Annotated in this window: 57 protein-coding genes and 1 tRNA gene (2 of these 58 only partly in view); 32 read left to right on the top strand and 26 right to left on the bottom strand. The window is 64.6% G+C overall.

Going from position 1 to position 55,528, the window contains the following annotated elements; translation table 11 throughout:
* The 10 genes from GGR23_RS14075 to GGR23_RS14030 form a co-directional block, all read left to right on the top strand.
* A protein-coding gene (locus tag GGR23_RS14075; protein WP_183366932.1) for a UxaA family hydrolase crosses the window boundary here: on the top strand, positions 1-881 show its 3' portion. Its footprint begins 646 nt before the window's first position; 881 of the gene's 1,527 nt are visible here — the last part of the coding sequence; its start codon lies off the left edge, out of view; the stop codon is at positions 879-881.
* Positions 882-891: 10 nt separating this feature from the next.
* Positions 892-2,058: a fumarylacetoacetate hydrolase family protein gene (locus GGR23_RS14070; protein ID WP_382341736.1), complete on the top strand. Its 1,167-nt coding sequence runs from the start codon at positions 892-894 to the stop codon at positions 2,056-2,058.
* Positions 2,059-2,346: 288 nt separating this feature from the next.
* Positions 2,347-3,921, top strand: coding sequence for a sugar ABC transporter ATP-binding protein (locus GGR23_RS14065; RefSeq protein WP_183366930.1), 1,575 nt, complete (start codon positions 2,347-2,349; stop codon positions 3,919-3,921).
* 11 nt (positions 3,922-3,932) lie between these two features.
* Positions 3,933-4,937 carry an ABC transporter permease gene (locus tag GGR23_RS14060; RefSeq protein WP_183366929.1) on the top strand — a complete coding sequence of 335 codons (1,005 nt, stop codon included), beginning with the start codon at positions 3,933-3,935 and terminating at the stop codon, positions 4,935-4,937.
* 83 nt (positions 4,938-5,020) lie between these two features.
* Positions 5,021-5,956 (top strand): ABC transporter substrate-binding protein, encoded by a 936-nt coding sequence (locus GGR23_RS14055; RefSeq protein WP_183366928.1) that lies wholly within the window; start codon positions 5,021-5,023, stop codon positions 5,954-5,956.
* 278 nt (positions 5,957-6,234) lie between these two features.
* Positions 6,235-6,549, top strand: a complete 315-nt coding sequence (locus GGR23_RS14050; RefSeq protein WP_183366927.1) for a MocE family 2Fe-2S type ferredoxin — start codon at positions 6,235-6,237, stop codon at positions 6,547-6,549.
* A gap of 55 nt (positions 6,550-6,604) precedes the next feature.
* On the top strand, positions 6,605-6,796 hold the full coding sequence (locus tag GGR23_RS14045) for a hypothetical protein (RefSeq protein ID WP_183366926.1): 192 nt from the start codon (positions 6,605-6,607) through the stop codon (positions 6,794-6,796).
* Positions 6,797-6,885: 89 nt separating this feature from the next.
* A complete protein-coding gene (locus GGR23_RS14040) occupies positions 6,886-7,881 on the top strand; it encodes a LacI family DNA-binding transcriptional regulator (RefSeq protein WP_183366925.1) in 996 nt (331 codons plus the stop codon).
* 269 nt (positions 7,882-8,150) lie between these two features.
* A complete protein-coding gene (locus GGR23_RS14035; protein ID WP_183366924.1) occupies positions 8,151-9,152 on the top strand; it encodes a sterol desaturase family protein in 1,002 nt (333 codons plus the stop codon).
* A gap of 115 nt (positions 9,153-9,267) precedes the next feature.
* Entirely contained in the window at positions 9,268-9,954 is a 687-nt protein-coding gene (locus GGR23_RS14030; RefSeq protein ID WP_183366923.1) for a GntR family transcriptional regulator, read from the top strand.
* A gap of 9 nt (positions 9,955-9,963) precedes the next feature.
* Here the strand turns inward: GGR23_RS14030 and GGR23_RS14025 are convergent, their stop codons facing one another.
* The 7 genes from GGR23_RS14025 to GGR23_RS13995 all read right to left on the bottom strand — a co-directional run bounded on the left by GGR23_RS14025 (position 9,964) and on the right by GGR23_RS13995 (position 16,524).
* Complete coding sequence (locus tag GGR23_RS14025; RefSeq protein WP_183366922.1) at positions 9,964-11,133, bottom strand: pyridoxal phosphate-dependent aminotransferase; 1,170 nt, start codon at positions 11,131-11,133, stop codon at positions 9,964-9,966.
* Positions 11,134-11,156: 23 nt separating this feature from the next.
* Positions 11,157-12,431, bottom strand: coding sequence for an NAD(P)/FAD-dependent oxidoreductase (locus tag GGR23_RS14020; protein WP_183366921.1), 1,275 nt, complete (start codon positions 12,429-12,431; stop codon positions 11,157-11,159).
* A 100-nt stretch (positions 12,432-12,531) separates the two neighbouring features.
* On the bottom strand, positions 12,532-13,794 hold the full coding sequence (locus tag GGR23_RS14015) for an ABC transporter substrate-binding protein (protein WP_183366920.1): 1,263 nt from the start codon (positions 13,792-13,794) through the stop codon (positions 12,532-12,534).
* Positions 13,795-13,890: 96 nt separating this feature from the next.
* Entirely contained in the window at positions 13,891-14,946 is a 1,056-nt protein-coding gene (locus GGR23_RS14010; protein WP_183367057.1) for an aldo/keto reductase, read from the bottom strand.
* Position 14,947: 1 nt separating this feature from the next.
* Positions 14,948-15,301: a TIGR04076 family protein gene (locus GGR23_RS14005; RefSeq protein WP_183366919.1), complete on the bottom strand. Its 354-nt coding sequence runs from the start codon at positions 15,299-15,301 to the stop codon at positions 14,948-14,950.
* Positions 15,302-15,304: 3 nt separating this feature from the next.
* A complete protein-coding gene (locus tag GGR23_RS14000; RefSeq protein ID WP_183366918.1) occupies positions 15,305-15,793 on the bottom strand; it encodes a DUF3830 family protein in 489 nt (162 codons plus the stop codon).
* Entirely contained in the window at positions 15,790-16,524 is a 735-nt protein-coding gene (locus tag GGR23_RS13995) for a GntR family transcriptional regulator (protein WP_183366917.1), read from the bottom strand. The genes GGR23_RS14000 and GGR23_RS13995 overlap by 4 nt, the downstream gene beginning before the upstream one ends.
* Positions 16,525-16,620: 96 nt before the next feature.
* Between GGR23_RS13995 and GGR23_RS13990 the strand changes: the two genes are divergently transcribed.
* The 5 genes from GGR23_RS13990 (at position 16,621) to GGR23_RS13970 (ending at position 21,196) form a co-directional block, all read left to right on the top strand.
* Positions 16,621-17,412: an ABC transporter ATP-binding protein gene (locus GGR23_RS13990; protein ID WP_183366916.1), complete on the top strand. Its 792-nt coding sequence runs from the start codon at positions 16,621-16,623 to the stop codon at positions 17,410-17,412.
* Positions 17,412-18,161 carry an ABC transporter ATP-binding protein gene (locus GGR23_RS13985; RefSeq protein ID WP_183366915.1) on the top strand — a complete coding sequence of 250 codons (750 nt, stop codon included), beginning with the start codon at positions 17,412-17,414 and terminating at the stop codon, positions 18,159-18,161. The genes GGR23_RS13990 and GGR23_RS13985 overlap by 1 nt, the downstream gene beginning before the upstream one ends.
* A complete protein-coding gene (locus tag GGR23_RS13980; RefSeq protein ID WP_183366914.1) occupies positions 18,158-19,066 on the top strand; it encodes a branched-chain amino acid ABC transporter permease in 909 nt (302 codons plus the stop codon). The genes GGR23_RS13985 and GGR23_RS13980 overlap by 4 nt, the downstream gene beginning before the upstream one ends.
* On the top strand, positions 19,066-20,025 hold the full coding sequence (locus tag GGR23_RS13975; RefSeq protein ID WP_183366913.1) for a branched-chain amino acid ABC transporter permease: 960 nt from the start codon (positions 19,066-19,068) through the stop codon (positions 20,023-20,025). The genes GGR23_RS13980 and GGR23_RS13975 overlap by 1 nt, the downstream gene beginning before the upstream one ends.
* A gap of 280 nt (positions 20,026-20,305) precedes the next feature.
* Complete coding sequence (locus GGR23_RS13970; RefSeq protein ID WP_183366912.1) at positions 20,306-21,196, top strand: DMT family transporter; 891 nt, start codon at positions 20,306-20,308, stop codon at positions 21,194-21,196.
* A 19-nt stretch (positions 21,197-21,215) separates the two neighbouring features.
* Here GGR23_RS13970 and GGR23_RS13965 read toward each other — a convergent pair whose 3' ends face one another.
* Entirely contained in the window at positions 21,216-22,151 is a 936-nt protein-coding gene (locus GGR23_RS13965; protein WP_183366911.1) for a GNAT family N-acetyltransferase, read from the bottom strand.
* A gap of 395 nt (positions 22,152-22,546) precedes the next feature.
* Between GGR23_RS13965 and GGR23_RS13960 the strand changes: the two genes are divergently transcribed.
* Positions 22,547-23,263: a Crp/Fnr family transcriptional regulator gene (locus tag GGR23_RS13960; RefSeq protein WP_183366910.1), complete on the top strand. Its 717-nt coding sequence runs from the start codon at positions 22,547-22,549 to the stop codon at positions 23,261-23,263.
* Positions 23,264-23,337: 74 nt separating this feature from the next.
* Here GGR23_RS13960 and GGR23_RS13955 read toward each other — a convergent pair whose 3' ends face one another.
* The 3 genes from GGR23_RS13955 to GGR23_RS13945 form a co-directional block, all read right to left on the bottom strand.
* On the bottom strand, positions 23,338-23,550 hold the full coding sequence (locus tag GGR23_RS13955) for a hypothetical protein (protein ID WP_210296975.1): 213 nt from the start codon (positions 23,548-23,550) through the stop codon (positions 23,338-23,340).
* A 26-nt stretch (positions 23,551-23,576) separates the two neighbouring features.
* A complete protein-coding gene (locus GGR23_RS13950; protein ID WP_183366908.1) occupies positions 23,577-23,798 on the bottom strand; it encodes a hypothetical protein in 222 nt (73 codons plus the stop codon).
* A gap of 188 nt (positions 23,799-23,986) precedes the next feature.
* A tRNA-Ser gene (locus GGR23_RS13945) sits at positions 23,987-24,077 on the bottom strand.
* Positions 24,078-24,784: 707 nt separating this feature from the next.
* Between GGR23_RS13945 and GGR23_RS13940 the strand changes: the two genes are divergently transcribed.
* Together GGR23_RS13940 and GGR23_RS13935 are read left to right on the top strand one after the other, a co-directional pair.
* Positions 24,785-25,801 carry a porin gene (locus tag GGR23_RS13940; RefSeq protein WP_183366907.1) on the top strand — a complete coding sequence of 339 codons (1,017 nt, stop codon included), beginning with the start codon at positions 24,785-24,787 and terminating at the stop codon, positions 25,799-25,801.
* Positions 25,802-26,371: 570 nt separating this feature from the next.
* Positions 26,372-27,319, top strand: a complete 948-nt coding sequence (locus tag GGR23_RS13935) for a porin (RefSeq protein ID WP_183366906.1) — start codon at positions 26,372-26,374, stop codon at positions 27,317-27,319.
* Positions 27,320-27,408: 89 nt separating this feature from the next.
* On the opposite strand, the gene GGR23_RS13930 is transcribed toward GGR23_RS13935, so the two are convergent.
* Positions 27,409-28,227 (bottom strand): alpha/beta fold hydrolase, encoded by an 819-nt coding sequence (locus tag GGR23_RS13930; protein ID WP_343066684.1) that lies wholly within the window; start codon positions 28,225-28,227, stop codon positions 27,409-27,411.
* A 79-nt stretch (positions 28,228-28,306) separates the two neighbouring features.
* Complete coding sequence (locus GGR23_RS13925) at positions 28,307-30,355, bottom strand: lytic transglycosylase domain-containing protein (RefSeq protein ID WP_183366905.1); 2,049 nt, start codon at positions 30,353-30,355, stop codon at positions 28,307-28,309.
* A 310-nt stretch (positions 30,356-30,665) separates the two neighbouring features.
* Between GGR23_RS13925 and dapA the strand changes: the two genes are divergently transcribed.
* Positions 30,666-31,547, top strand: coding sequence for a 4-hydroxy-tetrahydrodipicolinate synthase (dapA, locus tag GGR23_RS13920; RefSeq protein ID WP_183366904.1), 882 nt, complete (start codon positions 30,666-30,668; stop codon positions 31,545-31,547).
* 82 nt (positions 31,548-31,629) lie between these two features.
* Positions 31,630-32,109: an SsrA-binding protein SmpB gene (gene smpB, locus GGR23_RS13915; RefSeq protein WP_183366903.1), complete on the top strand. Its 480-nt coding sequence runs from the start codon at positions 31,630-31,632 to the stop codon at positions 32,107-32,109.
* Between the two features lie 75 nt (positions 32,110-32,184).
* On the opposite strand, the gene GGR23_RS13910 is transcribed toward smpB, so the two are convergent.
* Positions 32,185-32,763 (bottom strand): LabA-like NYN domain-containing protein, encoded by a 579-nt coding sequence (locus tag GGR23_RS13910; protein ID WP_183366902.1) that lies wholly within the window; start codon positions 32,761-32,763, stop codon positions 32,185-32,187.
* Positions 32,764-33,309: 546 nt separating this feature from the next.
* Here GGR23_RS13910 and rpoZ point away from each other — a divergent pair.
* From rpoZ to recO, 8 genes are all read left to right on the top strand, one after another.
* Positions 33,310-33,714, top strand: a complete 405-nt coding sequence (gene rpoZ / locus GGR23_RS13905) for a DNA-directed RNA polymerase subunit omega (protein WP_183366901.1) — start codon at positions 33,310-33,312, stop codon at positions 33,712-33,714.
* A 176-nt stretch (positions 33,715-33,890) separates the two neighbouring features.
* On the top strand, positions 33,891-36,101 hold the full coding sequence (locus GGR23_RS13900) for a RelA/SpoT family protein (RefSeq protein WP_183366900.1): 2,211 nt from the start codon (positions 33,891-33,893) through the stop codon (positions 36,099-36,101).
* Positions 36,102-36,337: 236 nt separating this feature from the next.
* Positions 36,338-36,490 (top strand): DUF3563 family protein, encoded by a 153-nt coding sequence (locus GGR23_RS13895; RefSeq protein WP_183366899.1) that lies wholly within the window; start codon positions 36,338-36,340, stop codon positions 36,488-36,490.
* 227 nt (positions 36,491-36,717) lie between these two features.
* Positions 36,718-37,116 (top strand): holo-ACP synthase, encoded by a 399-nt coding sequence (gene acpS, locus GGR23_RS13890; RefSeq protein WP_183366898.1) that lies wholly within the window; start codon positions 36,718-36,720, stop codon positions 37,114-37,116.
* A gap of 98 nt (positions 37,117-37,214) precedes the next feature.
* The gene (gene lepB, locus GGR23_RS13885) at positions 37,215-37,958 is read left to right on the top strand and encodes a signal peptidase I (RefSeq protein WP_183366897.1); all 744 of its coding nucleotides are present in this window, start codon (positions 37,215-37,217) and stop codon (positions 37,956-37,958) included.
* Positions 37,955-38,674: a ribonuclease III gene (gene rnc, locus GGR23_RS13880; RefSeq protein ID WP_183366896.1), complete on the top strand. Its 720-nt coding sequence runs from the start codon at positions 37,955-37,957 to the stop codon at positions 38,672-38,674. Before lepB ends, rnc begins: the two co-directional genes overlap by 4 nt.
* Before the next feature lie 7 nt (positions 38,675-38,681).
* Positions 38,682-39,614, top strand: a complete 933-nt coding sequence (era, locus tag GGR23_RS13875; RefSeq protein WP_183366895.1) for a GTPase Era — start codon at positions 38,682-38,684, stop codon at positions 39,612-39,614.
* 31 nt (positions 39,615-39,645) lie between these two features.
* Positions 39,646-40,383: a DNA repair protein RecO gene (gene recO, locus GGR23_RS13870; RefSeq protein WP_183366894.1), complete on the top strand. Its 738-nt coding sequence runs from the start codon at positions 39,646-39,648 to the stop codon at positions 40,381-40,383.
* A 2-nt stretch (positions 40,384-40,385) separates the two neighbouring features.
* On the opposite strand, the gene GGR23_RS13865 is transcribed toward recO, so the two are convergent.
* The 4 genes from GGR23_RS13865 to GGR23_RS13850 form a co-directional block, all read right to left on the bottom strand.
* On the bottom strand, positions 40,386-41,609 hold the full coding sequence (locus tag GGR23_RS13865; protein ID WP_183366893.1) for an MFS transporter: 1,224 nt from the start codon (positions 41,607-41,609) through the stop codon (positions 40,386-40,388).
* A gap of 108 nt (positions 41,610-41,717) precedes the next feature.
* Positions 41,718-42,566: an MOSC domain-containing protein gene (locus GGR23_RS13860; protein WP_183366892.1), complete on the bottom strand. Its 849-nt coding sequence runs from the start codon at positions 42,564-42,566 to the stop codon at positions 41,718-41,720.
* An 11-nt stretch (positions 42,567-42,577) separates the two neighbouring features.
* Positions 42,578-43,240 (bottom strand): HD domain-containing protein, encoded by a 663-nt coding sequence (locus GGR23_RS13855; RefSeq protein ID WP_183366891.1) that lies wholly within the window; start codon positions 43,238-43,240, stop codon positions 42,578-42,580.
* A gap of 127 nt (positions 43,241-43,367) precedes the next feature.
* Positions 43,368-46,085: a DUF2339 domain-containing protein gene (locus tag GGR23_RS13850; RefSeq protein WP_183366890.1), complete on the bottom strand. Its 2,718-nt coding sequence runs from the start codon at positions 46,083-46,085 to the stop codon at positions 43,368-43,370.
* Positions 46,086-46,300: 215 nt separating this feature from the next.
* On the opposite strand from GGR23_RS13850, the gene nadA reads away from it, so the two are divergent.
* From nadA to nadC, 3 genes are read left to right on the top strand one after another with little or no spacing between them, the layout of a single operon-like run.
* On the top strand, positions 46,301-47,365 hold the full coding sequence (gene nadA / locus GGR23_RS13845; RefSeq protein ID WP_183366889.1) for a quinolinate synthase NadA: 1,065 nt from the start codon (positions 46,301-46,303) through the stop codon (positions 47,363-47,365).
* A 52-nt stretch (positions 47,366-47,417) separates the two neighbouring features.
* Positions 47,418-49,028 (top strand): L-aspartate oxidase, encoded by a 1,611-nt coding sequence (locus GGR23_RS13840; protein ID WP_183366888.1) that lies wholly within the window; start codon positions 47,418-47,420, stop codon positions 49,026-49,028.
* A 26-nt stretch (positions 49,029-49,054) separates the two neighbouring features.
* Positions 49,055-49,963 carry a carboxylating nicotinate-nucleotide diphosphorylase gene (nadC, locus tag GGR23_RS13835; RefSeq protein WP_183366887.1) on the top strand — a complete coding sequence of 303 codons (909 nt, stop codon included), beginning with the start codon at positions 49,055-49,057 and terminating at the stop codon, positions 49,961-49,963.
* A 4-nt stretch (positions 49,964-49,967) separates the two neighbouring features.
* On the opposite strand, the gene GGR23_RS13830 is transcribed toward nadC, so the two are convergent.
* The 8 genes from GGR23_RS13830 to GGR23_RS13795 form a co-directional block, all read right to left on the bottom strand.
* On the bottom strand, positions 49,968-50,927 hold the full coding sequence (locus GGR23_RS13830) for an NUDIX hydrolase (RefSeq protein WP_183366886.1): 960 nt from the start codon (positions 50,925-50,927) through the stop codon (positions 49,968-49,970).
* Positions 50,927-51,457, bottom strand: a complete 531-nt coding sequence (locus tag GGR23_RS13825) for a tyrosine phosphatase family protein (protein ID WP_183366885.1) — start codon at positions 51,455-51,457, stop codon at positions 50,927-50,929. Before GGR23_RS13825 ends, GGR23_RS13830 begins: the two co-directional genes overlap by 1 nt.
* Complete coding sequence (locus GGR23_RS13820; RefSeq protein WP_183366884.1) at positions 51,454-52,071, bottom strand: HD domain-containing protein; 618 nt, start codon at positions 52,069-52,071, stop codon at positions 51,454-51,456. Before GGR23_RS13820 ends, GGR23_RS13825 begins: the two co-directional genes overlap by 4 nt.
* Entirely contained in the window at positions 52,068-52,907 is an 840-nt protein-coding gene (gene ygfZ, locus GGR23_RS13815) for a CAF17-like 4Fe-4S cluster assembly/insertion protein YgfZ (RefSeq protein WP_183366883.1), read from the bottom strand. The genes GGR23_RS13820 and ygfZ overlap by 4 nt, the downstream gene beginning before the upstream one ends.
* An 80-nt stretch (positions 52,908-52,987) precedes the next feature.
* Complete coding sequence (locus GGR23_RS13810) at positions 52,988-53,743, bottom strand: hypothetical protein (protein WP_183366882.1); 756 nt, start codon at positions 53,741-53,743, stop codon at positions 52,988-52,990.
* Between the two features lie 80 nt (positions 53,744-53,823).
* Positions 53,824-54,081 carry a hypothetical protein gene (locus GGR23_RS13805; RefSeq protein WP_183366881.1) on the bottom strand — a complete coding sequence of 86 codons (258 nt, stop codon included), beginning with the start codon at positions 54,079-54,081 and terminating at the stop codon, positions 53,824-53,826.
* A 97-nt stretch (positions 54,082-54,178) separates the two neighbouring features.
* Complete coding sequence (locus tag GGR23_RS13800) at positions 54,179-54,634, bottom strand: TIGR02301 family protein (protein ID WP_183366880.1); 456 nt, start codon at positions 54,632-54,634, stop codon at positions 54,179-54,181.
* Positions 54,631-55,068 (bottom strand): NUDIX hydrolase, encoded by a 438-nt coding sequence (locus GGR23_RS13795; RefSeq protein ID WP_183366879.1) that lies wholly within the window; start codon positions 55,066-55,068, stop codon positions 54,631-54,633. The genes GGR23_RS13800 and GGR23_RS13795 overlap by 4 nt, the downstream gene beginning before the upstream one ends.
* A 165-nt stretch (positions 55,069-55,233) precedes the next feature.
* On the opposite strand from GGR23_RS13795, the gene GGR23_RS13790 reads away from it, so the two are divergent.
* Positions 55,234-55,528, top strand: the 5' portion of a protein-coding gene (locus tag GGR23_RS13790; RefSeq protein WP_183366878.1) for an SOS response-associated peptidase family protein. The gene runs 500 nt beyond the window's last position; only the first 295 of its 795 coding nucleotides appear in the window; it begins with the start codon at positions 55,234-55,236; its stop codon lies beyond the right edge, outside the window.

Here is a 55,528-nt window from a genome sequence, read left to right as displayed (position 1 = left end):
GGCGGAAGATCCGGGCCGACGGCATGCTGCGCTACATGACGATCCAGCAGGAGGGCGGCACCCGCAAGACCATCGAGCGCGGGCTCGAGGCGCTGCGGGGCGTGGCCGAATTCGCAAACCAGGCGGTGCGCACACCGCAGCCCGTCTCCGAAATCACCGTCGGCATGCAGTGCGGCGGTTCGGATGGCTATTCCGGCATCACCGCCAACCCGGCGCTTGGGCATGCCTCCGACCTGCTGGTGCGCCACGGCGGCACGACCATTCTCTCCGAAACCTCGGAAATCTACGGCGCGGAGCACCTGCTCACCCGCAGGGCGGAGACGGTGGAGGTGGGCGAGAAGCTGATCGAGCGCATTCGCTGGTGGGAGGATTATACCGCCCGCAACGGCGGCGAGATGGACAACAACCCGTCCCCCGGCAACAAGCGCGGCGGGCTGACCACCATTCTCGAGAAGTCCCTCGGTGCGGTGGCCAAGGGCGGAACGGCACCGCTGCGCGATGTCTACAAGTTCGGAGAGCCGATCGACAAGAAGGGCTTCGTCTTCATGGACAGCCCCGGCTTCGACCCCTGCTCGGTGACCGGGCAGGTCGCCTCCGGCGCCAATCTCATCGTCTTCACCACGGGGCGCGGCTCGGTGTCCGGCTACAAGCCGGTGCCCTGCATCAAGATCGCCACCAATTCGGAAATGTACGAGCGCATCCGCGACGACATGGACCTGAACTGCGGGGACATCGTCACCCATGGCGTGTCCATCGAGGAGAAGGGGCGCGAGCTTTTCGAGCTGATGATCCGGATTGCCTCGGGCGAGCAGAGCAAGAGCGAGGAACTGGGCTTCGGCGCGGCGGAATTCGTGCCATGGCAGATCGGCGCGGTGATGTGAGGCGATGACGATGCAGACACTGAACGCCGCCGATATTCTGCCCCAAGATGCCGACACTGCCCTGCTCGTCGGGCGGGTCTGGTCGAAGCATGCGGGCGGACCCTGCCCGGTCATCCTGCGCGGGGGCGAGGTCCTGGACCTCTCGGGCCTTGCCGCCACCCTTTCCGATCTCCTCGAGCGCACGGACCTCCAGGAGACGCTGGCGGGCGACCATCCCTCGCTCGGGCCGCTGGAGGGCTTTCTCGACGGAAGCGAGGGCGCGCTTCTGGCGCCGGTGGATCTCCAGCCGGTCAAGGCCGCAGGCGTCACCTTTGCGGGCAGCATGCTGGAACGGGTGATCGAGGAGCAGGCCCGGGGCGATTATGCCCGGGCGGCCGAGATCCGCGCGCGTCTTGCCCCGGTGCTCGGCGACAACCTGCGTGGCGTGAAGGCGGGCTCCGACGAGGCTGCCAAGGTCAAGGCCCTGCTTCAGGAGATGGGCCTCTGGTCGCAATATCTCGAGGTCGGCATCGGCCCGGATGCGGAAATCTTCACCAAGGCTCCGCCCATGGCCGCCGTCGGCTGCGGCGCGCGGGTGGGCATCCATCCGATCTCGCAATGGAACAACCCGGAGCCGGAAGTGGTGCTCGCCATCCGCTCCGACGGCACGATCCTCGGCGTGACGCTCGGCAACGACGTGAACCTGCGCGACGTGGAAGGGCGCTCGGCCCTGCTTCTCGGCAAGGCGAAGGACAACAACGCTTCCTGCGCGCTCGGGCCCTTCATCCGCCTGTTCGACGAGGGCTTCACGCTTGCGGATGCGGGCCGCCTGACCATTTCGCTGAAGGTCACGGGCGAGGACGGATTCGAAATGGCGGGCGAAAGCCAGATGCAGGCCATCAGCCGCACGCCGGCCGATCTCGCCCGCCAGCTGATCAACCGCAACCACCAGTATCCCGACGGGGTCGTGCTGTTCCTCGGCACCATGTTTGCGCCGGTGAAGGATCGCCGCGCCCCGGGCCAGGGCTTCACCCACGAGGTCGGGGACCGGGTGGAAATTTCGGCGCCGGAGCTCGGCCGTCTCGTCAACTGGGTCGACCGCACGGATCGCTGCCCCGAGTGGCAGTTCGGCCTGCGGGCGCTCATGGAAAATCTTGCGGCCAGAGGCCTGCTGGGCAAAAGCGCCACGGGCACTTGACGCATAGTGATGTCGAATGTAACTTGGCTAATGCAAAATTTACGGCCATAAATGTCTCAAAATGTATCATTTTTGGTCGAGATACGCAGTCTTGGTCGGGGATAGTTCCCGGCGCACGAGAGCTGCCATCAACCCTTGGCGCCGCCGGCTGGGAGGCCAGGCGCAGGGCTTTTGAAAGGCCGGAATGCGCGACTTCGGCGCGGCCCGGCGGGGAGAGGAGGCCGCGGTTCCCGTCGAGGGTGCTGCGGGAGGCAGGCAGAAAGCCTGCTGGAAACGATTGGGGGACAGATGTCCGTCTCGAATGACAGGGAGGAGGCACCCGGCGGTGCCGCAGATCGGGAGCAGGGGGCTGCAGGCCAGCCTTTGCTGTCATTGAGCGACGTGGAGAAGTCCTTCCCGGGCGTGAAGGCGCTTCGCGGCGTCCGCTTCGACCTCAGGGCCGGCGAGGTGCATGCCCTGATGGGGGAGAACGGCGCCGGCAAATCCACCCTCATGAAGATCATCACGGGCGTCTACCAGCCGGATTCCGGCGAGATGCGCGTTTCCGGCGAACCGGTGAGCGTCCCCGATCCCCGGGCGGCGCAGGCCCTCGGCATCGGCATCATTCATCAGGAGCTGTTCCTGATGAACCACCTGACGGCAGCGCAGAACATCTTCATCGGGCGCGAGCCGCGCAAGGGCTTCGGGCTCTTTGTGGACGAACAGCAGATGCGGGCCGATGCGGACGCGCTTTTCCGCCGGATGAAGGTGGACATCGATCCGGACGTGGAGGTCGGCACGCTCACCGTTGCCCGGCAGCAGCTGGTGGAAATCGCCAAGGCACTCTCCTTCAATTCCCGCGTCCTCATCATGGACGAACCCACCTCGGCGCTGAACGAGACGGAGGTGGAGCATCTCTTCGCGATCATCGAGGATCTGAAGCGCCAGGGGGTGGGCATCGTCTACATCACCCACAAGATGGACGAGGTGAAGCGGATCGCCGATCGCGTGACGGTCATGCGCGACGGGCAGTATATCGACACGCTGCCGGCCGCGACGACAGACATGGCCACGATCATCTCGCTGATGGTGGGCCGCGAACTCGCCGATTCCACCCGCGCCGAAGGCCGGGGCGCCGAAGAGGAGGTGCTGCGCGTCGAGGGGCTGAACCGCGGCCAGGTGATCCGCAATGTCAGCTTCTCCCTGCGCAGGGGCGAAATCCTCGGCTTTGCCGGCCTGATGGGCGCGGGGCGCACGGAAGTGGCCCGGGCGATCTTCGGCGCCGACCCGATCGATAGCGGCGAGATCACCATCCATGGCCGCAGGCAGGCGATTTCCAGCCCCAAGGATGCGGTGGCGCTCGGGCTTGCCTATCTCAGCGAGGATCGCAAGCATTTCGGCCTGGTGACGGGCATGTCCGTCTCCGACAACATCACCATGGCCTCGTGGCGGCGCTTCACCAAGGGCCGCGTGTTCATGGACGATGCGCGGCTGCGCGAGGCGTCGAAGGATTACGTGGCGCGCCTGAAGGTGAAGACACCCTCCGTCTTCCAGGAGACGCGCCTGCTTTCGGGCGGCAACCAGCAGAAGGTGGTCATCGCCAAGTGGCTGCTGCGCGACTGCGACATCCTCATCTTCGACGAGCCGACCCGGGGCATAGACATCGGCGCCAAGGCGGAAATCTACAAGCTGCTCCAGGGGCTTGCGGCGCAGGGCAAGTCGATCATCGTGATTTCCTCGGAGCTGCCGGAAGTGCTGCGGCTTTCCCACCGCATCCTCGTGATGTGCGAGGGGCGTATCACCGGTGAACTGGACGGCCGGGAGGCGACCCAGGAATCCATCATGCACCTTGCCACCCTGCGCCCGTCCATCGCCGCGGAATAAGGAACGTTTCCATGACCGACATCACCCTCGAACAGGCCGGCGCCAAGAAATCCAGTCTCTTCTCCACGGCCGCCTTGCAGAAGGGCGTCGCCTTCGTGGTGCTGATCGCGCTTCTCGCCTTCTTCAGCATCTTCACGGAGAATTTCGCCGCCTGGAACAACATGGTCAACATCATGCAGGCCACGGCCGTGAACGGGGTTCTGGGCGTGGCGGTGACCTTCGTGATCATCTCCGGCGGCATAGACCTTGCCGTCGGCACCATGATGACGCTGACGGCGGTCATGGCCGGGCTGGTGCTGACCAATCTCGGCATGCCGCTTCCTGTCGGCATTGCCGCGGCTCTTGCCTCCGGTGGCGTCATGGGCCTGATCTCGGGCTCGGCCATCGCCAAGCTGAAGATCCCGCCCTTCATCGCAACGCTCGGCATGATGCAGATCTCGCGCGGCCTGGCGCTGGTCTTCTCGGGCGCCAAGCCGATCTATTTCAACTCCACGCCGAACTACAAGTACCTGTCGCCGGAAAGCTCCATCTCCTCGCTGATCCCCGGCTTCGAGGTGCCGAACGGCGTCTTCATCATGTTCGGCGTGGCGATCGCGGCGTCGATCGTGCTGAACCGCTCGCTCTTCGGCCGCTACATCTTCGCCCTCGGCAGCAACGAGGAGGCGGCGCGCCTTTCCGGTGTCAACGTCGATTTTTGGAAGATCCTCACCTATGCCCTGAGCGGCGCCATCTGCGGCGTTGCAGGCCTCCTGATCTCCTCGCGCCTCAATTCGGCGCAGCCCGCACTCGGCCTCGGCTACGAGCTCGACGCCATCGCGGCGGTGGTCATCGGCGGCACATCCCTTTCCGGAGGCCGGGGCACGATCCTCGGCACCATCATCGGCGCCTTCATCATGAGCGTTCTGACCAACGGCCTGCGCAGCATGGGCGTGCAGGAGGAATGGAAGATCGTGGTGACCGGCGTCATCATCATGGTCGCGGTTTTCGTCGACATCATCTTGCGAAGGAGAGCCTGAGGCGGACGGGAGGCCGCCTGACTGTTTCATGAGAGAGGAACGCCATCGCGCGATGGCACAAACCAAACAATGGGAGTGAGACAATGAAGAAGATACTGACTGCAACCGTGTTTGCGCTGAGCGCAGCCACCATGTTCTCGACCGCGGCAAAGGCCGAGGAGGTCTATTTCCCGATCATCGCCAAGGGCTTCAGCCACCAGTTCTGGCAGGCCGTGAAGGCCGGCGCCGAGCAGGCTGCCAAGGACAACGGCGTGACGATCACCTTCGAAGGCCCCGAGACGGAAGCCCAGATCGACAAGCAGACCGACATCCTCAACGCCGCCATCGCGAAGAAGCCGCAGGGCCTCGGCTTTGCCGCACTCGACAGCCAGGCACAGGTGCCCGCGCTCCAGAAGGCTGCGGATGCAGGCATTCCGATCGTCGCCTTCGATAGCGGCGTGGACAGCGACCTGCCGCTCACCACCTGCACCACCGACAACGTCAACGCTGCCGGTGCCGCTGCCGACAAGATGGCAGAAGCCATCGGCGGGGAAGGCAAGATTGCCGCGGAAATCCACGACCAGACCTCCGCCACCGGCATCGGCCGCCGCGACGGCTTCCTGAACCGGATCAAGGAAAAGTATCCGAAGATCGAAGTGGTCGAAGTCCAGTACGCCAATGACGCGCTGAAGGCTGCCGACGACATCAAGGCGATGCTCCAGGCCCATCCCGATATCAAGGGCATCTTCGCCTCCAACGAAGGCGCCGCCATCGGTCTCTCCGTGGCGATCAAGGAAACCGGCGCGAAGATCGTCGGCATCGGTTACGATTCCGGCAAGACCCAGAAGGATGCCATCATGGACGGCACCCTCTATGGCTCGATCACCCAGAACCCGGTCGGCATCGGCCAGTGCGTGGTGAACTCGCTGGCCAAGGCCGTGAAGGGCGAGAAGCTGGAGAAGATCATCGACACCGGCTACTACTGGTACGACAAGACCAACATGAACGACCCGAAGGTCGCGGCCGTTCTTTATGATTGATTCCTGAACCGCGTACCGGCGCTCCCTCCCGAAACCTCCCAGGGCGGGACGGGGCGACCGGCCGCGGTCATGGATCGGACGGCATGCCGTTCAGGGCCCATGGGGTGCATCGCAAGATGCGCCGCATGGGCCTTTTCGTGTTGCCGCATGCGCCTCCGGCAAGTGTACATATGCCTCATTTCGTGAGGTATAAAGAGACAAATTGATTGCACTATGGACGCAAGATTGTCATTCTGTCCTCGCGGCGCATCGGGCGCTTGCTTGGCGGAGGACGTGGCATGGCAGAGTGGGTAAGGGTGTGTGGCGCTGACGGGATCGAGCAGGAGGGCGTGATCCGCTTCGATCATGCGGGCCGGACCTATGCGGTCTATCGCTCGCCGGAAGACGACTATTTCTGCACGGACGGACTGTGCACCCACGAGGCGATCCACCTCGCGGACGGTCTGGTCATGGATTACGAGATCGAATGCCCGAAGCATGGCGGCATCTTCGATTATCGCACCGGCTCGGCCATGCGGCTTCCCGCCTGCCGGGATCTGAACACCTACCCGGCTCGCCTCGCGGACGGTGCCGTCGAAATCCTCGTCGGCTGACGGTGGCGGCGGGCTGGCGCGAACAGACGCGAGGTCCGCGAAACCATGCGAGCCAATGGCCGGCGCAAGGGCGCGCAGGTGCATCTCGACTGCCGAGGCGCGGGCGATGCAGGCGGCGCAGGCGGTGCAGGCGGTGCGGATCGGGATCATCTCCCGCCAGCGGTACGGTGTTCTCCGGGGCATCCGCTCCGCAGCGCTGCCCGTCCTGGCAGAGCAGGGCCAGCGGCCGCAATCTTTCCGCTCCTGATGCAGTTTGAGGCATTTCTTCCTTGTGGAGGCGGCTTTTCCGGGGCTAGATGAGGCAAAACCACTCGTGACGGATTCGGGAGGATCGCCTTGAAGCGCGTCAGCATCGCCGACATCATGCGGGAGACCGGCCTTTCGCGGGCCACCGTGGACCGGGTCCTGAACGGACGCGGCAAGGTGCACCAGCGCACGCGCGATGCGGTCGAGCATGCCATGCGGATGCTCAGCGCGCCCGCATCGAGCCCGTCCGCCGCAGGCCCTTCAGCGGATATCGTTCTGCGCCTCGGGCGCGGGATGACCGGCCAGATGCGGGCCGCCTGGGAGAGGCGTCAGCCATCGGGCGCCTTCCACGATCTCTATCAGGCGGAGGAGGCCGAGATTCTCGATGTCGTTTCCAGTCTTTGCGAGGATGCAGCGCGCCCTCTGATCGTCGCAGCCAAGAATACGGACCGGCTGGCCGCCCGGCTGGAAGAGGCACGCGGGCGCGGCAAGCGCATCATCGCGGTGGTGTCGGATCTCGCGGCGAATGCCCGCGACGTCTTTCTCGGCATCGACAACCGGGCTGCCGGGCAGACGGCGGCCTTTCTCATCGGGCGCATGCTCGGGGACCGGTCCGCAGCGGTCGGCGTGGTCCTCGGCGACCTGGCATTCCGCTGCCACGAGGATCGGGAAATCGGCTTCCGCACCGGTCTTCGCGCCCATTTTCCCCGGCTGTCCCTTGCGGGCGAGGCCCAGGGCGAGGACAGCGCCGAGCTGACACGCGCAGCCGTGCTGCGCCTGCTCAAGGAGCAGCCCGCGCTGACCGCCATCTATAATGTCGGCGGCGGCAATGCCGGTCTCTGCGAGGCGGTGCGCGAGGCGGGGCGCGAGATCCTCGTGGTCGCCCATGAGGCAAATGCCGTGACGACGCCACTGCTGCGGGACGGTGCCATCGATTACGTGATCGCCTCCGATCCCGCGCTTCTGGTCGATCAGGCCCTGGAGCTTGCCGGCGCCGGTGCGCTGCCCGTGCCGCGCGACGAGATCCTCAACGATTTCGGCGTCTATACCCGCTTCAACATTCCCCATTTCACGCCAATCCGCTGATCCTGCTCCCGTCGGGCCAGGACCACTGATGGCGTTCCCTTGCGGGGAAATGCTGCCCACTCGCTCAAGATGCCTCCCGTGATGCCGGCCCGGCATTTCCAAGATCCGATCCGGCGTTAAAGACGCAAAATGATGCAATAATGTTCGCAACATTGATGCATATTGCGAAATACCCTCTTGCATTGCGGCCTCATCTCGGTGAATGAATGAGACGGCGGCAGTGGGTTTGCGGCCATGCCGTTTCAGGCGTGTTTTCGGGAGGATCAGGCATGAACGATCTGGACTTTGGCACGCGCGACAAGCGCGGCAACTGGGCGCCCAGGGATGCGCTGGAGACGGCCCCTGTCTTTGTCTTCCCGCCGCGTCCGCTCGCCTTCCTCAAGTGGCTCCCGAGCTACTTCTTTCCCTGGAACGTCCTTTGGATGCTTTCGGCGCTTGCCTGGTGGTATCTGGTCATCCCGCCGCGCGAGGTGCTGGCGGTGCTGCAATGGGGCTGGGTGCTGAAGCTGTTTGCGGTGAATTGCCTTGCCGTATTCCTCTTCTACGGCGCCTTCGAGCTGCAGCTCTACATCCGCCGGGCGCAGGGTAACCGCTTCAAGTACAATCCCAAATTCCCGGCCGATCACAAGAGCCCGGCCTTCCTCTTCAAGCGGCAGAACGTCGACAGCCTGATCCGGGGATTCGGCACGGGCGTGCCCATCTGGACGGCCTTCGAGGTGCTGGTGCTGCATGCGCAGGCGGCGGGCCATGTGCCCTGGGTCGGCTTTTCGGACAATCCGTGGTATCTCGCCGGGCTCGCGCTTCTGCTCCCGGTCATCCACGAGGCGCATTTCTTCGTCATCCACCGGCTGATCCACATTCCCGTGCTCTACAGGTGGGTTCACTCCGTGCATCACAACTCGGTCAATCCGTCGCCCTGGTCGTCGCTGTCCATGCATCCGGTGGAACACCTGCTGTATTTCGCCACGGCCGCCTATCATCTCGTCATCCCGTCCAATCCGGTGCTGGTCATGTATCAGCTGCACATGGCGGGTTTCGGCGCCGTGGTCGGGCATGTCGGCTTCGACAAGGTGGAGGTTACGGACGAAACCGCAATCGACAGCCATGCCTACGCCCATTACCTGCACCACAAGTATTTCGAGGTGAACTACGGCGACGGGCTCATTCCCTTCGACCGATGGTTCGGCACCTGGCATGACGGCACCCGCAAAGGCGAGGAGGAGATGCAGGCCCGGTACGAGCGCCGCAAGGCCCGCGCCAATGCCCGGTAGACAAGTGTCATCCCATGCGAGGTGACCGGCGACAGAGCGCGCAACTTGTCCTATAGCTGGATGCAAAGCCCGGCCTCGCCGGGCTTTTCAGTGATTCCCGGGGATGATGCGCCTCATGAAAGAAGCCGGCCTTGCTGCCATTTCAGCCCGCACCACCGTGCAGGACAATGTCTATGCCCAGCTGCGCCAGGCGCTGATGTGGGGCAGCTTCGAACCCGGTGCCCACATCACCATCGCGGGTCTTTCGGAGCAGTTCGGCACCAGCCACATGCCCGTCCGGGAGGCGCTTCGCCGGCTTGCGGCGGAATGCGGCCTCGATGTCGCCCGCAACGGCTCGGTCCGCGTGCCGCCGGTCTCGCGGGCGCAGCTCGACGATCTCTGCCGGGCGCGAAAGGCGCTGGAGGGGCTTGCCACCGAATGCGCCGCGGCCGTCATTCCGGAGCCGAAGATAGAGGAAGCGCTGGCGATCGCCCGCGAGCACGAGCGGCTGGGGCGCGCGGGCGAGGTCTATGCCATGCTGCGCAAGAACCAGGAATTTCACTTCGCCATTTACGAGAATGCCGGATCGGATGTGCTGCCGCAGCTCATCGAAATGCTCTGGCTGCGCTTCGGACCCTACATGCGGATGCTGTCGGATTTGGTGAAGCGGCAGATGGAGGAGGGGCGCCTGCCTGACTACTCCACCCATCATTACAGCATTCTCGATGCGCTCCACGCCCGCAATGCCGCTGGCGCCCGCGATTTCATGGTGCGGGACATCGAGGCGACGCAGGCTTTCCTCGTCGCCATCTGCCCGGACTGACGGCGACGCTCAAAGCCGGTTGAAGAAGCGCTGCAGCCGGTCCATCGCCTCCTTGATGCGCTCGACGGATTGCGAGCCGAAGCAGACGCGCAGATGGCCTTCGCCGGCAGGGCCGTAGAAGCTTCCGGCCTCCACGACCACGTCCGCCTCCGCGAGAATCCGCTCGGCAAGTGCCTGTGCCGGCAGTCCCGTCGCGCGGATGTCCGGGAAGGCATAGATCGTGCCTTCCGGCCACTCGCAGGTCACCCCGGCCATCTGGTTGAGACGGGTCACGACAATTTCGCGTTTCACCCGGTCTTCTTCCACCAGCTCTTCCAGGATCTCCCGGGGGCCGGTGACGGCGGCGAGCGCACCGGCCTGGATGAAGGTGTTCACATGGGTGACGTCGCTGGTGGTGATCTTCAGGATGCCGCTGATCAGGTCGGCGGGTGCCGCAAGATAGCCGAGCCGCCATCCATCCATCGCGAAGCTCTTGGTGAAGGCGAACATCGAGATGGTGCGTTCCGCCATGCCGGGAAGCGAGGCGATGGAGATGTGCTCTGCCTTGTCGAACAGGATGTCCTCATAGACCTCGTCCGAAATGACCACGAGATCGTGACGGATCGCGAGCGCCGCCAGCCCTTCCAGTTCCGCGCGGCTATAGACCCGGCCTGTCGGGTTGCAGGGATTGACGATGGCTATGGCCTTGGTCTTGGGCGTGATCCGCGCCTCGACGAGATCGGGGTTGATGGAGAACCGGTTCGCGGCATCCAGGGGCGCAAAGACCGGAACACCGCCCGCAAGCTCGATCTTGCCGAGATGCTGGGGATAATAGGGTTCGAGGAGGATCACTTCGTCGCCCGGATCGACCACCGTCATGAAGGCCGCAAAGGAGGCATGGGTCAGGCCGTTGGTCACCACGATCTGCTCCGGCGGCATGTCGAGGCCGTTACTGTCGGCAAGCCGTTTCGAGATCGCCGCGCGCAGCTCCGGCAGGCCCTGGAAATGGGAATAATGCACCCGCCCGGCGAGCAGCGCATCGATGGTCGCCTGCTTGATCGGCATCGGCGTATCCGCATGCGGGCTGCCAAGCTCCATGTGGATGAGGTCCCGACCGCTTCCCTCGAGCGCTGCCGCCCTGGCGAACATGCCGTAGGACTTCTTCGAACCGCCGGTGATGCGCTTGGCGAGATGGGGCATGAAGGGATCTCCGTCTTTATGGGTCAGGCGCGGCGCGCGAGCCGGTCGGTGAGGCGGGCATGGGCAAGCCCCGCAGAGGCAACGAGCGGCGTGAGCGAGTGAAAGGGCAGGGCCCGTACGGGCCTCAGGGGGATGGGCATGGCGGCCGGGTCCTCGCCGAGCGCCAGGCGCGCGAGCACCCGCCCGAGCTGCGCCGTCATGGCAATGCCGCGTCCATTGCAGCCGATGCCGCCGAAGAAGCCCTCGCCGAAGCGATGGATCCGGGGCAGGAAGTCGGGGGTCATGATGGCCGTGCCCGTCCATGCGATTTCGAGGCCGGGGGTGGCGGAGAGGCCGAGCTCCGCGGCCATGCGGGCCGCGACGGCCCGGCCGACCCGTTCGACAGCCCCGAACGGATTGAGCGCCATGCCTCCGCTGATCAGCCGGTCGTCGCGGTCGAGGCGGTAGGTGAAGAGGTTGGAACGGGTATCGCCCACCGGCCTGCGGTGGGGCGCGATCCGCGCCACGGTTGCCGCATCGACGGGTTTCGTCGCCATCTGGTAGACGCGGAGCGGAATGCCCGTGCGCCCCATCAGCCCGGCAATGCCGCCGGTAAAGGCGTTGGTGGCGAGAAGCACGCTGTCGGCAACGATCTGCCCCGAGTCGGACGTGACGACCCAGCCGCTGCCGCTTTGCCGCACGCTTCGGACCGGAGCCTCCTCCCGCACCAGCCCGCCCCTGCGTGCGAGAGCTGCGGCGAGGCCGAAGAGATAGTCGAGCGGATGAATGGTGCCGCCGGAGCGGTCGATCAGTCCGCCGGAATAGATGGTCATGCCGGTCTCGGCGCGGACCTGTTCGGCGTCGAGGAAATCCACGGGCCTTCCGAGCGCCTGCCAGGCCAGTGCGCGGGCTTTCAGCATAGCGCCCATCTCTGCTCCGAAGGCCGGTTGCAGCCATCCGGTCTGGGCGGCGTCACAGGCAATTCCTTCCTCGGCAATGGTCGTGAACACCGCGTCCGCCCCGGCTCCGACGAGGCGCAGCAGCGCGTCCGCCTGCTCCTGAGGCAGCTTGCGGCGCACGGTGGCGGGATCCGCCTTGGCGAAATTGGGCACCACGAAGCCGGCATTCGTGCCGCTCGCACCGGCGCCGATCCGGCCGCCTTCCAGCACCGCCACGCGCCGGCCGGCGCGGCTGAGCATCAGCGCCGCGGTGAGACCGGTGAAGCCGGCGCCGATCACCACCGTGTCGCAACGGGCCGGGAGTGCCGTGGCGCGGAAGTCGGGCCTTGTGCCGGATGTGAGCGTCCAGAGGGTCTGCATGGGAAGGATACTTGAAGGAGGGGCACGGCGCTCTCATGCGGTCCCGTGCAAGGGGCGGCGGCTGCCGGAGAAAAGGGACCCGGCAGCCGCCCGTTTCTCGTTACTTGATGCCGGCCATGATCTTGCCGACCTCTTCGGACGACATCTCGCCGGTGGTTTCCACCTTGCCGGCATTGATCTTCCAGAGGCGGAACGGACCGGTGATGTCGCCGTACTGGTCGAAGTTGACCGGGCCGATCACGCCCTCGTAGCGGATGGCCTTGCCTTCGCCGATGAGCTTCAGGGCCTTGGCGAATTCGCCCTTGCCGGCAAAGATCGGCTCGCCCGCCGGATCGACGACCTTGTAGATCGCGTCCTTGATCTTGGCCGGATCTTCCGAACCGGCCGCAGCGAGGGCCAGCCCGACGATGGCGCCGGCATCGTAGGACCGGTCTGCCGCCGGGTTGGAGGGTTCGATCCCGCCGGAGAAGGCCTTGTAGTTGGCGTTGAAATACTCCGTCGACTTCGTCGGGCTGGTGCCGGAGGAGGTGCCATAGGCCTCGTTGAGGTAATCGGCACCGACCGACTCGATGAAATCGGGGCTGTTCATGCCGTCGTTCAGCAGGAACTTCTGGACGCCGCCCTGGCTGATCCAGGTGCGGGCGCTGGTGGCCCCATCGACCGGCGTGCTGACGAGATAGAGGCCGTCGGGCTCGCCCGCCATGGCGGCGGTGACTTCCGACTGGTAGCTCGACTGCTTCTCGTTATAGGGCGTGACATTGACGATCTCGCCGCCCATCGCCTTGTAGGCGCGGGAGAACTCGTTGACCATGTTGACGCCGAAGTCGTTGTTCACGTGGATGACGGCGAGCTTCTTGAAGCCCTTGTCGACGGCATATTTGGCAGCTGCGATACCCTGCAGGGCGTCGGAGGTGATGGTGCGGAAGAAGATGCCGTTCGTCTTGCCGTCGCGGCCGAGGGCCGTCAGCGTCGGGGAGGAGGAGGCTGGCGAAACCTGCACCACCTTGGCCGGCGCGGTGACCGAGGTGAGGATCGGGATCGACACGGACGAGATGATGCCGCCGATGATGACGGGCACCTTCTTCACCTGCACCAGCTGGGTGGCGGCATCGACGGCGACATTGCCCTGGCTCTGGCTGTCGCGGGTGTCGGTCACGAGGTCGCAGCCGCGAACGCCGCCGGCCTTGTTGATGTCGTCGAACGCCATTTCGACGGATTTCGCGCCGGCCTGGCCATATTCGCCCGCCGGACCGGTGAGTTCCATCACGAGGCCCACGGTGATCTTGCAGTCGGCGGCCTGAGCGGCACCGGCGGCGGCAATCAGCGAAAGCGCGGTGGAAAGCGCAAGGATGTGTTTCTTCATGGTTTCAGTTCCCCTTGGTTGGCTTTGATGCGTGCAGTCTTGCCTTGTCGTCCGCCCGCCTCCCGGACGGACGGCATTCCTTGTCCCGGCTGACGATCAGGTGCGGCCGTCATTCAGGTTGTAGTGCATGATGGAGCCGTGCCGGCCGGTCCGGTCGCGCTCGAGCGTGTAGACGTCGCCCTCCAGTCCGGGGCTTTCCGCCTGGACGGCGGCGATCTCGGCCATGTCTTCCGCGGCAAGCGCCAGATCCATGATCCGGGCATTGGCGAGCGCATGCGCCTGGTTGCGCGCCCCCACGATGACGGCGGCAACCCGCGGCTGGGCCAGCGTCCAGGCGCTGGTGACGGTGGCGATGTCCACCCCGTGGCGTGCGGCGATGCGGGCGAGGGTCTGCAACAGCTTCTGGAACAGCGCCCATCCGCCGAAATCGTCGATGATCAGCTTGTACTTGACCAGCGACCGGTTCTCGAGCGGCGAGGCGGGCTCCGGCTGGCCGAGCCATTTTTCGCTGAGGAAGCCGCCTGCGACCGATCCGTAGCAGAGGAAATGCATGCCTTTCTGCTCGGCAAGGGTGGCGAGATGGCGGGCAGGGCGCCGGTCGAGCACCGAATATTGCAGCTGCTGGCTGACGACCGGAATGCCCGCGTTGAAGATCTCCGTCATCCGCGGCGTGTCGAAATTGGTGGTGCCGATGTTGCGCACCTTGCCCTCGAGGCGCATCTCGGTGAGCCAGCCGAGGGCGTCGATATAGCCGCCATGGGCATAATCCCACCAGTGGAACTGCACGAGATCGAGCTGCTCCGTCTTCAGCCGTCCGAGGGACTGCTCGACGATGCCGCGGATATAGGCGCGGTTGACGGTGGCGAGCTTGTCGAGATCGGGCACGAGCTTGGTGTGGACGCGCATTGCGGCGGCCGCCGAAGCGCCACGGGTTTGGGCGAGCTTCAGCCGGGCAGCCCCGATCAGCTCCTCCACCCCCGTATAGATGTCGGCGCAGTCATAGGTGGTGATGCCCGCATCGAAGGCGGCGATCAGGTCGTCCACGGCCTGGGTGCGATCGATGGCGCCATGGCCTCCCGCCAGCTGCCAGCCGCCCCTGATGACGCGGGAAATGGCATAGCCGGGGGCAAGTTCGAAGGTCTTCAGGGGCATCTCACTCATTCTCCGAGGGAAGGGGGACGGCGGTGGTTTCCGCATGGCTGAAACGGCGCTTGCCCAGCCGGACTATTCTCAGCCGGCTGCCGCAATTGGGGTCGGGGCAGGCGATCTCGGCATCGGATGTCATCCAGTCGTTGCGGTGCGTTTCCCGCTGCTTGGCCGCCAGCAGGGGCAGGACCGCCGAAATGGAATAGATCGAGAAACCCTGGTTGGCGGGCAGGTGGAGCATCTCGCCGCGCAGCTCGAAGTGATCGCCCTCGCGGGCACCGCAATAGATCGGCTTTCCCTCCGGCAGAACCGCCTCGACGCGCAGGTCGTAAAGCTCGAAGCTGTCGTCCCTTTCCGCCATGGCTCAGGCCTCCCCGCGGGAAAAGGTGATGTCGCAGGCGCCGTTCTTGCGGATGATCCCGCAGGCGGCCGCAAAAGCCTCCCGTTCCGCGGGTGGCACCTGGGCGACCACGCTGCCGGCAAGCCAGCCGATGGGAAACAGCATGCGCGCACCGGGGCCGTAGAAGAGGCCGATGTCGAAGATCGGGTTCGGATTGCCGCCCCAGACGCGCTCCGGCACATAGGCGAGAACGATGTCTCCCGGCTGCGGCGTCAGCGTGGCGTTTTCCGGCGGCAGCGGCCGGGCATAATCCGCGCCCTCCAGATGGGCGGGCGGCACGGGGCAGGAGATTTCCGGGCCGGTCCACATGGCATGAATGCCCGGCACCACGCGCGGCTCGGAAAGATAGGCCCAGAGGAAGGCGGCATTGGCGGGCGCCTTGTCGAAGAGGAGCGGTGCGGAAACGGCAAGGCCGGAACGCGGCTCCTTCATGGAGATGGTCTTCACGGTCATGGCTTGTCTGCTTTCTGCGCCTTGAGGCGCGTGCGGAGCGTCTTGAAGGGACGGCTGATATCGGCGGCGAGGGCGGCGCGGGCGGCTTCCGGATCCCGGGCGGCAAGGGCCTCGACGATGATCCGGTGACAATGGGCGGTGTCGGCTTCGCCGGCGGCGGAGAAGGCATAGGCCGCTTCCCGGATGCAGGGGCCCGACTGCAGCCACAGGCTCTCGATCATGGGAAGCAGGACCGCCGAGCCGCTGCAGCGGTAGATCTCAAAGTGAAAGCGCTGGTTCAGGGTCATCTCGTTGTCGAAATCGTCCTGGTCCGCGAGGTTGCGGAACCGGTCCCATTCCAGAAGGATGGTCCGGACCCGGCTGACATCCGCCTCGTTCATGCGGGTCGCCGCCATGGCGATGGCCTCGCCCTCGATGAGGGTGCGCACATGCACGAGATCGTCGATCCGCTCCAGCGTGACGGGCGGCACCCGGACGGAGCGGTTGGGCAGGGCTTCCAGCGCCTTTTCGGAGATCAGCCGGCCCAGCGCCTCGCGCACGGGCATGGTGGAGGTGGCGAGCTGATCGGCAAGGCCGCGGATCGTCAGGATGCGCCCGGGCTCCAGAAGCCCGCAGATGAGCGCGCGCCGGAGCGTGGCATAGACCCGATCCTGAACCGTTTCCCTTTCGACCGGCGAAAAGAGCGGCCCCCGCTCGTCCCCCGTTCCCGATGTGGCTTCTGCTGTCGTCATCGCCATTTTTCCTCTTGCGTGCCGATTTAAAGCTCAATAGCTTGATCAAAGCAAGTGTGATCACAGATCAAAAATATAAAATCGCAGAGGGGTGCCATGAGGAGTTCCAGTGGCCCGCCGGAAGGGCGGCCAACCGTTCTGAGCGTCCGGCAGGCGGTGAAGCGCTACGGCGGGCTGACCGCCGTCGATGGCGTATCCTTCGATGTCGGCAAGGGCGAGATCTTCGGCCTCATCGGCCCGAACGGCGCCGGCAAGACGACGATGTTCGATCTCGTGGCGGGCAGCGTGGCGCCGAGCGCGGGACAGATCCTGCTGAACGGCGTCGATGTTTCCGGCGAGGCGGCGCACCGGCGGATCGCCCGCGGCCTCGGCCGCACATTTCAGATTCCCAAGCCCTTTCCCGAACTCTCCCTTCTGGAAAACGTGCTCCTGGCGCGGCAGGACCAGACGGGGGAGCGGCTGTTCATGAACTTTCTGGCGCCGGGCCGGGTGCGGGCGGAAGAGGCTGCCGCGCGGGACAAGGCAATGGATCTTCTGGATTTCCTGCTGCTCAAGCGCCTTGCGCACGAGCCGGCCCGGGTGCTGTCCGGCGGGCAGCGCAAGCTGCTGGAGCTCGCGCGCGTGATGATGGCCGATCCCGCCGTCATCCTTCTCGACGAACCGGCCGCGGGCGTGAACGCCACGCTTCTCGAGGTCATCATCGACCGCATCCGCGCCATCAACGAGCGGGGGGTGACCTTTCTGCTGATCGAGCACAACATCGACATGGTCAGCCGGCTCTGCAACCGGGTTCTGGTCATGGCCAGCGGACAGCCGCTCTGCGAGGGTACGCCCGAAGAGGTATCCCGCGATCCGCGCGTGATCGAAGCCTATCTCGGAGGTGCGTGATGGCAAGGACGGTCCTTGAGGTCAGGTCGCTGGAAGCGGGCTACGAGCCGGGGGTGCCGATCGTGCGCGGTGCGTCGATCAGGGTCGAGGAGGGCGAGATCGTCGTGGTCCTCGGTCCGAACGGCGCCGGCAAGTCGAGCTTCATCAAGGCGATTGCAGGGCTGGTTCCGGTGTCCGGCGGCAGCGTGACGCTGGACGGCCAGGACATCACCGGCGCGCCCGCGCACCGCATGGTGCGGCTTGGCCTTGCCTTCGTGCCCCAGACGGAAAACGTCTTCCCGCTGATGAGCGTCGAAGACAATCTGAAGGTCGCGGGCGGCGTGCTGCCGAAGCGCGAGGTCGCGCCGCGGATCGAGGAGATGTACCGCCTCTTTCCGGACCTGCGCGAGCGCCGGACGACGCCGGCCGGCAATCTCTCGGGCGGCCAGCGGCAGATGGTGGCTGTCGCCCGGGCGCTGATGGTGCGGCCGAAGCTCCTCGTTCTCGACGAGCCTTCGGCGGGTCTCTCGCCGAAATTCGTCTCGATGGTGTTCCAGATGCTTACCGACGTGCGCAAGGCAGGCGTCACGATCCTGCTCGTCGAGCAGAACGCCAAGGCCGCGCTCGCCATCGGCGACCGCGCCTATGTGCTGGTCGAGGGCCGGGATGCCCATGAGGGCGTGGCATCCGAGCTGTGGAACGACCCCGTGGTCGCCGAACTCTATCTCGGCCACCGCGCAAGCCCGGCACAGGGGGGAGAAAGCCGATGAACATGCAATTCCTCGTCGATGGCCTTCTCACGGGCTCGATGATCGGGCTCGGCGCCATCGGCGTGACGCTCACCTACTCGATCCTGCGCTTTTCGAATTTTTCCCATGGCGATCTCATGGCCTGGGGAACCTATGCCACGCTGATGTTCGTGGGTGCGATAACGGCGCTCTTCGGAAAGGTGGCGCCCATTGCGCCCCTTTCCTTCGGCTGGCCGCTGTTGCTCGCGCTGGCGCTCGGCATGCTGTTCACCGGAGGCCTTGCGCTGCTTCTCGACAAGATCCTGTTCCAGCGCCTGCGCGCCAAGGGACAGATGATCATCGTCGTCATGGCGAGCTTCGGTGCCTCCATGGCCCTGCGCAGTCTGCTCGAGTTCCTCTTCACCTCCAGCCCCGCCTATTTCAGCCGCGCCATCCAGATCGCCAAGCCCATCGGCTTCGGCATCCGCATCACGCCGGACCAGATCGCACTCCTGTTGCTCACGGCGGCGCTGGTCACGGCAGTGCATCTGCTGATGACCCGCAGCCAGATCGGCCGCGAAATGCGGGCGGTCAGCCAGAACATCGGCCTTGCCCGCGTCGTCGGCATCGATGTCGCGCGGGTGGTCCGCTTCACCTGGCTGATCGGCGGCGCGCTGGCCTGCGTGGCGGGCGTGATGATCGGGGTGCTCGTGCAGATCCGCCCGCTGATGGGCTTCGACATGCTGCTGCCGGTCTTTGCGGCGGCCATTCTCGGGGGGATCGGCTCCATCCCCGGCGCCGTGCTCGGCGGCCTCATCATCGGCCTCAGCGAAGCGGCCGCGGTGCAGATCTTCGGGGCAGAATGGCGCGCGGCCATCGCCTTCGTCATCCTCATGGCCGTGCTTTTCGTCCGGCCTATCGGTCTGTTCGGTGTGGGAGAACGCTGATGGAATTCCTGGCTTACGGCGCATTCTTCCTCACGACGGCGCTGATCTTCTCGCTGATCACCCTCGGGCTGAACCTCCAGTGGGGCCTCACCGGGCTGTTCAACGTGGGCCTTGCCGGCTTCGTCGCCATCGGCGCCTACACCTCCGCCATCCTGACCACGCCGGACGATGCAGCGCGCATCGGCGGCTTCGACCTGCCGATTCTGCTCGGCTGGCTTGCGGCGATGATCGTGGCGGGCGCCGTCGCTGCCGTGATCGGTGCCGCGACGCTCCGGCTGCGGTCGGATTACCTCGCCATCACCACCTTCGGCGTTGCGGTCGTGGTGCAGCTCGTCGCGCTGAATGCGCAGGGTCTGACCGGCGGCCCCTTCGGCGTCGGCTTCATCCCGCGTCCCTTCGGCTCGCTGGCGGAAAATCCGATCGTCTTCAACTTCGCCAATCTCGCCATCGTTGCCGTGGTGACGCTGGTCTTCTTTCTGGCGCTCGAGCATCTCGCCCGCAGCCCCTGGGGGAGGGTGCTGAAGGCGCTGCGCGAGGACGAAAAGGCCGCGGCCTCCCTCGGCAAGAGTGCCCGGGCGTACCGGATCCAGGCTTTTGCGCTCGGCGGCGCGATCATGGGTCTTGCCGGTGCCGTGCAGGCCCATTTCATCGGCTTCATCGCGCCCGAAAACTACCTGCCGACGCTGACCTTTCAGGTCTGGACCATGCTGATTGTCGGCGGCTCGGGCTCCAATCGCGGCGCGGTTCTGGGATCGGTTCTCGTCTGGGCGATCTGGGTCGGCTCCGGCGCGGCCGTGAGTGCGTTGGTGCCGACCGATCAGCAGGCGCGCGCCGCTGCCCTGCAGATCGTCTCCATCGGCGTGATGCTCTGCGTGATTCTGCTGGTGCGGCCCATGGGCATCCTCGGCGGTACGCCAAAACGCAAGGCCCCGGCCGAGCCGGCAGCGGGCCGCCCGTAGCCGCAAGAGGAGGGCTTCTCGTTCCGCAAGGGCCGGCGGCAGTTGACAAGTGCCGCCGGCTGCCGCATTCCCGCCTGGCCGGACAGGACTTCCCGGCGCCAGGCCGCCGGTTCGGTCGGGCGCCAGATCGCCCCTCATGGGCAACCGGTTCCTGCCCAAATCGATTTCAGCTCCGGGCCGTTGCCGGCATCGCGGAAAGGCGCAAGCCCTCTTCCGGCCGGCGAGGCGGGCAATGCCGCGCCCGCAACATCAGCCGGGCCGGCGGGACAGGGTAGTGTGCATGACAAGCAAGACCAGGGGTTACCTCTTTGCGCTGGCCGCTGTGACGATCTTCGCCACGCAGGACGGTTTCACCAAGTTCCTCGGGAACCACTATCCGCCGATCCTGGTCACCATGATCCGGTTCTGGGCCTTTGCCGTCTTCGTGACCGTCATCGCTGCCTCATCTCCGGGCGGGCTTTCCGGGGCTGTGCGGACGCGGCATCCCTGGCTGCAGGTGATGCGCGGCGTGCTGCTGGTGGCCGAAATCGCGGTTGCCGTCCTGGCCTTCGCCAAGGCGGGACTGGCCATGAGCCAGTCGATCCTGCAGGCGACGCCGCTTCTGGTAACGCTGCTCTCGGTGCCGCTGCTCGGCGAAAAGGTGGGCTGGAAGCGGGGGCTTGCGGTGCTGGTCGGCCTGCTCGGCGTTCTCGTGATCCTGAACCCGGCCGGCATGCATTTCGATCTCTATCTGCTGCTGCCGCTTGCCGCAGCGCTGATGTTTGCCCTCTACAGCGTGGCTACCCGGGCCGTCAGCCGCGACGATTCGGCCACGACGAGCGTCTTTTATGCGGGTGTGGTCGGCGCGGTGGCGATCTCCTTCGTCGGCCCCTTCTTCTGGGTGCCCATCCGCCCGGCGGACTGGATTGCCATGGGCATCCTCTGCGTCTGCGGCACGCTCAGCCATTACTGCCTGATCCGCGCCTACGGGCTGCTCGAGGCGGTGCAGGTGCAGCCGATCACCTATCTGCAACTGGTGCTGAGCGTGATGGTGGCGGTGATCTTCTTCAACGAAACGCTGACGCTCAACATGGTCGCAGGCGCGATCATCGTCGTGGGCGCCGGCCTCTACACGGTTTTCCGCGAATACCAGCTCGACCTGAAGCGCCGTGTGACGGAGGGGGCCGCCTGAGAAACCCGGCTCTCGCGGCCTAGCCGTAGTCCACATCCAGGAGTTCGAACCGGCGAATACCGTCGCGCCGGCTGTTGAGGAAGTTGGACTGCATCAGGAACTTTCCGCGAAGCGCCTTGTCGGGCAGGGTGAAACCCCTGTCGAAGCCGATGGCATCGTTCCAGCCGACATGCAGGTAGAGGTTTCTCCGCGTCGCCTTGCAAAGCGATGCGACCAGCGCCGGAATGCTGCGGCTACCTGTTGTCTTGCCGCCCCGCGTGAAGGTGGCGCAGATCAGGAGAACCGGAACGGACCGGATGACGCGCGGCGAGGCAAGAATCGCCACATCGCCGTCCGAGGCCATGGCATAGCGGTAGATGGGGGAACTGATGCGGCGCCGGAACTGGTCGCGCGTCCAGGCAAGCCCTCCGCCGCCATCACCGCCCGAGAGATCCGCATGCAGCGATGCCATGGCGTCCTTATCCCTGTGGATGACGATGCCGGAGCCCGACGAAAGGGACAGGATGCCGGCGGAAAGGCCCATCCGGGCCGGAAGCTGCGTGACCTCCTCCATCTTGAAGAACCGCTTGTTGAGCAGCGAGGCCGCATCGTTCGCATAGGCATAGATGAGGCTGGCGCCCTCGCTCACCACCGCCTTGCGCAGTTCCTTGTAGAGGCTGCTGACGATCTGGAAGCTGCGGAACTCCGGCGTGACGAAGAGATCGACCAGTTCCGCGGCCGTCTGCCGCTCGCCGCCGATATCCACGGTCTTGAAGAATGCCGCAAGCTGGCCGACTTTCTGGCCGTCGGCATAGGCGGAAACGATCTTCGTCCGGTCGTAGCCCTCCCGATAGGTCCAGGCGAAACGCTCCGGCGAAAGCTCGGGACCGCTTTTGTGAAAGGCGCTGCGGGCGAGCGCCGACGTGCGTACCGGGTCCAGGTCTTCAGTGTCTTCGAATCGGATTTCGGCGGTCATCTCGAACACCTTGGCTGCCGGCCGGGCCGGCGCGAGAGGAGAGAATGCTGCATCGGTCAGCCCTGCCATCGTCACGCGGAGGCGGACGGCGAGGGGAGGCTGAACGCGGCAGACAATGTCGGCCCGCGGCCCTTAAGAATCGCTTACTTCAGGTGGCGATAACTTAAAATTGCATTCACAGGTGACATTTCGCGGCTGACCGAGGCTCTTTTCCCCGCGGTAAATGCGAGCAATGCTCGCATATATTGAGGCAAAACAGGTAAAGCTCGGTACGATTGCAGACGGAAGCTCCCAATCGTCGAAATATGCCCTATGTATGCGCTATCGTTCGCAAGGCAGACAGGGCGCGAACGGCTGGGAGATAGCGACTCTTGCCCCAACAAGAGGCTTTCCTCATGCAGCACTCCTACGCCAACAGGCTTCTGGCCCTATTGCCCGCTTCCGAGCTCTCCGTCCTCGCGCCGCTTCTGGAGCACGTGGATCTCCCCAAGAGCTTCAGCATGGCATCGCCCGAAAGGCCGATCCAGCATGTCTACTTCCTGGAGCAGGGGCTGGGATCCATCGTCTCGGTTTCTCCGGAAGGACAGCGGGCCGAGGCCGGCATGTTCGGTTACGAGGGATTCGCCCCCACACCGCCCGCAGCCCATTCCGCCGTCAGCTTTCACGAAACCACCATGCAGGCACCCGGGCATGGCAACCGGATCAAGGTGACGGACTTCTGGGAGGTCATGCGCACATGCCCGCAGTTTTCCGAGCTGCTGCACCGTTCGACACACAATCTGGCGACACAGGTTTCCTACACGGCGCTGGCCAATGCGGTGCATCATGTGGATGAGCGGCTTGGCCGCTGGCTGCTGATGTGCCACGACCGCCTGCGGCAGGACGAGCTGCTGATCACCCACGAATTCATCGCGCTGATGCTCGCGGTGCGCCGCCCGAGCGTCACCACGTCGCTGCATGTGCTGGAAGGGAATCGCTTCATCCGCGCGGAGCGCGGCCGCATCATCATCCGCAACCGCAGGGCGCTCGAGGAATTTGCCCAGGATGCCTATGGCCGCCCCGAGGCCGAATATTCGCTGCTCTTCTCCGACATGCAGCCTGTCTCGGCCTGAGCGCCGGGCGTCCGGGCGGCAGGAGCGCGTATCCGGCCGGATCTCCCCGGGCAGCGCCCGGGGCTCCCGCCGGATCAGGTTCCGGAAGCCCTTGCGGGGCTGCCGTTCCGCTGAAGATAGGCAATAGCCACCATCTCCGCGAGAAGCAGCTCGCTCTCCTCGATGACCACCTCTACCAGCCTCGATGTCCGGCTTTCCGGCGTGCTTTCCAGCAGGATGGAAAGCTCCCAGAGGCCAAGCAGCAGCTTGCTGACTTCTTCGATCTGAGCCTGCACCATGTCGTCCATCCCCACTCTCATCATCGCCCGCGCCCTCAGTGACGCTGGAAGAAAGGCGGGGGAAGAAACACGTCGCGCAGAAGCGACTCGGAGCAGCAGCCGCATTCGAACCAGCTGACGATCCGCCTTGCCTGCTCCTCGCATTCCAGACTGTCGAGAGAGACGCCGTGCCTGATGCACCAGTCGATGAGCACACCCTGCATCATCACCACATCAATGGGCGAAATGGGCGCTTTTCCGCTGTGCTGCGTTGTCATTTCAAGCCTCCCCTTGCTGACCGAACCACACGGTGAACAATAGGCTTTCCACCATGACGAACAATGTCCGCCACCGTACCAATGGGGGAATCGTCTCTTCCGTACAATCAGAAGTGCAGGTCGGTCGGGGGAGGAGAAAGGCCCTGTGCGATGGGCCAACGGGCCGCCAGCAGGCGGCGGAGTTCTCGTGGCGGAGAAGATGGGATTCGAACCCACGATACCCTTTAGGGGTATACTCCCTTAGCAGGGGAGCGCCTTCGACCACTCGGCCACCTCTCCAACCACGAGAGCGCTGATAAAGAAATTCCCCCCCTTAATCAACCCAATTCCGCAAGGAAATTATGGGACTGCACAAGCGAGGCCCCGCGCCCGCCGAAAGGAGGCGTGTGAAGTGCAGGCGGTGGCGGCAGATCGGCCCCGGGCCAGGGCATTTCCTGCACTCTATATATAGGCCGGTGTGCGGCTGCCCGGGCATGGCTGCCGAAGCGGACCGTGGCGACCGCTGTTCCATACGAACGGAATCAGGATCTCCACCCCGCGGGAATCATCGAAAGGTGCGGCGAGAATCGTCCCGCCGCACCGCGCCTCGGGTCTCTCTCTCGCCGCGAGGGGAAGGATCGTCTCCCTCTCGGCCCGTGTGCCAAAATGGACGGATCGGGCTGTTTCATGGCCTGAATGTGGCCTGAGGTCCTATGGCTACGGTTCGCTTAACCCTTGATTTTCCTTCATTTCTTAACGAAGGGTTAACGAATGCGGCGGGGCGTTGCCCCGTTTGTGTTGTTTTCGCAACATGTCAGTTCCAAGAACATTTTAAACAATCACCGAATGTCAGATGAATGTTGCGCCCCCACGATGGTTATATATTGTGCATTCCAGAAGCGAGGCGGTGGATCGTCCGTCTTCTAACTCAAACGGGACTGGGGCAGGGAACGCTGCCTGCGCGGCGAAGAACCCAGGACCAAAGACAACTTGACTGGAGGTCAAACATGAACATCAAGAGCCTTCTCCTCGGCTCCGCTGCAGCTCTCGCTGTAGTATCTGGCGCACACGCCGCTGACGCGATCGTAGCTGCTGAGCCGGAACCGGCTGAATATGTAAAGGTTTGCGACGCATTCGGCACCGGCTACTTCTACATCCCGGGCACCGAAACCTGCCTCAAGATCGGCGGTCACATCCGTTACGACATCAAGGGCGGCGAACTGCTCGGCCTCGACACCGACGCTGACGGCGAAGGCGATGCATGGGCCAAGCGCGCTCAGTTCCGTCTGAAGGTTTCCACGGCTGCCGACACCGAATACGGCGCCCTGAAGACCTACGCTGAAGTCAACTTCAACAACGACAACAGCTCGGGCTCCACCTCGACCAACCTCGACCACGCTTACATCGAACTCGGCGGCCTGCTCGTTGGTTACACCGACTCGCTGTTCACCCAGTTCACCGGCTACGCTGGTAACGTGATCCAGGACGCCCTGATCCCGGTAGGCCCGTACGGCGTTCACCTGATCCAGTACACCTATGACGCCGGCAACGGCTTCAAGATCGCAGCTGCTGTCGAAGACGATGCAGGCGCTGGCGACGGCTACATGCCGAACCTGGTTGCTGGCGTTGGCTACAACAACGGCACCTTCGGCGTCGGCCTCGTAGGCGGCTACGACGAATCCGCTGAAGAAGGCGCCATCAAGGCTCGCGTTGACGGCTCCTTCGGCGGCGTTGACGTATTCGTAATGGCTGGCTGGAACACCGATGGTGACTTCAACAACCGTTACGCAACTTGGGACGGCGACTGGGCTGTCTGGGGTGGCTTCTCTGCTGCTCTCTCCGACAACGCCAAGCTGAACGCTCAGCTCTCCTACGACGACGGCACCAACTTCGCCGCTGTTGCAAACGTAGCCTTCACCGTTGCTTCGGGCTTCACCGTAACCCCGGAAATCGACTACGTATCGAACAACGATGCAGACACCGACGCTTGGGGCGGCATGCTCCGCATCCAGCGCTCGTTCTAATCTCTGCTCTGCAGCGATTTAGGGGAAAGCCCGGCTTCAAGCCGGGCTTTTTCCGTTTCGGGAGCCGTGCAACGCGGCTGTTCCATTTCCGCACATCCCGCAGCCGATTCTCGTCCGCCCGCTGCCCGCGCGCCTTCTGAGGCGCATTTCACCTGAAAATCCGTCTTGCCGGCCCGATCCCGAGCGGGTGCGCCGCCGTTCTGCCGATGGGCAGTGCGCTGCATCGCTCTCATGCCTAAAGCCACAACCAAAAGACGAAAAATATGACGCTCTGATGGGTTTCAGACTGCGAGATCCCGCCTTGATGGTTTGTTTCGATTATCTGTAATAACAATAAGTGAAGGAAATATATAGTATATTCGTGTGTTTTGTCCGTCACTTCTTCAGCGTAAGTGGCTTATAAAAGATGAACTTAATCAATTCGAAATTGCGCAAAAGCCGATGCTTTGTTTTCCTTCTCTCCAGACGCGGGGCGGAAGCGCCCGGTCTTCTGAAACTGAGACTAGGGCTCGAGCAGGGGCGCCGGACAACCGGCTGAGCAAGAGCCCTCCAACGTGACTGGAGGTCAACATGAACATCAAGAGCCTTCTTCTTGGCTCCGCCGCAGCGCTGGTTGTGGTATCGGGTGCACAGGCTGCGGACGCTATCGTCACCGCCGAGCCGGAACCCGCTGAATACGTGAAGGTTTGCGATGCCTTCGGCGCCGGCTTCTTCTATATTCCGGGCACGGAAAACTGCCTGAAGATCGGCGGCTACGTCCGCTTCAACGTCGGCTTCAACAGCGCCGACAAGAACCGCAAGTGGGATGCGACCACCAAGGCCGACATCAATGTCACCGCCAAGACCGAAACCGAACTCGGCGCTCTGACCGGCTTCATCGAGACCAATGCCGTCGCCGACGATCAGGCTGCTGCCGCGAACTTCGCCCTCGACTCCGCCTACATCAAGCTCGGCGGTCTCCAGGTCGGCTACTTCGCTGGCTACTTCGACGCCGGTATCGGTGAAAACTCCGGCTGGGCAGCAAAGTCCAAGTTCAACGCCGTGTCCTACACCTTCGAAGGCGACGGCTTCGGCATCGGCCTCGGCCTGGACGAAACCGGTGAAGTTGCCAACGGCGTGGGCATCGAAGGCCAGATCTCTGCCGGATCCGGTCCGTTCAGTGCCAAGCTGATCGGCGTCTATGACACCGATGCCGAGAATGGCGCCATCAAGGGCATCGTCTCTGCTGAAGCCGGCCCGGGCACGCTGAGCGTCGCTGGCGTGTGGTCCAACGGCCAGAACATCTACACCAATGACCGCAAGTGGGCTGTTGGTGCCGCCTATTCCGTCAAGGCCAGCGATCAGCTGACCGTCATGCCGGAATTCCAGGTTTCGGAAAACCTGGCTGGCGATCAGAACTGGTTCGTCGGTGCGCTCACCAGCTACCAGATCACCAATGGCCTCACCGGTTCGGTGGACGTGAACTACAACAAGGACGAGTCCGTTTCGGGCTACTTCCGCCTGCAGCGCTCGTTCTGATCTGAACGAGGTACAACAGGAGGCCCGGCATCTTGCCGGGCCTTTTGCGTTTGGCATCCGATCGGCCTGCCGATGGAGGGCAGACAGGTCTAGCCTGCGAGAAAAGCAGCGATGGCAGCGTAAACGTCGGGGAGATGCAGCAGGGGGGCATGGCCTTGTCCCGCTGCGATGAAGCTTTCGGCTTTCGGGTGCCGCCGGAGCATCTCCTCCAGCACCTGTGGCTCCAGAAGCCGCGAATGCTCCCCTCGGATGACGAGCATCGGCATGGCAGTGAGGTTGTCGAAGAGCGCCCAGAGGTCGGGCAGCGGCTGGCCGAGATCGAGCGCCTTGACCGCAGCCGCTATGGCCGGATCCACATCCGGGATCATGGCTTCTTCCGGACCGCGATAGATGGCCCGCGCCATCTCCTCCCAGTCGTCGGCCCCGAGTGCCGGAAACGCATCTCCGTGGACGATCCGCAGGGCGGCGATCACTTCGCGAAGCCGGGCAGGGCGCGGGGAGGGATCGAGATAGGCCTGAATGTGGCGCATTCCTTCCAGCCCGATGACCGGCCCGATATCGTTGAGCACGAGTTTTCCGAGACGTTCCGGCGCGGTCGCGCCCAGCACATGCAGGATCAGTCCGCCCCGGGACGTGCCGATGAAATCTGCTTTCGGGATATCCAGCGCATCCATCACGGTCAGCACGTCCGCCGCCTCGACCGGCACCGAATAGCGGGCCGGGTCCGGGTCGCGCTCGGAAAGGCCGCGGCCGCGGGAGTCGATGAGGATCACGGTCCTCGGCCCCTGCGGGCCGGAGGTAAGCCGTTCCGCGAGAGGCTGGAAATCCCGGCCATTGCGGGTGAGACCGGCAAGACAGATCAGGGGCGGGCCTTCAAGGTGGCCGTCGTCCCGGCCATGGATCGCCACATGCAGCGTCAGTCCGTCGGACGTGAGAACCTGTTTCGTCGTGATCGGAATGGGGCATCCTCCGGTTCCGGGGCCTGTGTCACTCCGCCGAAGCGGTGCGTCCGTAGCGGCCGAACCGCAGGTCTTCGACGATGCTGGCCTGCTGGCCGAGCCGGCTCTTGTAGACTTCGTAGTTCTCCATCACACGCTGCACGTAGTTGCGCGTTTCGGTGAAGGGGATGCGTTCGATCCAGTCCACCACCTCCTCGATCGACTTCCCGCGGGGATCGCCATAGCGGGCCACCCATTCGCCCACCCGGCGCGGGCCGGCATTGTAGGCTATGAAGGTCATGATGTAGGAGCCGTTGAAGGTGTCGATCTGCTCGCCGAGATAGTGGGCCCCCAGCGTCGCATTATAGCCCGCATCGGTGGTGAGGCGGTCCTTGGAGAAGGCGATTCCGTTGCGCTTGGCCACGGTCTTCGCGGTGCTGGGCAGGAGCTGCAGCAGGCCCCGCGCATTGGCCGCGGAAACCGCAGCCGGATTGAAGGCGCTTTCCTGCCGCGCGATGGCATAGGCCAGCGCCTTGCCGGAGCCGGAAATGTTGGCGCTTTTCGGGATCACGCCGACGGGGAAGGCCAGTGCAGCCGCATCGATGCCACGGCTGTAGGCGGTCTTGCCGATGTTGAGCGAAAGCTGGTGATCGCCGGATTTCTCGGCGCGTGCGGCCAGCAAAGCCAGTTCTCCGGGGCTGTCCAGCTGTTCGGCCAGCGCCATGTAGAGCTTGCGCGCCCGATGGCCATGCCCCGCAGCTTCCAGGCGCGAGATTGCCTGAACCGCCTCGCGGGACTGGAAGCGGGCCCGATCCTCGCCGCCCGGCGAGGGATAGGACACGTTCAGGGTCTGCCGTTTCAGCTTGGCGGCGGCAATCTGCCCGTAGAAGGTGGCCGGATGGCGGGCCGCGCGCGCATAGAATTCGGCGGCATTGGGATCGCCCGCCGCCTCTGCCGCACGACCGAGCCAGTAATAGGCGCGCGAAACGGACAGCGGCCGGGAGGACGCCTTGAGAATGGCGCGGAAATGCTTCGAGGCGGTTGCCGGATCCTTCAGGCCGCGCAGGGCGTACCATCCGGCATGGAACTGCGCCTCGACCTGATCCGCCTGTTCCTCGGCGACCTCGCCTGCCGCGATGCGATAGGCGGCCTTGATGTGTCCGTCATCCATCAGCCCCCGGCTGACGATGCGCTGCTCGTTCCACCAGGCGCCGGGATCGACCAGCGCATCGCGGTCGCGCGGCATGGCACCCAGCAGGGTCGCGGCGGTCTGCCAGTTTTCCTTGCGGCGGTTGTACTGCACGCGGGCGAAGAGATAGCCGGGATCGTTCTTCCAGCGCGGATCGACCGCCTTCAGGAGGCTTGCGGCCTGCGAAGACTTGTTCAGCACCGCTGACCAGGCATTGTAAAGGCTCTGCGCCTGCCCGAGCGAAGACATACGCTTCGCCTGCGTGATGCGGTTGTTGTAAAGCAGCAGGTCCATCCGCGCCTTGTGGTCTGCAGCGGTCATCAACCCGCCGAGCGCTTTCAGGGCCCGTGTCTCCAGTGCCGTATCGAACACCATCGTTCGCCAGGCCTTGCGCCAGACCTTGGCGGCCCGCTTCGGGTTGCCCGTGTCGCGCAGGGCGCTTGCCAGAATGAAGGCGCCTTCCGCCGTCTCGGGCTGCGTATCGCCAAAGGCTGCAACCACATCGCCGGCCGAGGGGTTTTCCCGGTACAGCGCCTTTTCCGAAAGGGCGCGCAGGCGCTCCAGGCCCGGCCAGCCGCGAAGCTCGCCCTGCGCCTCGGCGATCTCGGAAGAAGGCACGCCCGGCGCTCCGGAGACCGCGATTGCCCAGGTCAGGATGTGGCGGTCGAGCGTGCTGCCGCGCAGGCGGTCGCGGATTGCAAGGGCCTGCCCGATGTCGTCGCGCGAGAGCGCGTCCAGGCCGGCCTTCAGCAGCGGGCTTGCGGCGCTCGAGGCGGTGCGGGGAATGGCGCCGGTGATTTCGGACGAGGTACCGGGCTGAGCCTGCTTTTTCTGCGCAAGTGTCCCGGCCTGTGCCACGGGTTCCAGCATCATCAGGCCAACAAGGGAAAGAGAAAGAAGCTTCTTCATCGGTCAGGCTCGTAAGTCTGGTCTCCATGTGTGGAGACACGGTGAATTCTTCAAGGGCCGTTGCATGTCGCCGGGCCGGATCTCCGTCGAACCTTCATTTGGCGCTGGAATGATTAATGAAAGCTTACCCGGAAGCCGTCAATTATTCACGATCGTGTGTCCCGGCCGGGGCGTCACAAATCTCTAAAAAACCGGCGGAAACGCACCCATCCTTGCTTGTTTCGGCCTTTCCCTCCCATTATGGTGCGCGGGATTTGATAGGTGAATTGCGGCCAAATTCCCATCGGTACGGCCGTTTCAGGAGTGTTCAATGTTCAAGGGATCGATCCCCGCACTGGTTACCCCCTTCACGGAAACCGGTGCACTGGATGAAGCGTCTTTCGCCAGCCACGTCGACTGGGTCATCAAGGAAGGCAGCCACGGCGTCGTGCCGGTTGGCACCACCGGCGAGTCGCCGACGCTGTCCCATGACGAACATAAACGCGTCGTGGAACTCTGCATCGAGGTGGTTGCCAAGCGGGTTCCGGTCATTGCCGGCGCCGGCTCCAACAACACCCGCGAGGCCATCGAGCTGGCACAGCACGCCGAAAAGGTAGGCGCGGATGCGCTGCTGGTGGTCACGCCCTACTACAACAAGCCGACCCAGAAGGGTCTGATCGCCCATTTCATGGCGATTGCCGAGGCGGTGAAGCTGCCGATCGTCATCTACAATATTCCGGGCCGGTCGGTGATCGACATGTCCCCGGAAACGATGGGCGCGCTGGCAAGGGCGCACAAGAACATCGTGGGCGTGAAGGATGCGACGGGCAAGATCGAGCGGGTCTCCGAGCAGCGCGCAAGCTGCGGCAAGGACTTCGTGCAGCTTTCGGGAGAGGATGCCACGGCCCTCGGCTTCAACGCCCATGGCGGCGTCGGCTGCATTTCGGTCACGGCCAACGTGGCGCCGAAGCTCTGCGCCGAATTCCAGGAAGCCACGCTTGCGGGCGATTTCGCCAAGGCCCTGTCCTATCAGGACAGGCTGATGCCGCTTCACAAGGCCATCTTCATGGAACCCGGCGTCTGCGGCGCGAAATACGGCCTTTCCAAGCTCGGCCGCATGAGCCGCAACGTGCGTTCGCCGCTCCTGCCGATCCTCGAACCGGCAACCGAGGCGGCCATGGATGCCGCGCTGAAGCATGCCGGCCTGATCTGATCGTCTCCGCTCTTCCCTTCGGGCCGGTTCGGTCTTACATGATGGTCCCGGCCCGACCGGAAAGCGAGAGAGAACAAAAATCATGGCACCCAAAGGCAGCCAGCGCGTCGTCAACAAGATCGTTGCGGAAAACCGCAAGGCGCGCTTCAATTACGAGATCATCGACACCTACGAGGCCGGGCTCGTGCTGACGGGCACCGAGGTGAAGTCTCTGCGCGACGGCAAGGCCAACATCACGGAATCCTACGCGTCTGACGAAGGGGACGAGATCTGGCTGATCAATTCCCATCTTCCGGAATACCTGCAGGCGAACCGCTTCAACCACGAACCGCGCCGCCGCAGGAAGCTGTTGCTTTCCAAGCGCGAGATCAATCGCCTGCGCGCCGCCATCAATCGTGAAGGCATGACGCTCATCCCGCTGAAGATCTACTTCAACGACAAGGGCAGGGCAAAGCTGGAGCTGGCCCTCGGCAAGGGCAAGAAGCTGCACGACAAGCGCGAGACGGAGAAGGAGCGCGACTGGAACCGCCAGAAGACGCGGCTTCTGAAGGACCGCGGCTGAGAACGGCTCCCCAAACCCAAGGCATGAAAAAACCCGCGCCAGGCGCGGGTTTTGCTTGTCGGAACGGGGCGTGGTTCAGGTTTCCACGTCGTCTGCCACCGGCTCCACCACGCGCACCGGGCGTTCGGACGGATCGCGGCCGACTTCGGCGCGAAGGGTGGTCAGATCGATGAAGTGGTCTGCCTGGCGGCGCAGGTCATCGGCGATCATCGGCGGCTGGGTCGCCATGGTGGACACCACGGATACCTTGCGGCCCTTGCGCTGCAGCGCCTCGACCAGCGTGGTGAAGTCGCCGTCGCCGGAGAAGATGACGAGGTGATCGACCGTCTCGGACTGCTCCATGGCGTCGATCGCGAGTTCGATGTCCATGTTGCCCTTGATCTTGCGGCGACCCATGGAGTCGGTGAATTCCTTGGCCGGCTTGGTGATCACCTTGTAGCCGTTATAGTCCAGCCAGTCGATCAGCGGGCGGATGGAGGAATATTCCTGATCCTCGATCAGCGCCGTGTAGTAATAGGCGCGCAGCAGGTATCCCCGCTTCTGGAATGCTTTCAGCAGCTTGCGGTAATCGATGTCGAAGCCAAGGCTCTTGGATGCGGCATAGAGATTGGCGCCATCGATAAACAGGGCAATCTTTTCTCGCGGGTCGAACATGTGATAATTCCTAATCCAAAAAGGAGACAATACGGCTGCAATGTCCACATGCGGGGCCGTTTCTCACCGGCATCCTTCGCGCGCACAACATTTTTACTGTCTAAAATAAATATTATTGCAAACTTTCCGTTCTTCCAAGCAACTATGAGTTGCCGCTCCAAAAATATGGGCTCCTGTTGGGTGAGGCGGCGTCGCCATTCTGTAGGAAGCTCTTTCGAAATATTTGCTAATATGACATGATTTGGTGCCGTTTGCACCCGGATTCGTCCCGCTTGGCGCCTGAGGGGAGAGCCGCCGGGGTTGCTGCCCGTCCTGCCCGCCGGCGGGGCGGCGCAACCAGGGATAGGATTATTCGCGCAGCCTCTGTCCGTCTTCGCGCGCGGCCATGGCCGACCCCGGCCTCCATGATTCGCCCGCCGCGGCTCTCCGGCAGGGGGCAATCGCCCTGAAAAGCCGGGAGGGAGCAGGAAAAACTTGAATTTCCGGGCCATTGCCTGTATCGGCGGGAACAGTGTTCCCCGAATTCGCGAATATGAAGGACAGGCCATGGCCCGTGTCACCGTAGAAGACTGCATTGATAAGGTCGACAACCGTTTCGAGCTCGTGCTGCTTGCCAGCCACCGCGCGCGCCTCATTTCCCAGGGTGCCCCGATCACCATCGACCGCGACAACGACAAGAACCCGGTCGTCGCGCTGCGCGAGATCGCGGACGAGACCCTGTCTCCGGACGACCTGAAGGAAGACCTGATCCACTCGCTGCAGAAGCATGTGGAAGTGGACGAGCCCGAGCATGAAGGCGCCGCGATGATCGGCGGTGGCGTCGTGGCTGCGGACAAGGGCGACGAAGAGGACGATCTGCCGGAAACGCTGACCTTCGACCAGATGTCGGAAGAAGAGCTTCTGGCCGGCATCGAAGGCCTCGTCCCGCCGGAAAAGAGCGACGACTACTGATAGGCCGACACGCCCGAAGGCGCGGTGCAGCGGCATCGGCCACGCGGCGTGCGCCATCGCCTCCATGCGACGGCCGTTATTTTCGAACCGGCCGTTTCGATTGAGATTGCAATGCGATGCGCCAGTCTTATGATTGGCGCATCTTTGCTTTTTATGCGCCGGGGAGAGTGCGGGGAATGATGCGGCAATACGAGCTCGTCGAGCGCGTCCAGCAATACAAGCCTGATGCGAACGAAGCTCTCCTGAACAAGGCCTATGTCTATGCCATGCAGAAGCATGGACAGCAGAAGCGGGCCAGCGGCGACCCCTACATCTCCCACCCGCTCGAGGTCGCGGCCATCCTCACGGAAATGCGCCTCGACGAATCGACCATCGCGGTCGCGCTGCTTCACGACACGATCGAGGATACGACGGCGACGCGCGCCGAGATCGACGAGCTTTTCGGCGAAGACATCGGCCGGCTGGTCGAAGGGCTGACGAAGATCAAGAAGCTCGATCTGGTGACCAAGAAGGCCAAGCAGGCGGAAAACCTGCGCAAGCTGCTTCTCGCCATTTCCGACGACGTGCGCGTGCTCCTCGTCAAGCTCGCCGACCGGCTGCACAACATGCGCACGCTGGACCACATGACGGCGGAAAAGCGCGCCCGCATCTCCGAGGAGACGATGGACATCTATGCGCCGCTCGCCGGCCGCATGGGCATGCAGGACATGCGCGAGGAGCTTGAGGAGCTTTCCTTCCGCCACATCAATCCGGAGGCCTACGAGACGGTCACGCGCCGGCTCGAGGAGCTGTCGCGCCGGAACGAGGGGCTGATCAAGAAGATCGAGGACGAGCTGCGCGACCTGCTCGTGGCCAACGGGCTCACCGGGGCTTCGGTCAAGGGCCGGCAGAAGAAGGCCTATTCCGTCTTCCGCAAGATGCAGTCCAAGTCGCTGTCCTTCGAGCAGCTTTCGGATGTCTATGGTTTCCGGATCATCGTCGAGACGGTTCCGGCCTGCTATCAGGCGCTGGGCATCGTCCACAGCCGCTGGCGCGTGGTGCCCGGGCGCTTCAAGGACTATATCTCGACGCCGAAGCAGAACGATTACCGCTCCATCCACACCACCATCGTCGGGCCGTCGCGCCAGCGCATCGAGCTGCAGATCCGCACCAAGCGCATGCACGAGATCGCCGAATACGGCATCGCCGCCCATTCCCTCTACAAGGACGGCGCCGCCGGGCCGGAAGGCGAGGGGCTCGGGCGCGAGAGCAATGCCTATTCCTGGCTGCGCCATACCATCGAGGCGCTGGCGGAGGGCGACAGCCCCGAAGAATTCCTGGAGCACACCAAGCTCGAGCTCTTCCAGGATCAGGTCTTCTGCTTCACGCCGAAGGGCAAGCTGATTGCCCTGCCGCGCGGTGCGACGCCCATCGACTTCGCCTATGCCGTACACACCAATATCGGCGACACCACCGTGGGCGCGAAGATCAACGGGCGGATCATGCCGCTGGTGACGCGCCTTGCCAATGGCGACGAGGTGGAGATCATCCGCTCCGGCGTGCAGGTGCCGCCGGCCGCCTGGGAAGAAATCGTGGTGACCGGCAAGGCGCGCGCCGCCATCCGCCGCGCCACCCGCATGGCGATCCGCAAGCAATATGCCGGTCTCGGCCACCGCATCCTCGAGCGCACCTTCGAGCGCGCCGGCAAGATCTTCTCGCGCGACGTGATGCGGCCCGCCCTTCACAGGCTCGGCCAGAAGGACGTGGAAGACGCCATCGCCGCCGTCGGGCGCGGGGAAATCTCGTCCCTCGACGTGCTCAGGGCCGTCTATCCCGATCATCAGGACGAGCGCGTGACGGTGAAGCCGAGTTCCGACGAGGGCTGGTTCCACATGAACACGGCCACCGGCATGGCCTTCCGCCTGCCGGGCCAGGCCAAGGCCGATGCCGCCGCCGGCCTCGTCCCCATCCGCGGGCTGTCCGGTTCGCTGGAAGTGCGCTTCTCGCCCGCGGGTGCCGTTCCCGGCGACCGCATCGTCGGCATCATGGACGAGAACCGCGAGGGCATCACCATCTATCCGATCCAGGCCTCGGCACTGCAGCAGTTCGACGACGAGCCGGACCGCTGGATCGACGTGCGCTGGGACCTCGATTTCGCCAACAAGTCCCGCTTCACCGCCCGGGTGCTGATCAACGCCATCAACGAGCCCGGCACGCTCGCCAAGGTGGCGCAGGTGATCGCCACGCTCGACGTGAACATCCGCACCCTCAGCATGGTGCGCATCGCCATCGACTTCACCGAAATGGCGCTGGATCTCGAGGTCTGGGACCTCAGGCAGCTCAACCAGCTTCTTGCCCAGCTGAAGGAGCTGGACTGCCTCGCGACGGTGAAGCGCGTCTTCGACTGAGCGGCACCGGATTAACCTTTGTGACCCCGGATCCGGCCCGCAGGCCGGATCTTTCGCTTTTGCGCCGCATAAATGAGCATATTGCATCGCAGCAGTGCAAAAAACGTTCATGAAATGGGCAGAAAAGCGGCAATCTATGCACTGAATGCATATCAGGCCGCGCGCATGAGCGTTGGTCATCACCGCGGAAAAATATTATCTCTTGCTCCAGATAAATCGGTTGAAAGGAGCAAAAAATGTTCAGGTCCTTCAAGAAAATCGCCCGCAGCCTCCGTGGTCCCTCCGTTCAGGAGCGGGAAATGGCCTATCTCTGCGAGAGCGTTGATCGCTACGACTTCGAATACCGCCAGCGCCAGGTCGATCAGGGCCTGTTCCGCAAGGGCCTCTGATCCGAGGAAACGGCCCGGCCCCACGGATCTGGCCGGACCGGATGCGGGAGCGACAGGTGCTTCCGCGGAGATGGATGACGACGGGCAGGCGAGGACCGCCCGTCAGGCCGCGGCCATGATGGCCGGTGCCCGCTGCCCGCAGCGCTTGACCTTTTGGCCGAATCCGGCCGAATAGGCGGGAGGAGGGGCGCAGCCCCCCGCAAACAGGTCACCGGGAACGGACATCCATGATCATTGGCATCGGCAGCGATCTTGCCGACATCCGTCGCGTCGAAAACTCTCTCGCCCGTTTCGGCGAACGGTTCACCCAGCGCTGCTTCACCGATGTCGAGCGCGCCAAGTCCGACGGGCGCAAGAACCGTGCTGCCTCCTATGCCAAGCGGTTCGCCGCCAAGGAAGCCTGCGCCAAGGCGCTCGGCACGGGCATTGCCCAGGGCGTCTTCTGGCGCGACATGGGCGTCGTGAACCTGCCGTCAGGCAAACCCACCATGAAGCTGACCAACGGTGCCGCCGAGCGTCTGGAAGCGATGCTGCCGGAAGGGCACCGCGCCGTCATACATTTGACCATTACCGATGATTTTCCCTATGCCCAGGCTTTCGTGATCATCGAGGCGCTGCCCGTCTGACTTGCCATGCGGGCACTCGCCACGACGCCGTTGCCATTGCCCCCGCGCACCGAACGGGTTACAGAGGGCCGAATACAGTTTTAAGGGATTGAGACAGCGTGTCCGAACAGACAGTGCAAAAGCCGAACGCTCTTTGGGAAAACGTCAAGGTCATCATCGAGGCGCTGCTTCTTGCGGTGGTGATCCGCACGCTGGCCTTCCAGCCTTTCACGATCCCGTCCGGGTCGATGATGCCGACGCTGCTCGTCGGCGATTACATCTTCGTGAACAAGTTCGCCTATGGCTACTCGAAGTACTCGCTGCCCTTCTCGCCGGACCTCTTCGAAGGCCGCATCTTCGGGGCGGATCCGAAGCGTGGCGATATCGTCGTCTTCCGCAAGCCGTCCGAGCCGAACATCGATTACATCAAGCGCTGCGTCGGCCTGCCCGGCGACCGCATCCAGGTGCTGAGCGGCGTGCTCTACATCAATGGCCAGCCGGTTCCGAAGCAGCCCGACGGCACCTTCACCTCCGATTACCGCAAGGACCCGGGCACGGATGTGCCGGTCTTCCGCGAAACGCTGGACAACGGCGTCACCTTTGACACGCTTGACCAGGTACCGGATGGCGAGGGCGACAACACCCGCGAATTCATCGTTCCGGAAGGTCACTACTTCATGATGGGCGACAACCGCGACAATTCCCGCGACAGCCGCTTCGACGTCGGTTTCGTGCCTGCGGAAAATCTGGTCGGCCGCGCGTCCTTCATCACCTTCTCCATCGGCAACGACACGTCCTTTGCCGAAGTCTGGAAGTGGCCGTCCAACATGCGTTGGAACCGCATCTTCAAGGCTGTCGAATGACGAAGCCGAAAGCGCTTTCGCCGGATGACTTCGCCCGGCTGGAGGCCTTGATCGGCCACGCCTTCGCCGACCGGGCCCGGCTCGACCGGGCGCTCGTGCATGCCAGCGCGCTCCAGTCGCGCGGCGGAAACTACGAGCGCCTCGAATTCCTGGGCGACCGGGTGCTCGGCCTTTGCGTTGCCGAACATCTCTTCAACACCTTCAGGGAGGCGAAGGAGGGCGAGCTTTCCGTCCGCCTCAACCAGCTCGTCAGCGCCCAGACCTGTGCCTCGGTGGCGGACGAGATGGAGCTGCACCGCTTCATCCGCACCGGATCGGACGTGAAGAAGCTCACCGGCAGCCGCATGCTGAACGTGCGTGCGGATGTGGTGGAAAGCCTCATTGCCGCGCTTTATCTCGATGGCGGGCTCGAAGCCGCGCGCCGCTTCATTCTCAAGTACTGGGAAAAGCGCGTCAGCCAGCCGGACAGCGGGCGGCGGGATGCAAAGACGGAACTGCAGGAATGGGCACATGCCAAATTTGCGGCAACCCCTTCCTACCGGGTTGATGACCGGTCCGGACCGGATCATGATCCCCGCTTCACCGTGACGGTGCAAATTCCCGGCGTGAAGCCGGAACAGGGCGTTGAACGGTCCAAGCGCGCGGCCGAGCAGGTGGCCGCAACCCGGCTCCTCGAGCGGGAAGGCGTCTGGCCGAAGGACAATGCCGGAGAGTGATGGAACAATGACAGACAATCAGGACAATGCCAACGTCCCAGCCGAAGCGGCAACCCATTCCGGCTTCGTGGCGCTCATCGGCGCGACCAATGCCGGCAAGTCGACGCTGGTCAACCGCCTCGCTGGCGCGAAGGTTTCGATCGTCAGCCACAAGGTGCAGACGACGCGTGCCATCGTGCGCGGCATCGCGATCCACAAGAATGCGCAGATTGTGTTCATGGATACGCCCGGCATCTTCAAGCCGCGCCGGCGCCTCGACCGGGCCATGGTGACCAGCGCCTGGGGCGGGGCCAAGGATGCCGATCTCGTGGCGCTGCTGATCGACAGCGAGCGCGGCTTGCGCGGCGATGCGGAAACCATTCTCGAGGGCCTGAAGGACGTGCCGCAGCGCAAGATCCTCATCCTCAACAAGATCGACCGCGTGCGCCCCGAGGATCTCCTCAAGCTGGCGGCCGCGGCCAACGAAAAGATCGCCTTCGACCGTACCTTCATGATCTCGGCGACCACGGGTTCCGGCTGCGGCGACCTGATGGACTACTTCGCCGAAACCCTGCCGGAAGGCCCTTGGTACTATCCGGAAGACCAGATCTCCGACCTTCCCATGCGCCAGCTGGCGGCGGAGATCACCCGCGAGAAGCTGTTCCTGCGGCTTCACCAGGAGCTTCCCTATGCCTCCCATGTGGAGACGGAGAAGTGGGAAGAGCGCAAGGATGGTTCGGTTCGCATCGAGCAGGTCATCTACGTGGAGCGCGACAGCCAGAAGAAGATCGCGCTTGGCAAGAATGGCGAGGCGATCAAGTCCATCTCCATCGCCGCCCGCAAGGAGCTTTCCGAGATCCTCGAGCAGCCCGTGCATCTCTTTCTCTTCGTGAAGGTGCGCGAGAACTGGGGCGACGATCCCGAGCGTTTCCGCGAAATGGGCCTGGACTTCCACAGCTGAAGCCGGGCGTCACGAAAGGGGCCCGTCACCCATGCAGTGGCAGGAAGAGGCCATCGTTCTGGGCGTCAAGCGCCATGGCGAGACCAGCGTCATCGCCGAGGTGATGACGCGCGAGCGCGGCCGCCACATGGGCCTCGTGCGCGGCGGGCGCTCCCGCACCATGCAGCCCGTGCTCCAGCCGGGCAATCTCGTCGATGTCACCTGGCGGGCACGCCTCGACGAACATCTTGGCGAATTCCGCATCGAACCGATCCGGCAGCGCGCGGCCCGCCTGATGGAAAGCGCCGTCGCGCTGTACGGGGTGCAGACCATGGCGGCGCTGCTGAGGCTGCTGCCGGAGCGCGATCCCCATCCGCATCTCTACGAGGCGCTTGATATCATCCTGGATCATCTCGACGATCCGGCGGGTGCCGGCGAGCTTTTCATCCGCTTCGAGCTGGCTGTGCTGAACGATCTCGGCTTCGGCCTCGATCTCACCGAATGCGCCGCCACGGGCAGGCGGGACAGGCTGACCTTCGTGTCGCCGAAATCCGGCCGTGCCGTGAGCGAGGAGGCCGGCCGTCCCTATGCGGAGCGCATGCTCGTTCTTCCCGCCTTTCTGGGCCCCGAGCGGCAGGAGACTGCCTCGCCGGAGGAACTGGAGGCGGCCTTTCGCCTGACGGGCTTCTTCCTGCACCGGCACGTCTACGATCCCCGCGGCATCGAGATGCCGTCAGCGCGGGAAGGCTTTCGCGAAGCCGCGATCAAGGCCGCCCGGGAGCGGCCCTGACATCATTCGGCCGGTGCCATCGCGGGCCGGCTGACCATGCGCTCCTCGATCGGCCAGTGCACGATCGCCGCGAAGATGCCGAGCGCCACGCCCAGCCACCAGACGATGTCGTAGGATCCCATCGTGTCGCGCAGATAGCCGCCCATCCAGACCCCCAGGAAGGAGCCGACCTGATGCGACAGGAAAACCATGCCGCCCAGCAGGCCGAGATGCCGCGTGCCGAACATCAGCGCAACGAGGCCGTTCGTCGGCGGCACGGTGGACAGCCAGAGCAGGCCCATGACCGCCGCGAAGATCACCACGGAAACGGGCGTCTGCGGCAGCAGGATGAAGGCGGTCACCGCGACGGAGCGGGCCAGGTAGATCGCCGACAGGATGTAGCGCTTCGGCATGCGGTTGCCGAGCGAACCGACGATCAGCGAACCGAAGACGTTGAACAGGCCGATCAGGGCAATCGCGATGCCGGAATAGCGAACGTCGATGCCGATATCGCCGAGATAGGCCGGGAAATGGGCGGTGATGAAGGCCAGCTGGAAGCCGCAGACGAAGAAGCCGGCAACGAGCAGCAGGTAGCTGCGATGGCCGAAGGCCTCGCGCAGTGCCTCGCCGGTGGTTTGCTCGAAGGTTGCAACCGCTGCCCGGCCCGAGGTGGAATTGCCCCTCAGCGGGAAGGCGAGCAGCGGAATGAGCAGCATCAGGGCGCCCATGATGACAAGCACATCCTGCCAGCCGAAATGGGCGATGAGCTCGACGCTGATCGGCGAGAACAGGAACATGCCGGCAGAGCTGGCCGCCGATCCGATGCCGAAGGCGAAGCTGCGCTGTTCGGGCGTGACATGCCGTGCAAAGGCCGACAGGATGGTGCCGAGCGAGCCCGCGCCGATGGCGAGCCCCATCAGCACGCCGCCGCCGACATGCAGCCAGAGCGGCGCCGGCGCATGGGCCATGATGACCATGCCCGCGCCGTAGAGCAGGCCCGCGATGGCAAGAACCCTTCCGGTGCCGTAGCGGTCTGCGATGCCGCCGAAGACCGGCTGGCTGAGGCCCCACATGAGGTTCTGGATGGCGATGGCAAGACCGAAGGTGGAACGGTCCCAGCCGGTATCCTGCAGCATCGGCAGCTGAAAGAGACCGATCGCGCTGCGCGGCCCGAAGACCAGCATGGTGATAAGCGAGCCCGCTGCGATGATCAGCCAGGGCATGCGGTTGGCGGTTCGGTCTGTCATGTCGGTTTCCTGACGGGATTTCCAAGGAACCGAATTTCTATATCCATCATATCATGAAACCAAACGACATTTGCTGATGCTTTTATCAGCCTGCCTCACCGGCGGGCCTCAGCGCCGCTTGAAGCGCCAGCCGTCTTCCCGGCGGCTGATCACGCGCACCGCATCGCCGAGCCGCAGCCGGCCTTCGCCGCGCGGGGCCGCATTCCAGCCGAAGAGGGGGCCGGGCACGCGCCGGTCGGCGGACATCCGCAACCGGCCCATGGCCGGCATGGGCGAGGGCACGTCGCGCGAACCCGTCTCCTGGTCCTGCGTGGTCATGATGCAGCGGGCGCAGGGCTTGACGAGATCGAAGCGGATCCCGCCGATTTCGATCGCCTCCCAGAAATCCTCCTCCCATGCCTCGGAAGAATCGATGACAATGTTCGGGCGGAAGCGCTCCATCCCGATTCGACCCTCGCCATGGGCTTCCATGTCGCGGTTGAGCGCCTCGAGCGATGCCTCAGTGGTGACGAGGATCGGAAAGCCGTCGGCAAAGCTGACAGGCGTCTCCTCGGCACTCCATTCTGCGCTGGCGCTGCGCCGGGAGCGCCCGTCATACCAGGCAAGCCGGACCGGTCGTCCGAGCCAGGTGGAAAGGCGGTCGTTGATCTCTGCCCCGGAAACGGCCGCATCGATGTCGCTGCCCCAGACCGTAACGCCGAGGCGGTCGCCCGATGCCGACGGTGAAACGTGGAGAGCAGCCTCGTTTTCGAAGGACAGCCGGTAGCCATCGCCCTCGGGCAGGACGCGGAGCCTTGCCAGAGCCTGCAGGTCCCGCTGGGTGATGAAGTCTCCGTCAGGATCGGTGACCACAAGCCGCCGGTCGCCGGCAAGGCCCATGCGGTCCACCACCGCCTCCTCAAGGCTTATCGCGCGACCGCTCTTCAGCGGATAGATGGAGAGGGCGGAAACACGCATGGCTTTGACCTTCAGATTTCGGAGAGGAACTGATCGAGCACGGATTGCAGTCTGTCGTGACGCTCGGCGGCGAGGCGGCGACCGGTTGCGGTTTGGAAACCGTCGGCGAGCTTGAAGAGCTTGGCGGGGAAATGATCGATGGCGAAGCTGCGGTCGTCGAGCGGGCGCTCCTCTGCCAGCGGATCGAGAACGTCATAGAGCGCAGAGCCCATGCGCCCGGCAATGTAGAAGCAACGCGCGGCGCCGATCATCCCGATGGCATCCAGACGGTCCGCATCCTGGAGGATGCGTGCCTCGGTGGTCTCGGGCGTGATGCCGGCGGAGAAACTGTGGGTCAGCACGGCATGCGCGACGGCTTCACGGTCGTCCGCACTCCAGCCTCTTTCCGCGAGCAGGGCCGAGGCGCGTTCCGCGGCGAGCCGCGAAGCCTGCGACCGGAGCGGCGAGCTCTTCTCGACCGCCACGCAATCATGCAGCAGCACGGCGGCGGCGAGGATGCGCCCGTCGCCGCCTTCCTCCGCGTGGATGCGCATGGCGTTGCGGAACACGCGCAGGATATGCGCGGGATCATGGGCGCCGTCCCCGGCCTCCGTGGCAAAGGGCAGAAGCGCTTCTGCAAGCCCCTCGTGGGGCGCAAAGGCGTGCGCGAGTGCGGCGATGCGGTAGGGCGTCATGCGTATCCTTCGGCGAATCCTGCGACACGGGGACCTTAGGACCCCCGCATCGTCGACGCAATTCCGCGATGCCGGTTCCGACCGACGCAAAGAATATCAGCGGGATGAGGCGAAGGATTGATTCTCCTCAGGAGGATGAACCCGCCGTCGCATCCGCACCTTCGGCCTCGGCGCTCTTCAGCAGCAGTCGCTGGTAGAAGAGCCCGATCCCGATCAGGGCAAGCCCGAGGCCGATGAAGGAGAAGGCGCGGAGAAGACCCTCGAGGTTGGAGAGGTCGATCAGGAACACCTTCAGCACGGTCACGATCACCACCGCTGCCGACGCGTAGCGCAGGCTTGGCGAGCGGAACCGGGTTCCGAGCACGAGCAGCACCACGCCGGTCAGCAGCCAGACCACGGAATAGGTATAGGTCTCGCCCTCGAGGAAGCCCTGCCAGTCGGCAAGACTGGTCCCCTGCCATGCCTGCCGGACCGACAGCGTGACCCATGCAAAGCCCATGAGCGCACCCGAAATGGCGATTGCAACCACGTAAGGATAGGGCCGTCTTGTCCGCGCCATCAGCGAAAGCCCGCCATAGGCGAGCGCGGGCAGCAGGTAGCCCGGCAGAAGCAGGTTGAGGAGGGGCCAGTCCCCGACGAGCTCGCCCGTGACATAGGGATTGCGCGCGAAGAGGTGGAGGCCCAGCACCGAAACCATGGACAGGCCGCCCGCAATCATCGAGCCGTAGACGAAGGCCGGGTTGCCGTCGCGCCGGTCGATCTGCAGGAGCGCACCGGAGAAGCCGATCAGCAGCAGCGTGTAGATGGATGTTTCGCCGAGATTGGGCGTCGCACCGTGCAGAACGCCGCCGTTGAGGCCGTGGCGCACGAGAACGGCGATGGCGAGGAAACTCATCAGGGCTGCGGCGGCATCGAGGAGCCGTACCAGCAGCGCACTCTCCAGCCGCCGGGCCAGCCGGGCTGTCAGCACCAGAAGCAGCGCCGGAATGCCGTAGGCGGGCAGCAGCGCGTTGAAAACGGGCGTCGTGCCGAGGTTGTCCTGACCGACCACCGTCGGGTCCCACGCAATCCTTGCGGCGACGAGCGCGGTGCCGGCAACCATCATGAAGGGCAGGGAAGGCCAGGGCCTGAGCCTGTGCCCGAGGAAGAAGGCGAGGCCGAGCAGGGAAAGGCCGAGCTCCAGCGCCAGCCCGTCGAGAACGGCAAAAAGCGCGAAGGCCGCGGACAGGAAGGCGAATGTGACAAGCCCGCCTTCCGCCGCAAGCGAAAGCCCGATTGGCCGCTTGCGGAGCAGCGCATCCGTCAGTGCAAGAAGGACGAGCGCCAGCAGGCCTGAGAAGATGGCGTGCACGGGATCCCTGATCCAGTTGCCGTGATCGGCATAGGAGAAGGCGAGAAGCGGCAGCGGCAGGCCCGCGATGGCCGTCCAGATGAGTTCCGCCGGCCTTGCCCGATGCCGCTCCGTCCTGAGGGCGAGGATCGCCGCGAGAAGCAGGACCACACCGCCGGCAACCGCCGTCATCGTGCGGTAGAGGGTGGGGCCGCCGAATGTATCGGGTTCCATCTGCGCATAGACTGCCATGGCATTTGCCGCGACGGCGCAGGCGCCGAGCCCGAAGAAGGTCACCGAGGGCAGCGCATCCCGACGCAGGGCAAGTGCGGCACCGAGCGCGAGAAGCAGGATCATGGCCTCGAAGGGCAGGCGGTGGCCTGCCAGCAGCTCCGGGGCATTGCCGAGCATCATTGCGGCGGAAAGGCTGGTGACGGTGAGCGCCAGCCAGAGCGACCAGTTTCCGAGCCGCGCGGCCGCCCGCTCGCTTTCCGTCGCGGTGCCGAATTCCGGCACGTCGGGCGTGAAGGCGACGGCACCGGCAAGCATCGCGATGAAGGCGACGACAGGTGAAACCGCTGCCGTCTCCGCTGCGAGTGCGGCCCAGATACCGGCCCCGAGCGAGGCAAGGAAAGGCACGAGGTTCCAGCCACGCAGCCGGGAGGCGGCAAGCGTGCCGAACCAGATCAGCACCACATAGGCCATCAGCAGGGGGATGCTGGGGTTTTCCCGATGCTCGACCAGGGCAGGGGCGATCAGGCCGCCCAGCATGCCGAGCCCCGCGAGCGCCTGCCCGTGGAAGAGCGAAAGCACCAGGATGGCCAGTGCCACCGCCGCCATCGCGGTGAAGGCGAGGCCGGCACCGATGAAACCGTAGAGCTGGTGCGCGGCGAAGATGCTGGCAAAAAGCGAAACTCCGCCCGCTGCCGTCAGAATGCCGGGCACCATGGCATTGGGCCCGATGCGATCGGAGAGCTGTTTCATGCCGGACGGCACCCCGCGGCGACGCACTGCCTCGCCAGCCACGATCATCGCGAGGCCGAAGAGAGCCGCAGCGAGAAGACGGACAGCCGGGCTGATCAGGCCGTTCTCGATCGAGTAGCGGACCATCAGCACGCCGCCGAGCGCCAGTGCGACGCCGCCCACCCACACGGCCCAGCGGCTGCCGATGCTGGTTTCGATGCGCGAGGCGGGCGCTGCCGCCTGGACCGGCGCGGCCATCCACGGAGCTTCGGCCACGTCTGCCGCTTCCGGGGGCTGCTCCATGGCTGCGGCAGGCACGAGGGTTTCGGCGGGGGCAGTTTCGAGCCCCGCCGGCTCTGCCTCCGCTTCCTCGACGGCGCCTGCCTCCTCGACCTGTTCAGGCTGCGGCAGCACCGTTCCTGCGGCCATCGACTGAAGGGAGAGCTTCAGGCTCCTGATTTCGTCCTCCAGCCTCTCGATGCGGCTCGTGAGACTGCGCTGCCCGGCAACGGCAATGACAAGCACGAACAGGACAAGCAGGATTTCGATCATCGGCGCCCCTCCGGGCCGCATGCATGGCGGCCTGTTTTTGAAGCCCACTATTCACGTCTCGCCCCCTGACGTCAAAGCCTATGCGTGCATTGCAGAGATTGCCGCTTGCAAAGGGCGCCGAAAATTCCTAATTCAGTGTCGACCGGCGCAGCCGGTTTTCTTTGGCGCCCCTTATGCTCAAAATGAGAATAAGGCGTTTCGATCGGAGGGATCGCATGGACACGCTGGCAATCAACCCGAAGGCGGCGACGACCGCGGCAGAGCGTTTCGGCGTCCTCGAGCGCCCCGATTTGGCCTATACACCCGCCGTCGCGCGGGAGACGGCCCCGCTTTACGAGCGCGTGAAGCACTTCGTTCCGGAAATCGAGTGGCCGGTCTATGCGCCCTATGTTCACGCCATCAACCGGCTGAAGAAGGAGCGCAACGCGGTCATCCTCGCCCACAACTACCAGATGCCGGTGGTCTTCCACTGCGTTTCGGACATTCGTGGCGACTCGCTTCAGCTGGCGCGGGATGCGACCCGGGTGGATGCCGACATCATTGTCCAGTGCGGCGTGCATTTCATGGCGGAAACCTCGAAGCTTCTCAATCCTGACAAGACCATCCTCATTCCCGACAGCACCGCCGGCTGCTCGCTGTCCGAATCGATCACCGGTGCGGATGTGCGGGCGCTGAAGGCCCGTTATCCGGGCGTGCCCGTCGTCACCTATGTCAACACCTCCGCCGACGTGAAGGCAGAGACGGATATCTGCTGCACCTCCGCCAATGCCGTCGATGTGGTGGACAGCCTCGATTCCGATACCGTGCTGTGCATTCCGGACGAGTATCTGGCGATGAACGTGGCGAAGAAGACCCGCAAGAAGATTCTCACCTGGGCGGGCCATTGCGAGGTGCATGAGCGCTTCACGCCCGACGAGCTGAACGCCTATCGCGAGGCCGATCCCGATGTGGAGATCGTCGCCCATCCGGAATGCCATCCCGATGTCATCGCGGTTTCGGATTTCGCCGGGTCGACGGCCGCCATGATCGATTACGTGAAGAGCCGGCGACCGAAGAAGGTCCTTCTGGTGACCGAATGCTCCATGGCATCCAATATAGAGGCCGAAGCGCCGGGCGTGACCTTCATCAAGCCGTGCAATCTGTGCCCGCACATGCAGAAGATCACCCTGCCGAAAATCCTCGACAGCCTGCTGTTCATGACCGAGGAAGTAACGGTCGATCCGGCGATTGCCGGGCGCGCGCGCCTGGCCGTCGAACGCATGATCAATCTCAAGCGGTAAGGATAGCGGCCTGACCCTGAGTCAGGCCATCGGAAGGGCGAGGAGGCTCTCCATGCTGGTCGACAATTTTCGTCCGCAGAGTTTCAATGGCAACGACGACATCGTCATCATCGGCGGCGGCCTTGCGGGGCTGTTCTGTGCGCTGAAGCTTGCGCCCCGTCCGGTGACGGTGCTGACGGCAGCGCCGATCGGGCAGGGGTCTTCCTCCGCCTGGGCGCAAGGGGGCATCGCGGCCGCCATGAGCCAGGACGATACCTTCGGCAAGCATCTGGCCGACACGCTTTCGGCCGGTGCCGGCATCGTCGACGCCAAGATGGCCCGGCTGATGGTGGAGGAGGGCCCGGACCGGGTTCTGGATCTGCTGCAATATGGCGTGCCCTTCGACCGCGATCTCGAAGGCAAGCTGCTGCTCTCGCGCGAGGCGGCCCATTCCGAGCGCCGGATCGTGCGCGTCAAGGGTGATACGGCCGGCAAGGCGATCATGGAGGCGCTGATCGCGGCGGTGCGTGCCACACCCTCCATTCGTGTTCTGGAAGGACATGTGGTGGAGCAGATCCTGACAGAAGGGCGCTTCGCCTCGGGTGTCATCGCAAGGCCGGAGGGCGGGCGCTCGCGCAAGCGCGTGCTTTTTCCCGCCCGCGCCATCGTGCTCACCTCCGGCGGCATCGGGCATCTCTATGCGGTCACCACCAATCCCATCGAGGCGCAGGGCGCCGGGCTCGGCATGGCCGCCCGCGCCGGGGCGCTGATCGCCGATCCGGAATTCGTCCAGTTTCACCCGACGGCGCTTGCGGTCGGGCGTGATCCCGCGCCGCTTGCAACGGAGGCGCTGCGGGGCGAGGGCGCCCTGCTCGTGAACGGCGACGGTCACCGCTTCATGCAGGACCTCCACCGGGATGCCGAGCTTGCGCCGCGGGACATCGTCGCGCGCGGTGTCTTTGCCGAGGTGCAGGCCGGGCGCGGCGCCTTCCTCGATTGCCGCAAGGCGGTGGGCCGGCATTTCCCGGAAGCCTTCCCGACGGTACACGCCGCTTGCCTGGCAGCCGGCATCGATCCGGTGACGGACCTCATCCCCGTGTGCCCCGCGGCCCATTACCACATGGGCGGCGTGCTGACCGATGCGGATGGGCGCACCTCCATCGACGGGCTCTGGGCGGCCGGCGAAGTCGCCGCGACCGGCGTCCACGGCGCCAACCGCCTGGCCTCCAACTCGCTGCTGGAAGCGGTGGTCTTTGCCGGACGCATTGCCGACAACATCAAGTCCATGCTGCCGGAAAGCCGGCTCTATGCCTGGGACGACGGCAAGGCCGGCGAGAACGACGATCTCTACACCGAGGAAGACAGCCCGCCGATGAAGGAACTGCGCGCGCTGATGTATGCCCATGCGGGTGTCATCCGCACCGGCGAAGGGCTGGAGACGCTGATCCGCGCGATCCGCCGTCTCGAAGGCGACGGCAGCCGGGTGCGCTTCGGCAATATCCTCGCCGCCGCGAAGCTGGTGGCGACCGCCGCGCTCAGGCGCGCCGAGAGCCGCGGGGGGCATTTCCGCGCCGATCATCCCGCCGCAAATGAAGCTTACCGGCACCGTACCTTCACCAGTCTCGCCGAGGCGGAACAGGTGATGGATCAGGTTGCCGGCGAAAGGACATTGCTCGCGGTTTGAACGCGGCAGCCACAAGGACAGGGTTCATGACGACAAGAGCTTTCCAGCCGACGCTTCCCGAACTGCTGGTGGAGGAGAAGGTCCGCCACGCGCTGCTCGAGGATCTCGGGCGCGCCGGCGACATCACCACCCAGGCCGTGATCGGATCGGACCGGCAGGCGACGGCGCGTCTCAATGCGCGCGAGCCGGGCGTGCTTGCCGGAATCAATTTTGCCAGGGCCGCCTTCCGCCTGGTGGATCCCGCCATCCGCTTCGACACGCTGGCTTTCGATGGCGAGCGGCTTTCGCCCGGGCAGGATATCGCGATCATTTCCGGGCCTGCACAGGGGGTCCTTTCGGCCGAGCGGGTGGCGCTGAATTTCCTGATGCACATGTCGGGCGTCGCCACCCATACCGCCCGCTATGCCGCCGAAATCGCCCACACCTCGGCCCGCATCACCTGCACCCGCAAGACGTTGCCCGGCCTTCGTGCCGCGGAGAAATACGCCGTTCGGGTCGGCGGCGGTTCGAGCCACCGCTACGGGCTCGACGATGCCATCCTGATCAAGGACAACCATGTGGCCGTTGCCGGCGGCGTGGGAGCAGCGATCCGTGCAGCGCGCGGCTTTGCCGGCCATCTCGTCAAGGTGGAGGTGGAGGTGGATGGCCTCGAGCAGTTCGAGGAGGCGCTGGCGGAAGGGCCGGATGTCGTGCTGCTCGACAACATGGGGCCCGCCCTGCTGACGGTCGCCGTTTCCATGAACCGCAAGCTGAGCGGCCTTTCCGTGGACGACTACCCGCGCAACCGCCGCCGCGTCCTGCTCGAAGCGTCGGGGAATGTCTCCCTCGATACCGTGCGGGAGATCGCGGAGACCGGCGTCGACTATATTTCGACGTCGAAGATCACCATGGCCGCGCCGACCCTGGACCTCGGTCTCGACATCGGCGTGGTGTGAACCGCTAGCGCCCGCGCAGCTTGAGGCCCGGATGCGGACGCTCTTCCAGAACCTGCCGGCGGAAGCGGAAGAGGGCGGCCGGTCTGCCGCCCGTGGCGGCCGTCGTCCCGCCGGAGGGCTCCACCAGATTGGCACCCTCCACCAGACGCCGGAAGTTCTGCTTGTGCAGATGACGGCCCGATATGCCCTCGACCGTCGACTGGAGGTCGGTGAGGGTGAATTCCGGCGGCATGAGTTCGAAGATGACAGGACGGTACTTGATCTTGCCGCGCAGGCGGGCGATCGCCGTCGCGGCAATGCGGCGGTGGTCGTGCCGCATGGGGAGGCCGAGCTCAACCGCCACCCGCCGCTCCGGAACCCGCCCATCCGCCACGGCCTCGCTCACAAGGCCGCTCTCGTAAAGAAGTTCGTACCGCTCCAGCACCCGCTCCTCGTCGAAGGGCAGGTCGCCATGCCCGAAGGCGAGCCGCAGCCGCGACAGGCGCGAGGGCAGTGTGAACGTCGCATGGGCCAGTTCCGGTTCCGTCGCCCAGCTTTCGAGTGCCGGCAGAATGACGCTGTCCAGGATCGCGGGCCTTCCCTGCCGCCAGTCTTCCCAGGGGAAGAAACCGTACCAGTCACGCCAGCGCACGCCCCGGCCCGAGAGGTCGGCTTCCCCTTCGGCACCCGTCAGGGCCAGATAGCCGACCGATACCACATGCGGTCCCGCGTCGCCCGGCAGGCGGTGCCGTCCGCGGTCTCCGAAGGTGTAGAGCTGCTCCACATAGCCCATGGAAAGATCGGTCTGGGCCGTCACGGTCTCCCGGAGCGACATTTCAAGCGTGCGGTGCCGGTCGGGGTCGAAGGGACCGAAGGGCAAGGCCGGCCGTTGCCCCGCCTCGTCCACGGTCAGCAGGCGGGGTTCTGCCCCAGCCATGGAGACGATGGCGGCGTTGAGGCCGATCTCGATGCCGCCAAGGGCCATCAGGCCTCCACAGCCGCATAGAGCGGCAGCACGAAGGGAGCATTGCCATCCGCATCAGCGCCGCGACCGATACCCGCGATGGCGCGGATCAGCCTGCCGTTGCGGCCGAGCATGGAATCGCCGATCTCGATCAGCCGGGCATTGGGCGTGGCATAGGGAGAGGCCTCCCGCAGCCGGCGCGCCAGCACGTCGTCGTCCTCTTCCGGATGAACCGCGAGCGAAGCGATGACGGCGGCAGCCGGCGAGCGCGAGACCCCCATCCAGCAATGGATCAGCAGGGGCGCGGACCGATCCCAGCTGCGGGCGAAATCGATGATCGCCGCCACATGGGCCTCGCCGGGAGCGATCAGATCGCCCGTTCCGGCAAAGGAGATGTCGTTGACGCCAAGGATGAGGTGGCGGTCCCTGGAGATCACCGCCGGGCGATGAAAATCCTGACCCTTGGCCAGCAGGCTCACCATTTCCACCGCCTTGTGGCGCACGGCAAGTTCGGCAATCCGGGAGAGCGGCGATACGACAATGGCGGTCATCTCTGCTTACCTGTCTTCATCATGTCCGCCTCGATGGCGGAGAATCGGTCGACGAAGCGGCGCTGCGCCTCGAGAGCCGGAATGGGTTCGATATCGATGGTGTCTGCCGTGATACCACGCGGCGTCCCGAAGAACTTGCGCGCTTCCGCCTCGGAGAAGCCTGCGAGCACCGTCGCCTCGAAAAAGGCTGCGATGCAATCCGCCTTCTTGATGCGGGTCTTCAGCTCCGCCGAGGGATGCGGCGGCAGGCCGAAGCGCAGGTGCACGGCCGCTTCCAGCCGGCGTTCGACCGTCTTGTATCCGCCGCCGACCACCGCCTTGAAGGGCGAGATCATGTCGCCGATGACATATTCCGGCGCGTCATGGAGCAGCGCCATCATCCGCTCGACGGGCGTTGCCTCGAAGAGGCGGGTAAAGATCGTCTCCACCATCAGCGAATGCTGGGCAACCGACAAGGCATGATCGCCGCGGGTCTGGCCGTTCCAGCGCGCCACGCGGGCGAGGCCATGGGCGATGTCGGATATCTCCACATCGAGCGGCGAGGGATCGAGAAGATCGAGCCTGCGGCCGGACAGCATGCGCTGCCAGGCCCGGGGAGCCTTGGCCGTTGTCACGCCTCGTCTCCGGCCGTTTCTGTCGGGAAGGAGAGCCCGGTCCAGGCGGGCAGGGACAGCGCGACGGGAACTTCTCCCGCCAGAATGCCGGCACCCGCAGCCATGGCTTCGCCCGCCTTGTCGATCCGGACGATGGCGAGACCGTCCTGGCCGCAGACGGTGCCGAGGCTGCCGATCGTCTTGCCCGCGGCCGTGATGGCCGTGCTCCCGGGCGGAAGCGGGGCCTCGGCCCGCACCGACACGACACGACGGCGCGCCGTCGAGCGATGCTGCATGCGCGACACCACTTCCTGGCCGACATAACATCCCTTGCGGAAATGCAGCCCGCCATCCCTGTCCATCAGGATATCGTGCGGAAAGGCATCGCCCAGCGCGAAATCGGCGGGCGCCTCGGCAATGCCATGCGCGATGCGGAGCCGCAGATAGGCGGCCTCGCTGGCCGCATCCGGCGTGCCGCCGGGCAGCCGCCGGACTGTATGCCCTGCCTTCAGGAAGCGGCGATCCACCATTCCCCGGCCTTCGCCGTCAAGCGAAACGGTGACGCTATCGAAGGGCGCCGCGGCCAGATCGACGGCGGCGCGCAGGCGATACATCGTCAGGCGCTTCAAGAGGTTATCCCTGGAAGCGGAATCGGTTTCGAGGAGAAAGCCGTCCCCCTCGCGCGAAATCAGGAAATGGAACAGGATCTTGCCCTGCGGCGTGAGGAGCGCGCCGGGAGCGGCCTCGCCCTCCTTCAGGCTGGCGAGATCGGTGGTGATCAGGTTCTGCAGGAAGCTTTCCGCATCGGCACCGCCGATGGTCAGAAATCCGCGTCCGGCCAGGAAGGCTTGGGTCATGGCGAGTCGTTGTCCGTGCCGAAATTCGCGCTAGACATAGTGCAGTTTGTGCTGTTTGCAAACCGCAGGGACGCCCGCGGCTACTCGCCGGAACGGATGAACTTCAGCTTGCCATCCGGGGCTATACCGATGCGGAAGAAGCTGTAGGTGCCGAAATCCAGCATGTCCTGATAGTCGCCGGCGGTGACGATGCGCAGCAGCTCCACCTTCTCGGGCGGCGTCAGTGCGGTGAGAGGCTTTGCGGCGAAATAGGGCCAGACATAGGCCTCGTTCGCGGTTCCCACATCCACGTGGACGTAGCCGGTGGCCAGAATGTTCAGGAAGGCGGAGAGGATCTCGATGCCCGCGTCGTCGCCCGCCAGTTCCTTCAGGGTATTCACCGGGTCGCCGGCGGTTTCCCCGACGGAAATCTCGGCGCCGCTGGTGCCGTTGCCGAGCAGGGGACGCAGGCGCTCGATATCGCCGGAGGCGGCCGCTTCCACCAGAAGCTGGCGCGTGCGCCGCACCGGCTCCGGCAGCTTGCTCTCGTCATAGATCGCATCGGCGGGCTTGCCGCCATTCAGGGGCAGGACGGGCGTGGCGGGGGCGCTCGAGGAGCCGACGAGCGGATCGGGAAGCGGAAGGCCGGGTGCGGAAGGCGCCTCGTCCTTCGGCTCTTCCTCCGACTGGCCGTTGCTGCCGGGCATGCCCTGGAGGGCAGAAAGCGCGAAGGCCGGCGGGGAAAGGAGCGGGCTTGCGAGAAGAAGCAGGATCACAGCCTGCCGCAGGCCGGGAAGGATCGGTGTGGCGGCCTTGCGTTTCCGCCGAAACGTGAAGCGCTCTGGTTCACCACGCATTTCCATGCCTCTGATTTTCAAAGGGTTACACAAGAAGGCGCGGCCATGGCCGGGGCAGGCACCGCGCCGTCACGCGGCGCTTATTGCAGCGTCCGCTTCGGAGAGAATTCGCCGGCATGGATACGGTCGCGAAGGCTGGTGAGCAGCGCTTCGGCAGCATCTTCGCCATGAATACGAACGGTCTCGCGAATCGCCAGCGCGATCGCAGCATCTGCGATGATCTCCGGCTCGATGCCGTCGGCCATGCCGTCCGCCCAAGCCTCGTTCTGGTATTCCAGAGCGGCCTGGCGCTTCTCGTGCACAATCATATCATCGATATCGTTCAGGCTCGGTTCCATCATGCATTCCCGTAAGGGTTCTTACCGTTTGTTTAACTCTTCTAACAGGGTTTTCCCAAATCGGCACGTGTCGAGAGTGAAACAGGTTAATTTATTCTCAATTTCCGAAGCGCGCCGTAATTTCTGTGGCAAGTGTTGCCCCTTCGGCACGGTAGCGCTCCTCGGCCTCCAATGCAGCCCCGGTGCAGGTTGCGTGCAAAGCCGCAAAAGACCGGTATCCGCGGTTGAAGGCCGCCGTCAGTTTTTGCCGCCGATCCGCTTCCTTTCCGGCTTCGAGATCGATCAGCTTCTGCATTTTCGCCCGCCACTGGTCCTTTTCATCAGGATTGCAGAGGCCGCGCAGGTAGTGCAGCGAACCCATGATTTCAGCCAGCCGCAGCAGATCCCTGTCATAGGGCGCCGCCTGCGGAGGGGGCGGTGGCGGAGCCGGCGCCGGCTGGGTCTCCGCCGTCTTGGCACCCGGCTTGGCGGCACCCGCGGCAGCTGCCGCCAGGGCAGGCGGCAAGAGAACCAGGGCAGCGCCAAGGCAAAGCGCAACATGTCTGCCTTTCATGCCTCGAGCTCCAGAAAACGTTCCATCTCGAGCCGCTCCACGCATTCGAGCACGCTGGCCGGAACGGGCATCGCCCGCACCTCGTCTGCCGAATACCAGCCGCACTCCGCCGCGTCGTCTGCCGCCAGCGCTTCGTCCGTTCCCGTTCCCGTTTCCTCGACGGCAAACACCGAGAGGAAATAGTGATGGGTGACGTCGCCTTCGCCATTGCGCGTCACCAGATCGTAGGTGGCGAAAAGGCGGGGATTGGCCACCTCGATACCGGTTTCCTCCAGGCATTCGCGCAGCGCCGCCTCTGCAGGCGTTTCACCGGCCTCGGCCCGTCCGCCCGGGAAGGCATAGAGGTCTGCTGCCGGCGGATTGCGGCGGCGAACCAGGAGATATCGGCCATCCCTTCGCACGATGGCGGAGGAGGCCGGGGCGGGCTGTGACATCGGATCACCGTTTGCGAAGCGAATCGTCTTGACTGTTTATAGTCTGTCCTGACGCGCACGAAATAGCCGGGGTTAATACGTAGTTAACGCCCGCGAACCTGAAGGGGGGATGAATGGCCGGACCCGACGGTTGACGCCCCGGGGTGCCGGTGCCACTTATGCTGCATGTGCGGACGCTTTTCCCTGACAGCGACACCCGAGGAGGTGCGCGAACTGTTCGGCCTTCTCGAGCTGGAGGATTTTCCGGCGCGCTACAACATTGCCCCGACGCAGCCCATCCTGGTGGTCATCGACGGCGAACGTGCGGCCCCCGGCAGCAACTTGCCGGAGCGGCGGGCGCTTCTGGTGCGCTGGGGCCTCACACCCGGCTGGGTGAAGGACCCGAAGGATTTTCCGCTGCTGATCAATGCCCGGGCCGAAACCGCCATCGGCAAGGCCTCGTTCCGGGCCGCCATGCGGC

Origin of the sequence: Gellertiella hungarica (assembly GCF_014197145.1) — a bacterium.
In the GTDB taxonomy this organism is placed as follows: Bacteria; Pseudomonadota; Alphaproteobacteria; order Rhizobiales; family Rhizobiaceae; genus Gellertiella; species Gellertiella hungarica.
Note: the sequence above shows the minus strand (reverse complement) of the source record. Positions and strands in the feature narration are given on the sequence as shown.

Bases quoted from the DNA above. Each gene is read 5' to 3' on its own strand.
- rpoZ (WP_183366901.1), top strand. From the start codon at position 33,310: ATGGCCCGTGTCACCGTAGAAGACTGCATTGATAAGGTCGACAACCGT.
- acpS (WP_183366898.1), top strand. From the start codon at position 36,718: ATGATCATTGGCATCGGCAGCGATCTTGCCGACATCCGTCGCGTCGAA.
- GGR23_RS13895 (WP_183366899.1), top strand. From the start codon at position 36,338: ATGTTCAGGTCCTTCAAGAAAATCGCCCGCAGCCTCCGTGGTCCCTCC.
- GGR23_RS13980 (WP_183366914.1), top strand. From the start codon at position 18,158: ATGAACATGCAATTCCTCGTCGATGGCCTTCTCACGGGCTCGATGATC.
- GGR23_RS13975 (WP_183366913.1), top strand. From the start codon at position 19,066: ATGGAATTCCTGGCTTACGGCGCATTCTTCCTCACGACGGCGCTGATC.
- GGR23_RS14020 (WP_183366921.1), bottom strand. From the start codon at position 12,431: ATGCAGACCCTCTGGACGCTCACATCCGGCACAAGGCCCGACTTCCGC.
- GGR23_RS14065 (WP_183366930.1), top strand. From the start codon at position 2,347: ATGTCCGTCTCGAATGACAGGGAGGAGGCACCCGGCGGTGCCGCAGAT.
- GGR23_RS13925 (WP_183366905.1), bottom strand. From the start codon at position 30,355: ATGAAGAAGCTTCTTTCTCTTTCCCTTGTTGGCCTGATGATGCTGGAA.
- smpB (WP_183366903.1), top strand. From the start codon at position 31,630: ATGGCACCCAAAGGCAGCCAGCGCGTCGTCAACAAGATCGTTGCGGAA.
- GGR23_RS13940 (WP_183366907.1), top strand. From the start codon at position 24,785: ATGAACATCAAGAGCCTTCTCCTCGGCTCCGCTGCAGCTCTCGCTGTA.
- ygfZ (WP_183366883.1), bottom strand. From the start codon at position 52,907: ATGACCCAAGCCTTCCTGGCCGGACGCGGATTTCTGACCATCGGCGGT.
- GGR23_RS13900 (WP_183366900.1), top strand. From the start codon at position 33,891: ATGATGCGGCAATACGAGCTCGTCGAGCGCGTCCAGCAATACAAGCCT.
- GGR23_RS13830 (WP_183366886.1), bottom strand. From the start codon at position 50,927: ATGGCCCTTGGCGGCATCGAGATCGGCCTCAACGCCGCCATCGTCTCC.
- GGR23_RS14025 (WP_183366922.1), bottom strand. From the start codon at position 11,133: ATGCCCCATCTCGCCAAGCGCATCACCGGCGGTTCGAAGAAGTCCTAC.
- GGR23_RS13990 (WP_183366916.1), top strand. From the start codon at position 16,621: ATGAGGAGTTCCAGTGGCCCGCCGGAAGGGCGGCCAACCGTTCTGAGC.
- GGR23_RS13810 (WP_183366882.1), bottom strand. From the start codon at position 53,743: ATGCGTGGTGAACCAGAGCGCTTCACGTTTCGGCGGAAACGCAAGGCC.
- GGR23_RS14045 (WP_183366926.1), top strand. From the start codon at position 6,605: ATGGCCGGCGCAAGGGCGCGCAGGTGCATCTCGACTGCCGAGGCGCGG.
- GGR23_RS13860 (WP_183366892.1), bottom strand. From the start codon at position 42,566: ATGCGTGTTTCCGCCCTCTCCATCTATCCGCTGAAGAGCGGTCGCGCG.
- GGR23_RS13995 (WP_183366917.1), bottom strand. From the start codon at position 16,524: ATGACGACAGCAGAAGCCACATCGGGAACGGGGGACGAGCGGGGGCCG.
- rnc (WP_183366896.1), top strand. From the start codon at position 37,955: ATGACGAAGCCGAAAGCGCTTTCGCCGGATGACTTCGCCCGGCTGGAG.
- GGR23_RS13840 (WP_183366888.1), top strand. From the start codon at position 47,418: ATGCTGGTCGACAATTTTCGTCCGCAGAGTTTCAATGGCAACGACGAC.
- GGR23_RS13965 (WP_183366911.1), bottom strand. From the start codon at position 22,151: ATGACCGCCGAAATCCGATTCGAAGACACTGAAGACCTGGACCCGGTA.
- GGR23_RS14005 (WP_183366919.1), bottom strand. From the start codon at position 15,301: ATGGCGGAAAGGGACGACAGCTTCGAGCTTTACGACCTGCGCGTCGAG.
- GGR23_RS14055 (WP_183366928.1), top strand. From the start codon at position 5,021: ATGAAGAAGATACTGACTGCAACCGTGTTTGCGCTGAGCGCAGCCACC.
- GGR23_RS13935 (WP_183366906.1), top strand. From the start codon at position 26,372: ATGAACATCAAGAGCCTTCTTCTTGGCTCCGCCGCAGCGCTGGTTGTG.
- nadA (WP_183366889.1), top strand. From the start codon at position 46,301: ATGGACACGCTGGCAATCAACCCGAAGGCGGCGACGACCGCGGCAGAG.
- GGR23_RS13950 (WP_183366908.1), bottom strand. From the start codon at position 23,798: ATGACAACGCAGCACAGCGGAAAAGCGCCCATTTCGCCCATTGATGTG.
- GGR23_RS14050 (WP_183366927.1), top strand. From the start codon at position 6,235: ATGGCAGAGTGGGTAAGGGTGTGTGGCGCTGACGGGATCGAGCAGGAG.
- GGR23_RS14000 (WP_183366918.1), bottom strand. From the start codon at position 15,793: ATGACCGTGAAGACCATCTCCATGAAGGAGCCGCGTTCCGGCCTTGCC.
- recO (WP_183366894.1), top strand. From the start codon at position 39,646: ATGCAGTGGCAGGAAGAGGCCATCGTTCTGGGCGTCAAGCGCCATGGC.
- GGR23_RS13850 (WP_183366890.1), bottom strand. From the start codon at position 46,085: ATGATCGAAATCCTGCTTGTCCTGTTCGTGCTTGTCATTGCCGTTGCC.
- GGR23_RS13865 (WP_183366893.1), bottom strand. From the start codon at position 41,609: ATGACAGACCGAACCGCCAACCGCATGCCCTGGCTGATCATCGCAGCG.
- GGR23_RS13910 (WP_183366902.1), bottom strand. From the start codon at position 32,763: ATGTTCGACCCGCGAGAAAAGATTGCCCTGTTTATCGATGGCGCCAAT.
- GGR23_RS13855 (WP_183366891.1), bottom strand. From the start codon at position 43,240: ATGACGCCCTACCGCATCGCCGCACTCGCGCACGCCTTTGCGCCCCAC.
- GGR23_RS13800 (WP_183366880.1), bottom strand. From the start codon at position 54,634: ATGAAAGGCAGACATGTTGCGCTTTGCCTTGGCGCTGCCCTGGTTCTC.
- GGR23_RS13955 (WP_210296975.1), bottom strand. From the start codon at position 23,550: ATGGACGACATGGTGCAGGCTCAGATCGAAGAAGTCAGCAAGCTGCTG.
- GGR23_RS13960 (WP_183366910.1), top strand. From the start codon at position 22,547: ATGCAGCACTCCTACGCCAACAGGCTTCTGGCCCTATTGCCCGCTTCC.
- GGR23_RS14035 (WP_183366924.1), top strand. From the start codon at position 8,151: ATGAACGATCTGGACTTTGGCACGCGCGACAAGCGCGGCAACTGGGCG.
- GGR23_RS14070 (WP_382341736.1), top strand. From the start codon at position 892: ATGCAGACACTGAACGCCGCCGATATTCTGCCCCAAGATGCCGACACT.
- GGR23_RS13970 (WP_183366912.1), top strand. From the start codon at position 20,306: ATGACAAGCAAGACCAGGGGTTACCTCTTTGCGCTGGCCGCTGTGACG.
- nadC (WP_183366887.1), top strand. From the start codon at position 49,055: ATGACGACAAGAGCTTTCCAGCCGACGCTTCCCGAACTGCTGGTGGAG.
- GGR23_RS13825 (WP_183366885.1), bottom strand. From the start codon at position 51,457: ATGACCGCCATTGTCGTATCGCCGCTCTCCCGGATTGCCGAACTTGCC.
- dapA (WP_183366904.1), top strand. From the start codon at position 30,666: ATGTTCAAGGGATCGATCCCCGCACTGGTTACCCCCTTCACGGAAACC.
- GGR23_RS13805 (WP_183366881.1), bottom strand. From the start codon at position 54,081: ATGGAACCGAGCCTGAACGATATCGATGATATGATTGTGCACGAGAAG.
- GGR23_RS13985 (WP_183366915.1), top strand. From the start codon at position 17,412: ATGGCAAGGACGGTCCTTGAGGTCAGGTCGCTGGAAGCGGGCTACGAG.
- GGR23_RS14010 (WP_183367057.1), bottom strand. From the start codon at position 14,946: ATGCCCCTGAAGACCTTCGAACTTGCCCCCGGCTATGCCATTTCCCGC.
- GGR23_RS14060 (WP_183366929.1), top strand. From the start codon at position 3,933: ATGACCGACATCACCCTCGAACAGGCCGGCGCCAAGAAATCCAGTCTC.
- GGR23_RS13795 (WP_183366879.1), bottom strand. From the start codon at position 55,068: ATGTCACAGCCCGCCCCGGCCTCCTCCGCCATCGTGCGAAGGGATGGC.
- GGR23_RS14015 (WP_183366920.1), bottom strand. From the start codon at position 13,794: ATGAAGAAACACATCCTTGCGCTTTCCACCGCGCTTTCGCTGATTGCC.
- GGR23_RS14030 (WP_183366923.1), top strand. From the start codon at position 9,268: ATGAAAGAAGCCGGCCTTGCTGCCATTTCAGCCCGCACCACCGTGCAG.
- era (WP_183366895.1), top strand. From the start codon at position 38,682: ATGACAGACAATCAGGACAATGCCAACGTCCCAGCCGAAGCGGCAACC.